Here is a 47,130-nt window from a genome sequence, read left to right on the forward strand (position 1 = left end):
CATCGTTAACACTTGCGGTAACAGTAATTGTTGTCTGTTCAAACGCATATTGATTAACAGAATGTACGATTGACGGCGGGTCAGTATCGCTATCGTTGACATTAACTTTATACGGCACAGTATCCGACCCGGAATACGCGAGATTACCGGCGGTATCCACTACTTTGATATAATACTCCACCCCGGCGGTAGTAACCACCCCGCTATCGACGATTACTTCATACACATTTACCGCTACGCTAACCCCTTTTTTTTGGGTATACACCAACCTACCTGCTGTGCGGTAATACACATCAACCGACTGTACACCGCTTCTATCCGTGGCAGTAACACTAACAATAAACTGTTTTTTTGCAACTGTCTGAGTGACAGGCACATGCAGAATATTCGGGCCGCCCTTATCGACAATACTGATTGAAGTCGTAAAATAATGCTGGAGTATCTGATTATAAGTATACCCGTGGTCACCCATCCCGATGGCGCCGTCCTGACACATCCCAGCACCATGCCCACTGCCTTTACCCTTGAAAATATATACTCCAGAAGCTGAAGAATACGTTAACGCTGTTATCAAATGACTTGGGAGGTATGTATACCCCACAACCCCGCGGAAAGTGTTACCCCTCACGACTTTTGATTCCGCCGGAGTTTCATATTTAATAGTAATATACTTTGCCCGGCCGGAAGAATCATATTCTGAGATACTTATACCGTCAGCCGCTAGAGTTGACGCTGAATTTGCAGGCGCGGTATTTGCGTTTCCTTTTAACTTAGACTGAAGTTCACTTTGTGTAATACTCTTCTCCCATGCGTTATACGTAAAATCCCACGCACAAAACACTGTTCCGTTAGAACTATCATCAAGGCCTTTTAGATACGGGCTTGCAGACCCACCCCAGATATCTTCGATATTCGCAACCTTTCCACCGCAGTGGCCGTGGTAGGTCATATCTTTAACGAGACTGCCGTTATAGTACAACAATATTCCGGCAGTATCGTCTACAGCGGCACAGCATTTTGTTGTTTCAACACTATACCCGCCTTTATTACTATACTGACTGCCATACACCTGGCAATGGGTAAGATCACAGACATCAAACCCATCAGCCTGGTGGATATTAAGATTACGCCTTATAATTGCCAACGTTCTCGCAACTACCGCCTGCGCCTTCAACGCCTCTACGGGCGACGTCCCGCCTATTTCCACAGGTACAACGCCATAAATATATTCATCCAAGTCTACAATATTGACAAGTTTGACATACCCGTTACTAACCCGCGCTTCAAACCTTCCGCGGTATACCTTAAATTGCCAGTTATTGTATCCAACTGAAACAAACTCTGTCCCCGGATTTTTTGCGCGGATAATCACGGGGTTAGCATACGGCCCCTTCCCTGTAACATAAATATACCCGCTACGCGCTTCCACATTCTGTACACCCGCACCTGTAAATATTACATACCCTGTATACAGATCAACAATTTCATACTCCGTTGTTGAGGGCGACCCGCGGAGATAAAGTATTGTTTTATTAGAAAGATTATTTGAAAACCCGGATGAAACATAGGTTAACCCCACCCTCACATCCTCTGCAGGTAAAGTGGGAACAAACAAGGTTATTACGAGCAAAACCGTAAATAATACACTAAACCTTTTATACATAACCACCCGCTACTTTACTATACCGCTTTCCACTGCACTGTTCCCAACAGGATCCGCATACCCGGTTGTAACACTAACAATTTTATCAGTCAACTTCATAACCTGCACACCGAGCCGCGTTTCTCTCCACTGCGGAGAACCAAACGCCATATCTTTCAACGCGTCAAACTCTTCCATTGTCCCCAACTCTTTTGTCCATAAATGCCCGTCGGTAAACAACGTCCCTATCTGATGTTCACTCATTTTTTGTGTCCTCACCTGCTGTTGAAAAACATTTTCCGGGGAAGATACATTCACCATAAAAACCTCAATCCCGGCATCAACAGAATACGCGCTATACCCCCCAAACGAAGGGTGTACAATTCCAAAGTTACGGATTGAAAAAGTGTCTATAGTGTTATCCATAACATAATCCGCGCCAAACTTTTCCCCGAGTTTTGCCAGCCGTTCCGTACGGCTAGCTTCCGGTGCGATTTCACGTACAACCTGTTTTCTCATTTTATCAAGCTGATACCGTGACGGCACAAACGGCTGCCATTTCACTAACGTATCGAACCGTTCCGCCAATAACTTCCTGAACCCTTCCCCGAGATCCCAATTACCGTTATAACCACTTATATTTATCAAAGGCAATATCAACACTTTTTTTGATGCACTAGCAGGACTATACTGCCCCCCGTCCTCCGCTGCATGTATACCTACGGCGGATAATACTGCTGACACAGCTACCAACATTATTACGATATAACGCACGGATTTCGCCATCATTTTTTCCCCGCCTCATTCTTAACAAAATTACTTATACCCATAAACACCGCATGTCCGATTTTTTTACGAAAACCCTGTTCTGCCAACAAAGCTTCATCATCGGGATACGACAAAAATGCAGCCTCCACCAACACCCATACCATATTAGACGCTTGCGTTATGAAGGGGTTCCAATACACGTAATACGCCGGTTTCAACCCTATCTTAACAAGTTCCGCAAATACGTTTTTTGCGAGTTCCTTATCCCCGGGATACCCATAAAACATCGCTGCGCCCTGTGACTTCAACGGATCATAATTCTCGGGTACCGAATTATTGTGCATACACACAAAAATATCAGCACCCGCTTTTTTTGCGAGATTAGCGCGTTCTGTCCAGGAAAGTTCGGTATCATTATCATACCGTGAATATACAACCTTAGCCCCTGCTTTTTCAAGGTATACCCCTAAAGCTTCCGACATTGCGAGATTAACCTCTTTCTCAACTAACCCTCCTGACCCGATAGCCCCGAAGTTACGTCCCCCATGCCCGGCATCAACAAATACCGTCAATCCTTCCAATGCACGCTCACCCGCAAGTTTCACCTTTGGAGGATGTTCTATCTGCAGTACAAGATAAGTATCTTCGTAATACATCCCGGCACCCCAATGCTGTTGCGAGTCAAGGTCAAACACAAATTCAACAACATCATCCGCGCGATAATTAGTTTTAATATTCTTAACATACTTATTCTCAAGAAAATCCGCTGTCCATCCGGTATCCACATTCGCACCGTATAGAGTCAATACCAGCTGTGTTGACGGGTACATCACCTGATCAAGTTTCACCGGAACCCTTGCATCCAACGAAAAATATATCTTGGTATACTCGCCATAACCGGTAGAAACTTTTATACCCCAAACATTAGTTTTCTCCGGCGGCATACCTTGTGGCAGAAGCTCAACATCCCTTACCCTAACCCACGCGGTTTCCGTATTACTCAACCTCACACGAAAATAATTTCCATATTTTCCGTTTATCGCAACAACAGTATCCCCCGGCTGCGGATAAAACAACTTTCTGCTTGCCTGGGGATCAGCATAAAACATTGCACCGGAATACTTAATTTTTCCAACAGTAAGAATATACCCGGGCATAAAACTGACTTTAGATTTACTCTTTGCATTAGCACTCCCATTTTTTGTGGACAGATAAAACCGTACAGCGGCATCCTGAACTTTATCCTTCGGCTGGACAACATAATGCCCAACATAAACCCCCGGAGTTTTATCTTTACCCCACCCGGACAGTTCCGCCATCTTTACACGCCCTTCAATCCCTTCGATTGCAAACCCCGCGGTTCCTCCGGGAGAACCCTTAAACCTTACCTCCAGAATATCACCAGGTATTAACGTTTGTTCTGCGTTAGGAAGGATTAACTCATTCTCAATACTTACCGGTATGGTGCGTGTTGCACCCCTTTTTTGCGCACGGACAATGTTAAGAGAATACTCCGCAACCCCGCTACTGGTTACCGCCTTGAACCCCAACTCATTTTTCCCGTGCTTAAGCTGTACCAACCCGACAAACACGCCGTTTGGAAAAGTTTTTACCGGCACATTATTCAGGGTAACCGTAGCACCGGGAATAGTATATCCTGCATACCTGATTTGTGCTAAACTAAGAACGCCTTTAACATCTTTAGGTTCAGGATATGTAATAACCAGGTACTTTTTTTGTATGACAGGAATCTCTGCGAGAGAACTGGTAGACACATTCAATGCATCAGTACTAACCGTTAGTTCAAAACTATCTTCAGGTTCTATATACTCATTTGCACAAACACTTAAAGTAAACCAAAAATTACAGCAGGCCGCCATAGCGGCAATAAATCTTACCGCATAAATAATACAGCATTGTGCGCATATAGTTTTTTTGAACAACTAAGTTTCCCAATTTATTGTTTTTGTTTTTTATCAATAAAAAATAACTTATTAAACCAACTATCCGCCCATATATACGGTCAAAAAGATATAATCCCGTACATCACGAACTCCATCGGGAGTAAGCCACTGATAATCTTCGCGTTTAACCCCTGCGATCATTGCAAGCTGGTACTTCAAGTACAACACCTGGCTCACAACTTCGAAAAGGTACGTTGTTTTATCATAATCCTGTTTATCAACATAATCGCGATACGGCAGGAACTGCATCCCGGCCACGCACCGCGTCTTGTTCGTCATCTTATAATCCGCACGGAAAATCAATGCGTTTTGGGTTACATGCTTAACCGAATCCCCGAAATAAAGCTCATACTGTGTTTTCAGCATCGGGGTTAAAGTTATACGGTTAAACAACAACGGCGTTGTATAACTTAACCGGTTAATTACACCTGTAAAATTTGACTGTCTCTGTACGGAGGACGACATATCCTGCAGGTTCGATTCGTATTTAAGCTTTGTCTCGAACTCAAGATTCTTGAACCTGTTGTAATTAACATCCAAAAACAGCGTATTCACTAAACTATCGCGTTCCGACAGTTTATCAGACAATACCGTATAAACCGTTTCACGCACGTTTTTATTATACTTAACAGAATACTGTACGGTATCATCAGGGATAGCATCCTGCACGCGTTTAATATAATACTTCAACTGCACATCCATAATATTAGGCACCCGCGTGTTATAGATCAAAGTACTATAAACCGAATCCGCGCGTTTTTCAGGGTTAGACGGCATATTCTCCACAACACCGCCCAGTCGAATCGTCATATTTTTACTTGGCGCGTAATCAGTAATCAACCGCATACCCATACGGTCACGAGCATAATCATAATCCGGTTTTTGATCATTTTCGAAGTAATCAATAATACCGTTATTATTAAAATCATCACCAAACTCAAAATCCGGAGAGTCAACGCTGAACCTCAAAAAATCTTCTTCATAGTCAGGTATGGCGTTACGGTTTTCGTTGTAATCCGATATCCCGTTCTTATTTTTATCCAGCCCCGGAAACACTCCGTCTAAATAGTTAAAGAAATACACCTTATTCGAAAGATATTGTGAATATGACATCTGGTCAAGTTCGTCAGGGTACTGGTCATTATCATCGTTATCATCAACCAAATTATACGAATTTGTAAAACCATTAATCGGCGTCTTGATCTTACTTTGCGCAAGATTCAATTGTGTGGTATACCCGGGATCAACGTAATAATAACTGCCGCTTACCTTAAACTTTCCAAGCTGTGTATCAGCTTTTGCCTGGTATGCCGGATAAGTTTTATCCGACGGTTTTCCGCTGACATACTCACCGCTGGAGTTATATTCCGTACGATAATTCAATCCGCGAAGGTTGCCATAAAGAGCAAAACCCATGATACCCAACCCTGTTGTCCCCGTACCGGTACCATAAATTGTTGACTCACCAAGGATGTTATTATCTACATGACAATTAACATACCCGAGCCCGAATTTTTGCCCAAAAAGTTTTAATTCATCATAAATCCCGAGAAGGTACACAGGCTCATCTTCATTTGCCTGATAGATAGGATCATTCCACGCATCATTCGGCACAAGTATTGGGTTAGACAACCGCGAAGTTATAATACTCCAGTCGTTAAACTTACTATTCATATCCCAGCGGATACCGCTGAACCCTGCTTTATCGAGCATAAACGACCCGAATTTAGTCCTAATTTCATCCCCGATGATTACCCGGTGCTTCATTCCTTCAAACTCATCCGCCACCATAATAAGTTCCTGCAACCATCTGTTGTATCTATAACTCTTATAAAGATAAGAATCAGCATTAGCAGCATCCGACCCGAGATTAATAAACTCATAGATGTTGTATCCGGTCAGCATTTTTTCACCGAAATAATCGTACCAGTCATAAATATCGGTACCTTTACGCGGATACCCTTTATAATCGCTGCTACCGTAGTTTTCATAATCAGTACCACTGATAGCCCATATAGGTACTGCAGCAAGCATCAGGGCTGCTGCTATACCTATAACCCAAACTTTTTTACTTACACCCATGCCGCCTCCTTAAATTATTATTAAATATTAGACTATAATCAGAATACATACGATACCGCAGCACGGTATGTTACGTCCCAGTCTCCATAAGGAATATATGCGAGGTCAAGCTTGAGTTTACCCATATACAAACTTCCCCCCAACGTAAAACTATCCGTGGTATTAATTTTATACCCCAATCTTAACGCAATATTCTGTCCCATCCAAAGCTCACCACCGATGCGGAAATTAGTTTTACCTTCAGACGGCTGCACAGCTTCGGCTAACACATTAAGCGTACTCTTAGAGTTTTCCATAGCTTTGAAATACGCGCCGATATTAACAGTTACCGGCAAATCCTCTTTTGTTTCGCCAAACGACTGTAGCTGCGTACCGATATTATGCAAGTTCGCTCCGAACCTTATTCTATCACTCATCGCGTATAACGCACCGACGTCTACGCCTATAGACATTGCGCTTTTATCAACTAAAGATTCCATAATAAGTTTAGCGTTTGCCCCAACTGACAACGCTTTATTAAACCCTATCCCAAACGACCCGGCAAATGCCATACCGCTGTAACTCAAAGAGGTACCCGTATCATTCCCGGAACTATCAATTTCAGCAAAAGGTTCCATCCCTAACCGATAAAACCCGAACCCCATTGCCATTTTATCTTTCGGCATAACGAACCCTATAAACTCGTAGTTAAGATCACCGATCCATTTGAGGTACATTGCGGATACTTCCATCTTTTTTACATGCACAATCCCTGCCGGATTCCAGTACACCCCGCTGGCATCATCGCTAAGCGCAGTAAACGCTTCACCCATACCAGCCGCACGCGCACCGGCGCCAATCCTCAAAAACGACATTGCAGTAGTACCTTCCGCGGAAAATGCAGCACCCGCTACAACCATTGTAATGCATACTGTCATTAACAAAACCACAAACTTTTTCATCTTTACTACCTTCCTCCTCTTGAGATTAATTAATTACCTAACTTACCTGATTACGACTACGCGCTGAATGTTTTTTGAACCCCCGAGCCCTACATGCACAAGATATACTCCGCTGCTTACAAATTCACCGGAATCATTTTTTCCATCCCATAAAGACGTGTAATCCGTATTCCCATTAATCTGATGAAAACTTTCAAGTGTGCGTACCAGTTCACCATTCAAGTTATATATCCTAACCGTTATATTCCCAGTTTCTATACTACTAACACTATATCTAATAGCCGCTTTTTCGGAATTAACGGGATTAATCCTATTCGGAAACGCTTTCATAGAAATTGCCGGGGAGATAGTAATAATTTCACTACATTCATAAGACGGCAACCCCTCGACGTACTTTGTATCCACTGCAGTAACAACATAATAGCACCACGCATTGTTCTTCACAGAATCATCTGTCCAAGTGGTACCAATAATATCAACAGCAATCGGCATATAAAACTTCTTAGCTTTAGCTTCCGCTCCGGTAGAGTAAGTGGAACGATACACTTTATACCCGCTGATAATCCCCGACGGCGGCGGATTCCAGGTTAGTACAATCTTCCCATTATCAGCTTTTGACCCTACCCCCTGAGGCGAACCAGGCGGAACAATGGGGCTTACATTTGTAAGTTTAACTGCATCCGCCATAACATAGCCATTAGCTTTATTTGTCTGAACAATAGTCGTCATACCTTCGTTAAACTTAAATGTTCCCATCTTAACCCATTGCCCACTAAGCGCCTGCTGGTTTGCTAAGTATGTAGAAACACCGTCCGCGTGAGTTATAAGATATGGTGCATCTGTTGCGCGGTTAGTTCCTGCAATCCACCATGAATAAACAGTATAATTCCCTGCTTCAGGTATTGATACGTTCCAGGTAACTATTTTTGAACCATCCCCGCCGCCAGACCTATGATACCCGCTGCCATAGTAGACCCCGCTTCCCGCGAATGACGTTTCATCTTCAAACCCGCCATTTACGCACGCAGCATCTTTACTGTCAATAATAATATCGCTTGACGGTTTTACAAGCGTCATACTCACCCCAGTTTTATCTTCGTTTGATTTTAGCACGATATACTCAAGCGTACCGGTAGTATACCCGCTGGAAATAACTTTTAGATCATAAATACCGGGTAACAAATTCTCTAGTTTATATGTCCTATCCGGTTGAATATAAACGTAACTTGCTTCAACAGTCGTACCTGTCATCAACAACTTTATCAAAGTTGTCGTCGATATTGACTGAGGATTATCCCCAAACCCTATCACCCCGCTGATTGAAGAAGTATGCCCATTCACGGCAAGCACCGATAATAACATCATACTGAACACCAAACTAATAATTCTAAACCTAATGCCTTTATTCAAAGCTAAGGTTCCCCCTTTCGTACTTTATAATAATATCAATAAATTTTCTTGATCACAGTACCCGGGAAGTAATGCATAAGTATCTCATTATACTTTTTACCCTTATTCCCCATCCCGATCGCGCCTTCTTGACACATTCCAACTCCATGACCCCAACCACACCCGATAAACCTATAAATTTCCTCACCGGACGCAGCGTCTTTATCTTTTTCGAGTACAAACTTACCGGTATTAAACGCAAACACTCCGCCTAACGCCATACGTATTGAATACTCTTTCTCAACTTTTTTACTGGTATTACTCCCGACAATTTCTACCCACCTAAGTGTCCCTGCCGGCCCGCGGTCCCCAAGCTTAATCTCTTGTAATGTCCCAATAGGAATAGTTTTATTAATCAATACCTCAAGCTCGGACTTCTTAAACTCTTTTGTCCAGCGATACCGTGTTGCATTCATACAATACGCTTCGGGTTTAGACTTTACCCACTGCGTAAACTGTGATTCAGATAACGGTACCTTATATTCTTTATTCAAAGCTTCATCAAAATCACCTTTTGCAAGCATATACCCGGACGACCCGCCGCCCCATACCGCACCGGGATCTTCCATAAACCCGCCGCATACCGCGGAATATACTGTTGATGCAAGATTACCATTGAATGTAATAACTTCACCCTTAGTTTGTGCTACTGCATCATTTGTGGGAGCCGATTCGCGGCTCAACCCGCCATACGCCTGGCAATGCACTTCTGAACATAAATCAAATCCATCTGTCTTATGGCGGCCCAATTTAGCCAATGTTTCAGTACGTGCAGCCACTGCCTGCGCTTTTTGCGCTTCCAACGGCGCATTAGTCCCGATTTCAGCAGGCACCACACCGTTGACATACTCATCTATCGGCAGTTGATTAATCACCGACAACAACCCGTCCATCCCGATCCGTATCTCAAGATTACGGCGGTACAACTTACCCGCAACACCAACTGACTTTCCTTCTTCCTCAGATTTCATTGCGATGAGGTCATCAAATACGCCGAACGACTGTTCCGCAGGAGTAACGAGTTCCAACTGCGACTTTGTGGTTGGCGGAATTATCATCTGATGTATCCATGTTTGGTCATACCCTGACGCTACCAGCTGTGTTTTAAGTTTTTCCGCTTCTTCCCGCGTAGCTGCATCACCGACTCTAACTTTATACCATGGTGATTCATATATTACATACACAGGAACACCGGTAATCATTTGTTTAATTTTATTAGCTTCAGTATCCGCATTTTCCTGACTTGAATACGACGCAGGTGCTGCACGGAAGACCGTTTTTGCCGCCCCGCCTTCGCCTTTGATCTTTATAGTCCACATATCCCATGCCGCAGCCGAAGATATCACAACACCGTTTTTGTCAAGGAAAGAAAACTTGCCGTTTGAATACACAGTAACCGTCGGCCGGCCTTTTAAAATTCCGATCTTAATATTATCCAGAAGCTCTGCTGAATACTTCAATCCCGCACCGCTGGATGTAGATGAAGCAGACGCAGTTGTTCCCGCTGCTGCTGCAGACGGTTGGCGTAACCACGCGTCAGTATACCCGATCCCCACCATTTTTTGGCGCATAGCTTCCGCTTGTTCACGCGTATCAAACTGCCCCACACGAACCTTGTATAAATCACCTTCCAATGTGGAAAACACAGGGTCAGTAATACCCGTACCGGCAACTTTTGTTTTGATAGTATCTGCAGACTCTTTCAACCTTGTACTTGAAATCTGAACTGACCATTTGGAAGGATTTAACTGCACTTCCTCCCCAGCTTCCAACGGAACTTCTATAGAATCAGATGCGATCCAGCAATCTGTGTAACCAAGTTTAACAAACTGATCCCTAAGCTTACTAGCTTCTTCCTTAGTCTTACAATCACCCATACGCACTTTATACAATCCGCCTTCGGTGATAACATGCGCTTTTACACCGGGAACGATATTCATCACAGCCTTACCCATACCCTGTGCACCGTCATAACTTTGCATTGACCCGAGCTGCACGCGGAACCCCGGCATATTCTTCATCGGGATAACTTTATCCGACTTTACAAGAGTCGATTCATCTCTTACTTCCAGCCACTTCGCTTTCTGAAATTCCATACAGCCGGTTAGAATAAATGTGCACGCAAAAACTGTGACAATACCTAACTTTGCCAACCCTAGATTACTTTTCTCCATCTTACCTCCGTTGGTATAACAATACAATAAAACTATATTAAATGCTAACTGCGGTTTTATTATAACTTAACGTTTAACGATACGCGTATAGGGCTCCCAAGGTCTCCCATCTGCCAATATGCAAGATCCGCTATAATATCCATATTACCCATTTTATAAACAATCCCGCCGCCAAATGTTAATCCCGCGCCTACTACTTCAGTTGTTTGATAACCGCCACGCACAGCGATACCCATGTCTTTGCTTACAGGATAAATATATTCCGCACCCGCGCGAATGTTCATTTTGCCTGAACTAATAAAATAATTAATATCCCCGACAATATTCAATGCGTTCTCCATCATCTTATACGCCGCACCCGCACGAACTGTCATCGGTAATCCAGCCTCTACGGAATCAAGTTTCATCGCAGTCCCAAGGTTCTGTAATGCCGCGCCAATCATGATATCCTTGCTCATAATATACGTTACTCCGGCATCAATACCCATTGCTGAGCCCGCTTTTGATGAAATTGTTTCAGATACCATCTTACCATTCAACCCTACCAGCAACGCGTCATTAATCTTGCGTCCCAATCCAACAGTTACAGCCATATCGCTGTAACTAAGTTTTTTCCCGGTGATATCAATCCCGCCATCCGTTGCTTCCTTAGTTTCATCAATCTGCGCGCTTGCCATACTCAACGCTGCACCAACAGTACCAATCCCTGCTAACGGGACAGCACCGGCAACAAATTCGTAATTGATTCCACTAACCCACATATTATGAGTGAATCCAATTTCCTTTTTTTCAACTAACGCTAATCCCGCCGGGTTGAAGTATATTGAATTAACGTCATTTGCCGCACCGGTAAACGCTCCGGCCATCCCCGCCGGGCGAGAACCCGGGATAATGCTTAAGAATGCCGCACCGCTGGTACCACCTGCGCCATAACATAACGACACCGCCACCGCTAAACACACCGCTACTGCCAACCCTGCTACTTTCTGCTTTGCCATTCTACCTACTCCTCCTCTCACAACTTTTGTTTATACCCTATATACACCACTAAATATATAATTCATACCTTAACAACTATCTGATCACAGCTAAATTCCCAACCTTTTTTTCGCTACCGTGTTTCAATAAGTATATGTACAACCCCGGCATAACTTCCTGCCCATCGTCATTCTTAACATTCCATTCATAGTATCCGTCACCATTAGTTTCCTCACCCCACCACACAAGCGTACCGGAAATATCATAAATATAAATCTTACAAGTCGTCGTAAGGTTTGTGAAGATAATACTCTTCTTTACTGAATCTGCATTAATGTACGGATTAGGATACACCGTTGCATTGTTAAGATTAGACTTCACCGTACTTGCCAACCCGTAACACGGCAGCACAGAGAACACTGAGAACTGTGAAACCTCAGCGGTTACCGTATTATTCACGGTATCCACAACTGATGTATACACAGGCTCCCACACGCGGTTAAGAGAGTCGAGATGTACCAATTTAAGAGTACTTTCATCTATGATACCCGATATTGCCGCCTCGAATTCTTGTGTATACTTGACAGTCATTGTAACAGTCTTCCCGGACGCACATGGCTGCGATACAGCATTACCGTTATAATCCTTAAATGTAATATCAAAATAATTCATGGCTGTAATAATCCCTGTATTAGTCTTATACCGCGAATCATTTCTTACAGTATCATTAGCATCATTCACAGCAAGACTGGAAGAAGTGAAAGTACTAACCACTACAGAATACTTCGCTGAGAGATCACCGTTTGCGATATTCAATCCCACAACCTGTGTCCCATTAGTATCAGCGCTGGTAACCGCAAAATCCGCGGTTGACAAAATCAACATCCCTTTAGATACGACTGAACACTTAGTTTTATCCTCATTCCCTGCAGTATCCAGCGATGTAACAGCATAAAGATAACTCTTCCCGCTTTCAATCCCGATATCCGTCCAGTTAAGGCCTGCTGTTGTTGTGGAGCACACCATCCCAGCAACTGATGTGAAAACATAAGTTGCACGGTAAATATTATACATCGCAGCATTACTATCCTTAGACCAGGTAACTACCAGCCCGTCGGTTGTACTTGACACTTTTACAGAAACATTTAATGGTACAGATTCCGGAGAAACAATATCATTTCTCAGCAATACCTTCCCGCTTTTCGCCCAACCCGGCATATACGCTACTACCCACACATTATCATACAGATTATCCCCTATACTTAACGGCCCGAAACTACCGTTCGACGCAGCAACCGTACTTACCACCAACGATGCGGAAGTAAGGTCAATCTTACTATAAACTTCAACAACCGCGTTTGCGATAACCGCCCCGGCATTACCTTCAACTGTATCATTTGTACCCACGGGATTTTGGGATATAACAACATTTGCACTTACCGGAGAGGTAGTTGTTGCGAGGAAGTACACGCTTTTACCAGTAGTAACATAAAAATTATCTCCATCAGGGCCAATAATTTTCCACCACCCCTTACCAGCTGAACCATGAGAACAAACATACAAATTCCCGCTGGTATCCACATCCATATCTATCTCCGCATAAGATACGTACGTCAATCCAATAACCGCACCAGTATCCGCGTTGAGTTTAACTATATACCCGCCTTTGTTTATATACAATATCTTAGTCGAAGTACTGGAATAAATATCCAATACACACCCAACTCCTTCACGTGTAGCGTATACAGCATCAAAATCCGCAGTAGTTTTAGACCATTGAGATATACCGTTAATATCATACTTCTCAACAACCTTACTACCTAATGTTGTAGACATATACACAACATAATAATTATTATTACTGTCCACAGCTACATCTTTTAACTGGTCCGCTATATTAACAACACTAGTTATCACCGTACCGTCCACCCTCGGACTCGTCCATCGTATTCCATCAAAAACGTTATAGATCTCTACACGCCCGCGCTGCACCGCAGCAGTAACAATTTTTTTTGTGTTACTACTGCCAATAACCGTAAAATTCTTAAATGTTCCAGAATTATTTTCCTGATAGGACAAAACCGCTACGGGATTAGTACCATCCGGGTTGTAACGGTACACTATCTGATTCTGCACTTCTGACGGCCACGCATTCGGTGAAGTACCCGTTCCACCCTGGAACCAATCCGCAACGTAAATATACCCCTCGCTGTCAATCACCGGTTTTATTGGCCCGTCGTCATCCCATCCACCGCCATAAATACCGCCCCAGATCGTTGTTGGCGCAGCTAACTGCGTGCAATACCCTGTAGTAGAAGTGAACACCATAACTTTACCGTCGGACTGAGTTAACGGGTCACTATCCGCATTTGCACCGGTAATACCATTACTTGTTTTTACCGAAACAAACACCTTCCCGTAATTTGTATCTCCGATATTTTTATTAACAAAAATACCGTTAAATTTATACGTACCATCCATACTATCAGTAGCATACTGCCCGAGCAACCTAGCGCTAGTGTTTGCATTTGACCCTGCACGTATAACAATCCTATACGTCCCGGTACTCACAGGATCATCGCTATCATCCAACCCGTTCCATACAACACTTTTTTGCCCGCGGGTTGTTTCATACCGCGCTTCCCATAATTTGCGGTACAACACAGTTTCCGTGGTGTCCATCACACGCACATACACTGTTGCCGGTTCATTCAGGGTAAACATAATAGTTGTGCCCTGTGCGATACTAACATTCTCGTTAGACATCTTAACGTCTGACACCATAATATTAGCCGACACCAGCGCACACGCGCATACAACAATCCCAACCGTTGTTGCTACAAACCTAACATTTTTCTTAATTAATTTCATCGGTTTTTTATCAACAAAACCCCTATCTTATAAATATTTATCCTATTTACCTTACTTATTAACAGCAAACTTAACAACTTTTGTATCCGAACCTTTTTTCATAACTGCTATGAACAAGCCCGGCCCGATCTCGTTACCCTTACTATCCTTACCATCCCAAGAATACGATCCTACTGAAGTATCGGACTTTGCTATCTTATAAAACAACGTACCGCTTACATCATAGACATAAATATCACATCTATCCGTGAGTTTGCAGAACACTATACTCTTCGCTGCAGCGCTATCCGCCTTAGTATAAGGATTAGGATACACATTTGCGTTGGTAAGCTTCGTCTGAGGCGTGTCATTACTGCCAGTAGACGATGAATACCACGGCATTACGGTGAAGATTGAAAATCCCGACATCTCTGCGCTCACAATATCACTTGCCGCAGTCACCGCTGAATTTGACACTAATTCCCACGTATTATTTGTGGTGTTAAGTTTAAACAACCGTAACTTTTCTTCACCAAATTCACTAAGCCCCTGTAGTGTATACGCATTAAGATACGCCGTTGAATACCCAATGGTAAGCTTAACCTTTTGCCCGGATGATACCGGTGAACTCACAGTTGCACCAGTGCTATCCTTAAACTTAATCTCACGGATTGGCATTGATGAATACGCGGTATTAGGTAACTGTATATTAAGATCATCCCGCGCATTATTATTTGCCGTAGTAACACTTGTACTTGCGAAAGTTGAAATAGACACACTATACCCAGTTGCTAAATCACCTGATTCGATATCAATTTTTGTTACTATAGACCCTGGATCACTAACTTCAATACTAGTCGCCGTGTTTTGGTTAACCAACATCCCGCTGATTGCCGCAGGTAAGACATTTTTCTGTTCATTACCATACGCATCAACCCCTGTGACAACATAATAATATAACGTCCCGCCATTAACCGTTGTATCCGTATAACTATTCCCTGTAACTGCTGAAGCATTAAGCTTTGTTAACGACGCAATTGTTGAGATAGACGTATTATTGCGGTACACATTATACGATGCCGCACCGCTTAACGCCGTCCATGAAAGAGTCAACCCTGTCCCTGCTGAAGATACGCTTAAACCTAACCCGGTCGGCGCCGTTGCGGGGGGTTCAATGTCATTAGTAACATTCACCGCTGCGCTAGCAACCTTCCCGGACTCTGTTTGATTAATATAAACCGTACCATACCCTGTTCCTCCGGGATAACCATCACCGATATTTACCGGCCCAAAACTACCGTCCCCGGTTGCTGTAGCCTGGCCAATCATAGTTGTCAACCCGCTATCGGAATACAATTTTACACTTGCACCCGCTGTAGCAGCACCCGCTGTGCCCGTAATTGTATCCTGTGTTCCCGGCGCATTTTGCGTCACCGTAACCTTTGAAGTATCCACCGCAGTGGATACACTACCTACAGACACCGCGCCTTGTGCGCTGCTTGAATGCGTTGTTGTTGACGACGTACGTATTTTCCACCACCCGCCGGTATTCGCATTTGAAACCTGATACGTTGCGCGGTTAACCACATACACATACCCATTAGCGTCCGTACATAAATCATGCGCGCCGTAAGTATTAAACGATGATTGATCAAGAACATTACCGTTGGTATCAACGATCGCGATATATCCGCCGTTATCAACATAAATATTCCCGTCTTTAACGTTATACTCAACCCCTGTCGCGCCGTAGTTAACATTTTTCAAGCCACCGAGCTGCGCAAAGGTAAGTGCCCATACTTTTGTTGCACTTGAATACTTAACCAAGGCATAACTGGTATCCGTCAAAGAATACACTGCCGCTGCGTGCGGGTCACCAAAACATACATACATCGCACCAGCGTTATCAAACGTGATATCCGCTCCGCAGATACCATCAATATTGATTGATTTCGGCGCTGTATCAGTCCACTTTGTCCCGTTAAACTGGTCAAAGTAATACACTTTCCCTGCACCTTCCCGTGCTACGGTCCACAAAACCTTATTACTCCCAGTCCCGCGGACTTCAAACCCTAACGTAACAATATTCAAACCATTAGACACGTTATCAACCATAACCGTCGGGCTTGTACCATCAGCGTTGAATCTCCAAATCCTCGTATTTTTTGTACGCCCAGCCGGTGCATCCGTTGCCGGATACCCGAACTGATACCAGTCACCTACATAAACATAATCATCAGCATCTACTGAAACTTTAACAGGGCCAGCATCATCAAACGCCGGGTCCGGACGGGTAAACGTTCCAACAGACGCGATATTAGTCCCGCCGGTCACAGTAAACATTTCCACCGTTCCATCAGCATATGTACCACTTGAGAACGACCAGGTTGATGACACCCAAGCCCAACCCCCGGCAGCAGCGGCTGTTCCATCAGTGATAGAATTATTAGTCCTGCGTGCAACGTACACCTTGCCAAGACTCGCAGAACCAGTATTTTTATTTGTAGCGATACCCATTCCCATAGTCACAGGCTTAGTTGCGGTCCCCGCCCAGGTTGTTGCACTGAGTTGTGCAGTAACTTTAACAACATAATCCCCGCCAGAAACTGATGCATCACTATCATTTTTCCCGTCCCAGCTAACAAAATTTTGGCCTACAACTGCGGAAGTAGACGCTATCAACCTCACCCGCGTACTCGAACTATCAAATATTTCGACATTAACTGAAGACGCATTTGCGCTTAGGTTATACTGTACCAAACAATACCCCAGGGTCGGGTCAAAACTTGTTGGAATAACACTTACATTTGACACAGTAATCTGCGCAAACCCTGTTGCAACCACACCTGCCACCACCACCGCTGTGAATAAAACTTTGGTGAATACACGTACACTTTTACTGAAACAACTCATCACTAATACCTCCTCTTTCTTAAAAACCCTATATTAATTAATTTGTGCTCAAAAGAAACCTTATAATATTCCCTGTAAGTTTCTGGATGATAGGATTATGCCCATTCTCCGGTTCAAAAATATCTTCCCCCAGATATACACAATTTTTCCCGAGGATCAACCCTGAATTTGTTTCCGCGGGATACGACGTATTGTTTTTGTCTTCATCATACCACACACCAAGAATACTATCGCCGTTTACTACCCGAGTTTTATTTATCATAGAAGAATACCTATAAAAATGCACGTACTCCGGTAATCCCTGCCACAACGGATGATCCGCAGGAACATTGCGTTTAAGATATGTACACTTTGGCGGCGCGCCAACCCATGAAGTATAATCCGCGTTAAAAATATCAGCTAATAAATAATTTCTGGGATCTGCCGCATACTCATCTTTTTCATTACGGAAAGATGTCTGGTATACCGCAAATATTTTACCTCCGCGTTCAGTATATTTTTTCAACTGCTCCGCTTGTTTTGCACTCATTGACCGCCAGTTTAGCGTTACGATAACCTTAATCTTTTCCGGTATAACACCTTTTTCTATATCATCATCATTTATCATTGAATACGCAACCTGCGCTTTATCCAATACCATCTTCGCGCAGTTGAGATACTCATCATACTTCCAGCCAAGATTTTTGAATGATAATTCTGTGTATTTACTATAAACAACAGCGACACCGGCATCGTTACCAGCCGTTGCAACCACTGTTTGAGTTGCTATTTCAACCTTATCCTCAGCATAGCACATTAACGCTTGTGTTGAAATTAACAACAGAAATGCGATACTACTAAAATACCTGTACATCATAATTTAGTTACCAGCCTCCTTAAAATTTTACTTATAAACAAAACGTTGTCAATAAAAAATTTTATTATTATTAATACACTATTCCTGGGCGCCTATAATAACAATTTCAACCCTGCGGTTTAACACTCTTCCTTCATTGGTAGTATTCGGAGCCATAGGAGACTTTGATCCCCGGCCAACAGCTTTTAACCTAGTGATTTCCACCCCGTGTTTTGACAGATAATCAAACACGCTGCGTGCACGCATCTCCGATAATACCTGATTATAAGAATCACTCCCCACAGAATCTGTATGCCCTTCTATTCTCACCCCGTTCTCGGGATACGCATCAAGGATTTTTACAATCTGATTCAATGCATCATACGCCTGTGTCCTTAACGTGTATTTGCCAGCATCAAACAATATAGAACTCGCCATTGTCACTTTTAACCCATCTTTTTCCTGTTTAATAGTAATATCCTTAGGCACTTCCCTGATTATCTCTTTAATAATTTCTTTCACCTGTATAACTTCCCGTACTTGAACAGGGATATCCACATTTACGAACTTATCCTCTGCTTCAGCCTTATTCCCTGCGATATCCCAAACTACCATCTTTATGGTATACGTCCCGCTGCGCACTATCTGCTGATAATAATCATCCCGCCCATCCCATTCAATCTTCCCCGGCGGATCAAGCTCGCCTTTAATAGTCTTCGCAAGATTGTTCTTACTATCCACAATTTGTATCATCCAATGATCTACGGCATTATCATCCTTCGCCATAAGGTTTACAAACAAAATATCGTCTTTCAAATCCCCATTTGGCGAAAATACCGTAGTCCCCGGAGTGAGCTCACATTTTGGCGGCTTGCTATCAACTACAACCTGCTGATCCAATGTCTCAGACTTATTCCCAATGGTATCCACAACCTTGAGATTATATGGATATTTCCCATCCGGTACCACCTGCGAAGTTTCATCGCGGCCATCCCATTCAAGCGACGGCGCAACCTTCCCGGTACCTCGATAGGTGCGTATAGACGTCCCGGACTCATCACTTTTCTTTATAACAAACTCCCAAGACTCAACCTCCGCTGCACTTGATGTAAGAGTAAACACAACCCTATTCTTTGCTTCCGGCACAATCGGCGAAATATACGCCGAATCCGGAGACGCCTGAACCTGTATACGCTTAATCTGCTTGAGCTCGCGTCCAAACAATACCCGCAGGGTAACCCAATGTGTCCCCATAGTTTCTTTTAATCCTGAAAGCGGATAATGCCAGCCATAATCCAACGCCAGTCTCCCGAGATCCATTCTGGGGAAATAATAACTTGCCCCGAGATTAAAAACTTTATAATCCTGTGAGCCCAACCCCACCCCTCCGCGTATACCAACAGTGTTTTTGGCAAACCATTTTTCTACTCCAAGGTTAATACTGACCGCCGTGGCATACAAGAGGTCAATCCCAAAACTGGAATCCGCAAGGCGGTATCCAACCCCGGCTTTAATCTGCATCGGCAGTTTATTTGCAGAATACAATCCCATATCCGGTTGTGTAATATTTAGGATGTTAAACCCAAACATTATTTCTTTACTGATATTATATAACCCGCCGATATCAACTGTCGTCTGTGTTTTAGCATACCCTGATGTGAATACAGGATTAGATTCAGTATACTCATCCTGCCCGTACTTAATGGTAATATTCTTAGCGGTAATACCCAAAGATACCGGTATATTAATAATCGGGCCCATATCTTTCCCGAACCCAAACATAAAAATACTTTCCTGATACAAATTTGTCACATCAAACGTGTAATACCCGATACCAACACTTCCATAATCACTCTTTAATGTCCTCATAGGCACTGCAAAACCGTAGTAGTTCAATGCAATCGCGGATTTATCGGTAAGCCCCTGAAAAAAAGTCGCGTAACTCACTGCCGCTTCGGTACGCATCATCTGCCCAAGCCCCGCAGGGTTGTAGTATACAGAAAAAACATTATCCGCCAGCCCGGTAAACACATTACCCATCCCCACTGCCCTGGCGGAACACCCGATGTTTTCTATGATAGCATCACCGTTTGATACAGCAAGGACCGCACAGCCTACGGCCAGTAAAACAATAACCCGTACTTTATGCAATTTAATAAATTTCATCACACATTTTTTATCAGTTAACGTTCCACCTATTTTGCAACAACAACCGTCCCGGTTTGAACCCTGCCATCAGCCTCTATCTGATAAATATACACCCCGGAATCAACAACTTTTCCGGACTTATCTTTACCATCCCAATACAATACTGTTACACCGTTACCCTCAGACTCAACATCCAACTTATCCTGCACTAATGCGCTCATAAGGTTAAACACTTTTCCCACAGTTTTTGAACCCTTAGGATTATTACAATAAAACCTTGCCCGGTTAAGTACACCGGTTTCATCCTCAAGCTGGGGTGTAAATATTTTTGAAGTAATTTTTGTTACCTCAAACTTATCCGACTTTTCAACTTTCTGTAGTTTGAACGTCCCGGAATATATATACCGAACGCTCACAGTTTTCGCGGAGGTATCCTTACTTCCACCGATTGCAACCCATTCAATACCATTATTTCTATTAACAACAATACTATCAGTATCCGCAAACTGCGCAGTGTCATAAACAAACACGTATAACGGCCCTGGTGACGGGAATCTAAAATTATCAATACTTTCTTCAGTTAACGAATTAAAGAGATTCATGGTATACGCATCACCTGTTTCTTCATCCAGCGACAAAAATATGTCAAGATTAGCGTTATAAGAATTATTCAAATCCTTATACAAAACTCTAGCGGCATTACTGGTTAACACCGCCCAGGCTTTCTTATCTCCGGTAATGATATAAATATTTGCATCTTCCGTATTATCCACAACCCACGAACTATCGCTTGCGTTATCATACAAATCCACAGCAACAACACGGTAGTAATACACAATCCTTCCGCCGGCATAATACTCGGTATACGTCATACGATCTGTGATTGATGAAGTAGAGAGAATAACTCCGCGAGGTTCATTACACGAAAACATACTTGTCCCGCGGTATACCTGATACTTAGCTAAATCAGTGCAGATAGTGCCGTCAATATTATTAGTAACTTTTGTCCAGTACAACGAATAACTAAACGTTCCGGTAGACTCCCCGCGTAAACCCAGCACACGGTTCGGAGGGATAGCTTCTAATGGAATAAATGTATAATTTGTACTCACGGGAACAGAATAATTTTCACCGCTGTCAAACGCATACATAGCAACATAATATGTCGTTCCCCAGGTTAAATTAGTAAACTTATACGAATCAGTAGTCCCCGGAACGCCATATTTAGTAACTACAGTACCGTCACCTGCGTTTTCCGGTGCGCGGTCCGTCCGCCATACTACGAGAACGCCCCGGAAGTCCGTATCTTCAGGATTCAACCAGTTAAGCGTTATGGTTTTATTAGTAGTATCTACTACAGCAGTGTTCTGTGTAGGCATCCCCGGAGGTTCTGTATTAACTGTCCATGCAACTAATGAATTGGATAATCCAGACCATGTATCCCCCGAATCTATTACCTTGATAGAAAACGAATAAGTTGTACTGCTCATTAACCCGGTAATAATAACACTCTCGGCAGCACCCAAAACAGTAGTAGTAGAAATCCTGAATTCATTCATTAACCTCGCGATATTCCATTCCGATTCTGTGGTAATACCGTCAGAATCAATATCGGAATATGCAATAATATAAGTGGCATTAGCCAAATCTCCTATTGTTCCATCCGCTCCAGGAGCAGTCCAGGTAAGCTGTATCGAAGTAGAATTTGTTAACTCCATCCTCAGGTCAGTTACCGACCCAGGCGCAATACCAAATGCAGTTAGAGTTGATACCACGTTTGAATATCCTGTTTGAATACCATTACCATTATACGCATGTACGCGGAAATAGTATGTATTCCCCGGTGATAACCCATAAACAGTAGCGGTGGTCTGCAACACATTTGTACTGTATGTTGTGATATCCACGGTAAAATCATCGCCGGAATACTGAATGCCATACCTTGTATTCTCAGGATTACCATTTGCTGTCCATTGTAATGTAACTTTTGATACCGTTGCTTCAGTGATTTCCAGCCCGACCGCGGGTAATGCGTAGGTAAACACTGGATAACTTGTATCCAGATTCTTTCTTGCGCTCTCTCCCACGACAGTATTATAACTCACGATGTACTTAACATCAGACGGCGTATTCTGTGTTAACCCGCCCTGTATCCAATATGTATCATTCGCCATAAGTTCAGTAACTACCAAACTTGATGATGAGTATATACGGTACCCGGTAACTTCCCCCACTGCAGTCCATTCCCATACTATAGAATCAACCCCAGCGGCATACCCGTTAAACATCTGAGGCGCGTCGGGGATAATCCCGGCAGACGGATACGACTCCAGGGTATTAGACGGCTGGCTTTTTAATTCCAACGGCAAATTATCAACGGTAATCACCTGATAATAATAAGTAACATCATTTGTCAATCCGGTATGCGCGTACTCTAATCCTGTAGTGGTTAAAACCAGATATTTAGAGGACATCTCACTCGTAACAGAATCGCACCATAGTTCGTAATGACTGATATCATCCGCCGTTACTGCTGTAGTACTCCAAAAAACCCTTAACTCAGAAGTTCTTTGAACAATATCCGTAATTATAGCTACCGGCGGTGGGCTATCATATGCAACCGCAAAATTGTTTTCATTAATCCCCGTACTGCGTGACCAAACCCCAGAATTTTTTGCGTCAAGCGCGCGAATCGCAAAAAAGTATGTTGCACCGGGCACTAAATTCACAACCACCATCGATTGTGTTGACCCCGCAACCTCAGGTGACGGAGGAAACTGCCCGTCAATAGTTTTTGCCAATGAGCTATCATCAAACTCCGTATTTGTATTAATATTAGTTACACTTGAATATCTCAGGTTATAACTATACGCTGTCCCTGCTGTATCATCATTCCCCGGTGCAGTCCACCTAAGCATAAGGCTTCCCTCTGAGGTAACATCACCACTGCTCCCGCTAGCAACAAGATCAGAGATTGCTGACGGCGGCAGTACATCGCTACTTTCCGCAACTTCGTATGTATAAAGAAACCCGAGTTTTCCTTTATAAGTACTCCCGTTAGCCAACCCCGCAATAACCTGACCCATTGAGAATGAAACTTTTTTTATTGATGTTTTTGGAATATTAGCATCATCAACATTAGTTATACCAGCAGCATCAATAACATCAGATGTAAGATAATAACTCGTCCCTCTCATTACATCAGCAAAACTTATTGAAGTCATTAACACGCAAGCAAATATACAGCAATACTGAAGAAGAGACACTTTATTAATTGACATTATGCCCTCTACGTTCAATTATAAATAATAAACTATTAATATTATTCTATATGAAACACTCTGTTTTTGTCAAGAAGATATAAAGCAAAACCCGGGTATCATTAATATCCGGGTTTTACTATTTTTTCTATTAAACTGAACGATTAATCTAGTACCTTACTTAGCTACCACCAAACTCCCGCTTACTCTTTGGCCATTGAGTTCGTACTGGTAAATATACACACCGTTTTCCACCAACTGGCCAAGTTCATCCTTACCATCCCAAGTATCTTTGTCTTCCAACATCCTGACAAGTTTATTGTTAAGGTCATAAACATATATCTTCGGTGATTCAACTAATCCATCCATAGTAATACTTGCGCTGACGTTATTTATACCATTAAAAAACGCAAAATCGTTTTTGTTATCACTATTCGGTGTGATAACCTTTTCCTTTGGTTTAAACACACTGGCATCTATCTGCATAGACTTTACAGGGAAAATGCCGTACATCGAGAAATGCATGACCCTCGCAGTAACCGTGTTTTTTGTTTTATCAACGATACCGCCTACAAACCGCCAGTTATCGCCGTCATACCAGAAAATCCCGAGGTTATCTTCTTTATAGCTTGTATAGTCAACAAACCCATCCTGGTCGATGTCCATATACAACAATGAAATAACCATTGGCTGGTCAAACACCATGCCGCTAGGGCCGATCTCATACGTTTCAACCGGTTTCGCCACACCTTCCGCCATAAAGTCATTAGTACCCTTAAGTTCCGGCACCACTGAATCTTTTGGCTGGCTGATACTGAACTCCGTTTGAGAAGCTATAGCGTTTACCGGTACTTTTACTTCGGTAACACCGTCTTCAGTATTAGCATCAACCAAACTAATTTTTCCGCCGTCAGAACCAAGATATTTTTTTACTCCATTAGCAAGCTCTGTATAATACCAAGTATCCGCGCCAGGTATAATGGTTTCACTACCATCAGTATCAGCTGCAATGATTCTGTATGAGATCATAGTAACATCATCAATGATTTTATCAGGCATAAGGTCTGCTACGTATATACCTCCCTGATCAACCATTGAAATATCACCTTCATCAATTTTATCCTGTCCAACGTAAAGTTGATATTTTAACGTTACCAAACTTACACCTTCATCATCTATGGCAGATGCTGCAAACTGCACTTTATTACCTTTGGCAGAGATACTTACCAAAGGCACGTGTTCCACTACCGGCGGCTGTGTAGCCCCGCCGACATACTTCAAACCAATACTCGCCCACTTAATCTTCCCAACTTCAACTACAACTTTTTGTGTACTGCCCTCATACCGTTTTGCCAGTATCGAAATATCATAAGTCCCGGAAGGTAAGCCAATCACCTGATAATATCCGACATTTGCCGTACCCGCAGCACCCGCGTTGACTGATTCAATCACCTGCCCGTTCTGCATCACCTGAATAAAAGCGTTGCCAATACGGTTTTCAGCAACATTGCCGCCCGGTTTATCTATGTCGTATATATACCCCATAATCCACCCGGAATTACGGTCAACTTTTGTTTCCACAGAAATAACCTCGGACTCATTCCCGCCTTTGTCTATAAGTAAGACCGACGCGTTATAAGTACCATCAGCAACTATAGTACCCGAACTATTTCTACCGTCCCAAAAGACACTGTTGAGCCCGGCCTTTCCTTGAATAATAGACTCTTTTATTGTATTATCGCTTGCATCAACGATTTTGAACACCACCTGCAGCGGTTCTTTCAATGTAAAACCATACATTGTGTTATCACGGTTACCGTCACCATTCGGGGAGAATACACTGTTAGACACGGTTACAACCGGATTTTCTGGTGGGATCACATCCACTTCAATTTTACCTTCCCTGACCGTTGTTTTTCCATCAGAACTTGCCGCAGTTATTTTGTAAGTATACGTTTTGTTAGTATCCACACTACCGCTAAGCGCTTCAGCACCGTCCCATGTAGCGTTATACGTACCTGCAGAAAGCTGCCCTGTAGGAACCAATGTTTTTACCAATGTAGTCCCGTCATAGATTTCAATAGTAACATTAGCCGCTGGGTTTATAGTATAGCTAATCTTTGCGCTATCCTGTACCCCGTCCTCATTTGGTGAAATCGTGTCATAATCAACACCCACACTGCTCACTGACACACCGGTTTTGTCAATCGTAATACTCGCTACGGCATTACCTGTAACACACTCATTACCCGCAAGGTCAACCGGTGTTACTGTATAATAATAGACTGCACCGCTGGTTAAAGTTGTACCGTTATCATAAAATTGCAGGTCAATAACACTTTCAGTATTAACTTTTGTACCCAACTGCCCGGATGTTTCGGAACGATAAATATTGTATGACGCTATACCGCTGACGGCATCCGTCGCAGGTGTCCAATCCAACTTAACATCACCGCCACCCGCATTCTCCGCAGTAAGGCCTGTCACCGGTAATGGAGGTGTAATATCGGTCTTAAACGCCCTACCTGTACTCCACACCCCTGCATTCCCTACACCATCCACTCCGCGTACACGCCAGTAATACGTCCCGCTGGTAAGCGCTGTTGTTGCGGTGTAACTCGGTAAAGTAAGATTCGCAGCCTTTGTGTTGGTAGAAGAAAAATCACTGTTTTGACTTATCTCAATCTCATAACTAATCCCGCTGATATCATCCACACTATCCCATGAGAACGACGGTAACGCAGTTGTCACCGCATCAGCTTCAGGTGCAATCTTATTTGGCGCCAATGGGCCTATATTATCAAACCTATGAGTAAACACTACCTGCTGATCGCTCCAGTTACCCGCAAGATCCTGTGTCTTCAAAATCAGGTAAGTTTCAACTTCCGGATCGGCAGGGTCCGCAAAATACTTGGTTGGTACTGCATGCGCTTTTGTTACGGTATCCGGAATTGACGTAGCATTATCATTACCCCAATAAATGCTATATCCTGATATACCAATTGCATCCGTTGCACCGGTCCATTCAAAGTACGGCCCGGCATCAATATTCTGCCAGGAACCCGTGCTTGAGAACAGTTCTTTAGTCTTGGTATCATTCGTCCATGCGAGTACCGATGCTGGATTCACTGGCGCTGTTTTGTCGTACTTATATGTAAATAACGTCGCTGCATCAGACCAGTTACCATTATTATCCAACGTACGCACACGGAGATAATATGTTTTCTCAGTTTCTGCCGGCTGGCTTGGTGTATACGCCGTTACTTCCGCCTGGTCAATATCTTTCACTAATTCCGGTGAACCCGCAGAATCCGCACCCCAGTACACGCTATACCCTGCAACTCCGCTGTCACTATCCGCAGCACCAGTCCATTCAAAATATGGAGTATCCGAAACATTAGTCCATGTATCATTCGTTAACTCCGCCGACTTTTCAATATCAATATACGCATTACACGTTGTAGGATTTGTCGGAGCGGTTGAATCCCCTGTGGTTGCTATACTAAAACTAAACCCGGCAGCCCAAGCGCTATAATTCCCTGCTCCATCTTTCGCACGGACACGCCAGTAATGCGTACCATTCCCCGGCCCGGACGCTGCAGTATAAGCTGACGTTGCTATATCAACTTTTGATATTTCAATTGTAGTAAAGGCCGTTTCTTTCGCTACCTGCAGTTCATACGATACACCACTGGGATCGGTTACATCTGTCCAGTCAAACGCCACACTGTTGGAAGTCAATGCTGCGCTATTCGCCGGGGATGTTAATGTCGGTACCGCCGGAGGTACAGCGTCGTTTATAGTAATCGTAAAACTTCTCGATGCGCTCCACGAACTATAATTTGACTTCCCATCCTTCGCACGGACACGCCAGTAAAACGTTCCGTTGCCCAGCGCTACTGTGTTAGCATAAGTTGATACTGCAAGAGCGGTTTGATTAACCGCAGGGCTTGAAAAATCAGCGTTATTATCTATCTGCACTTCGTAAGTAACGCCACTGGGATCGGTTACATCCGACCAGTCAAACGTGATGTTGTTAGAAGACTGTGCACTTGCATTAGCAGGTGATACAAGAGCCGGCATCGGGGGCGGTGTGGAATCTCCCACATTAACTACAACAGTCCATGCACCAGACCACGCACTATAATTCCCTGCTCCATCCTTTGCGCGGACACGCCAGGAATAGGTTGCGCTGGCTAATACAGTTGCCGGAGTATGCGTTGACGCAGTCTGGCCTGTTAGATTTATAGTGGGACTTGTGAACGCAGCATTATTAGCTACTTGCAATTCATAAGTTACACCACTGGGGTCGGTTACATCCGACCAGTCAAACACAGGTTTACCAGTAGAATTAGTACTAGCATTCGCAGGCAACGCTAAGGTTGGCACTGCCGGTGCCGTGGCATCCGCTGCTTTAGGGGTATGACAAATTACTACCGGGCAGGAATACGAAATAACTTCCGGTGAAGTAGCTTTGTATGCGTCAATACGGAAATAATAACTTGTATTCTGCTGTAAATTATTTATTGTATAAGTAGCCGCCGTAGTTTTCGCAAGGTACCCTCCGTGCGCTTCCATTACGGTAACATGGTTTTGCGCATTCGCGGTATTCCCGGATCCTGACGCAAATGATAACCCAAGTTTTGTACATTTAACATCCGCAGTTGCACTTAACCTAAACGCACCCTCCGTACGGTACGCACGCCATCCATGCGGATTAAAATACGCCCCAGCGGTATCATACCACCGCGCGTATACTTTTTCGTAAATCCGGTTATCACCATCCCATAAACGGAAATTGTATTTATGAAGTTCAACTGCCGGGGAGAATGTTATCCATACATTCGCTTGTGCTGCAATTGGAGAGCTTCCGTAATTAGTATTATCCCTAAGCCCGTCAGTAACATATGCCAAACCTGTCCATGTTTGCCCGTCACCCGTCGGTGTTTTTTTGTAACACCGGTCATCAACTTCCGCACGGACGGATGAACCATAAACCGTATACCCAGTTGCACCGCTGACCGCTGTCCATGTAAGTTTAACACTAGTTGCGCTAGGCGCAGTTGCTGCAAGCCCAGCCGGAACTGCCGGCGCTTTTTGATCAGGAACCGTTATAGCATTTAAGTATTTCCATGCAGAATCCCCGGCAGTATTTGTTGCTAATGCCGCAAAATCAAATTTCCCTACACCGGGTGTATGATACATTGCAGGCCAGCCAATAGCCGGCTCATTCGCTGTTGTTAAGCCATTCCAGTAAGTCCAGGCACCGCCTGAAGGACGGCGTGCTACTTTGTAACTGGTCGCACCGGTAACTGCTGACCATTTAAACACAACCGCATACCCCGACTCCGGCCCTGAAGCCGACACTGATGCCGGTGTCGCTGGTTTGGTTATTACAACCCCCGGGTTATGCACCCAGTGGTAATACGCGTGGCTGCTATCTGACAAGTAAGTATATACTGAACCATAAGTTGAAGAAGAATGCGCGGCAACACTTGCGCTTGACCCGCTACGCCCAACGATAAATGTCGCGTGGGTACCATTCCAATCACCGGTTCCATCGCAATAAACCAAGACATCCCCGACCTTAATATCCGATGGTGGCGCTTTTCTATAGCCCACCCCATCGTTTTTCCAGCCAAAACTTAAATACAAACAGTTCATCAACCGTGTCGCACCGATATCCTCTTTCCCGCAGGGAAACCCGCGGCAGTTGCCTTTTTTTAAAATCTCATGCCCCCCGGCAAGTAAACATTGCGATACAAAATCCGCGCAATCACCCGCATGGGACGCATACCCGCAATACCCCGATCCCCAGCATGACCACGGTGAACACGAACTGTACGACGTGGAACAGTTGTGATTACACTTACTATACCAGTTCTTCGCGTAAGTAACAGCCGCTGAAATGTTAGTATACGTCGCGAACACCGGCGTTGGCGTTACCATCAGAAGCATCAATAACGCAAATCCCAAACCCCTTACTTTTTTCATAAACTTTGTACTCCTATTTGTATTTGACATATATTTAACTTACTTCTTAATGTTCGCAAGTTTTTGCAGTACATATTCTTTAACTTCATCATCAACATCATTTTTACTGGCATTTTCAAGAGTCTTCAATACAGACGTATCCTTATTCGCGACCGCAGCCAAGAGGTCCAATGCCTGTATACGGTACCATTTATCCTCATTTTTCTCTGCTTCAACCTTTGCCCATTCAAAATCCGAGCTATTTGCAGCGTCAATATTAACAAGCCCCATCGTTGCACTGAGCCGTACACCTATATACTCATTATTATTTGATAACGTTTTTTTCAGTACATTAACTATAGCATCATCTTTTTCCAGCCTCGCCAATGCAGCGGGTAAACACATCCTGTCATAATTTTCCGGACCCGCTAAGCGTTCATCAGCTAAATCTTTTAATATTACTTCCTTACTCTTATTATACTCACCGAAATATATGAGTAATACCGCAGCTTCACCCCGGGTAGTAGGGTCATTATCAGTAAGGTATTTTTCAAAAATCTTAACCCCGTCTAACACATCGCTGTCCGGCATATCGCCATTAACTAGGATCGAACTTATAGCAGCAAGAGTTTCCTTCCGTGCTTTTGAGTCAGTTTCTTTATCCATAAACTTCACTAACGCTTCAAGCGCAATCTTTGTCTCATCACCGGTTACATGGCATAAATCTTCAACTGCCTGCCTGCGGGTAACCAGGTCTTGAGCAGTATTCAGTATCTCAATCAACTCTTTGGATTTTCCCACAAAATGATATGCTTCACTCATTTTTAGAAGTGTGAATGCGTCTTCAATTACAGGACGGAAATACTTTGTCGGCTGCCCTGCGGAATCATATACGCGTTTGACTTTGCCCATAGAAGGATGCATAAACATTTCAGGATTATCCACACCAACTACATCCAGCGTGTAAAACAACACAAACACGCATGCCAATAACAGTGATAGTTGCCAATACTTTTTCATAGATACTACTTCCTCCAAACCATACTATAAATATTTTGGTAATATAACCCTGACTATAAAAATTTCCGCTACTCCTATTATATTAGACTCAAAAACAAACCGTTTTGTTCCCAGCAATTAAAACTTTGCTGTGGTTGACACTCTATGAGTCCCGCCGGTATTCTGTAAATTAAACGGGCTGACATAACTATAATCAATCCCAAGTTTAAACCGGTCATTCAGAGGCCAGAAATAACTCGCACCAAGCGCGATCTCCTGATTGTTTCCCCCTCCGCGTAACGCAATATTCTTATTTGCTAACCAAATTTCTCCGCCTATATGAAACGTCTGGTCTTTTCCCCTGGAACTAAACTCAACACCGGGAATTATCGTTATCCCACCGGTTGTTTTGATCCCTTCAACCACTGCACCGGCACGGATTTCCATCGGTATAGGTTCAGAGATAGACAATCCCATATCCGGTCCGTTGACGTCTTTTATCACCAACCCGAGTGCAAGTTTTTTTAACTTCATCAGGAACCCGACGTCAATACTTATACTACTTTTGGTATTACCCCCGGAAAATACAGGGTCATCTGTCTGTACAAGCACGGAATTGTCGTAGGTAACCTGCATCCATTTAATATTTGCGCCAAACGCCATCTTGCGTTCAACACCTCCAAGATACCTTGCGTATGAAAATATATACTGATCTTCCTTATAAATCTGATGCGATAAATTTGTCCAGCCAAATGCAACGCTTCCGATTTTCTGCATCTTTTGTACATAACCAAAGTAGTTATAAGACTGGAGGTCAATTCCCAAACTTGAATACGGCATTGCATACATAAATGTCCCCTCACGGCCTTCCACTTGCGCGATACCCGCGGGGTTCCATACGGGCGCATTTGCGTCATCGCTTAGCGCGGTGAACACACCACCCATACCAATCGGCCGTGTACCCCAACCAACATTAAGAAACGATGCGTGGCACGTTACAACATACGTACTTACCAGCAACATCATAACCACCAGTTTTGCAATACATTTCATTTTTTACAACATCCTTCCCTTAAATTACCTTGCCACCACAATTGTACCAAAAACTTTACTTTCATTATAACTAAATTGATAAATATATACACCGTTCTCCACAGGCGAACCCGTATCATCAGTTCCATCCCACATATCCGTATCCGTAATTTCCTTTACTTTTTTACCTTTTACATTATAAATTGCTGCAATCCCTCCGGAATCACCGTTAACAACTGCATACTTTGCCGCATCGTTTAATCCCGAGAATACAGCGTAATCATTTTTGCCGTCAGCATCCGGAGTAATAATTTTTTCTCTTGGTTTAAACTCCGCAGCAGTAATTTTTGTACTTCCAACTTCAAATACAGCAAACATGCTGAAATGATTAACTTTGGCAGTAACAATTTTCTTTTCCTTATCAACAATCCCGCCGATATACCGCCACTGAAAACCGTCATACCAGAACATTCTCAGGTTATCTTCACTAACAGTTGAAGCAACGCTGTAATATGCCAAACTTACTTCTACCGGCTGAGCAAACACCTGGCCCGTAGGACCGAATTCGGATGCTACAATCGGCACAGCATTTGTTGTCACCATAAACGCATTATTCACGGCGGGAGGCACTTCACGCGAACTACCAACATTTTCTTGTTTGATAGTAAACAAAACATTATTACTCAAAACCCCGGACGGAACATACAACCTGGTTTCTCCGTCAGTATCATCCCAATCTTCTACTTTAAGAATTCCGCCGTTTGCGCCAAGAGTTTTTTGAGTTAACAGATCAATAGTAATCGTTTGGGTATCGGAAACAATCGTACCATAAAACTCTGTCTCCAAAACAAAATTGAACCTTATCTTAGACGTACCCGCGACGATATCCGTCCCGTCAATGTTTCCTACATACACCGTCCCGTCATTCGTATTTTCGGTACTAAGTTCCAGAGGATTAATATGTTTATTATCAACATGATCATCGACATAATACTCAACACTTTTTTCAAGAACGTCACCGGCATTAAAAATCCGTGCTTTCACCGCTATGGTTTTACCGGTAAGCGTTATTTTTGTGTTATACTCAATTGACGCTATATTTGGCACTGACGACGTTGAATATTTTATTACATAAAGCGTTTCAGGAGCTGACCAGTTATTCGCAACATCTTTTGTGCATATCCTGAAATAAAACGTTTTACCAACAGCAACCGCCGTGGTGGTTTGATAATATGGATTAAGCGTCTCCACTTCTTCCGGAGGTACTCCCACGGAATTTGTTCCCCAATAAATACTGTACCCATCTACCCCGCTGATAGTATCCGTCGCGCCGGACCATTCAAAGTATGGCATATTAGAAGCATTTTGCCAGATAGAATCCGGCACTTCAGTAGTTTTATTAACTCCCGTCCATGCGGTAATATCCGTTGGGTTTTGCGGTGCAATACTATCAGTAACAATCTGAACAACAAAAGTTACCGCTGTGGACCACGCACCCTGATTCCCTGCTTTATCCACTGCACGGGCACGCCAGTAGTATGTGCCATTAGCAATACCCGCAGCAAGTTTGTATTGCGACGAGGCCAACGCTTGCTGGTTTACCACTGTAGCAGCAAATGTATTTGTATTACTCACCTGTAACTGATACACAACTCCACTTGGATCAGTTACATCTGACCAGTCAAACAACGGTGCGGCATATATTGTACTGTTGCCTACAGGAGATAATAATACCGGCACTCCCGGCGGGGTGGTATCTGTTCCGGTACCAAGATTATCGTTATGCGTTAATGAATAATAATCGCATACCGCGTGGTAATACGCTTTCCCGCACTTTGCGCGTCCTATTGTAGATTTAATAATATCCGCGCATTCCGTAGGGTTACTTATAAAATACGTTTCCGCAAGCATTGCTACACACACAGGATCTCGGGTCATAGCAAAATGAAAACCTCTGCCTGTAGCGAGGCATTCTTTTACTCCGCGGGTATCATTTTTTATCTCAGCAAGCAGGGTAGCCAAAACCTTTCCTGCAAAAATCTTACTCTCCCCGGCTTGCGCATTCGAACTGCAATAAAACGTTTCTACTCCATGCGCAGTCGCACTCGCTGAATTGTTATGTACGCAGACTGATACGTTCACGTTATTACTATTAAATATTTGTACGCGGTTAGACAATGACGGCCGTACTGACCAAGTACTTGTCATCACAGCAACTCCGCCGTCATTAACCACGTAGTCACGCATTACAAGGCTTGCTGCCAACGTAAAATCGCCTTCATTACAACACCCTACAGCACCGGGGTCGGGTGTAGTACCTGAATTAATTGAGCCATGCCCTGGATCGATCCCAACTTTTTTCCCGGTTAACGAAGCGTTGACATACGATACTGTCAAACACATATTTAGCGTTAACGCCAAGATTACAATAAACCGTGCCATACTCTTTATTTTATAACCTTTTCTTTGATTAACAGATCTGATAAATAAATATTTCCGGTATTTGAATCAGAATAAATAATTTTTTTGCCATCCAGTGACCACGAAGGTTCGCATTCAACAATATTTTCTGTATTTGTTAACTTCTTAACTTCTTTTGAGTTTGTATCCGCAACATACAGGTCGGAATCCGTGATATTTACTCCATCATCCGCGGTTTTTGCAAAAATAATTAGTTTACTATCCGGCGACCATTTTGGCCAGCTGCCAGAATCTAACACCGTTTCTTTATTTGTCAATAAATCATTAACAATGATATCATCTATTCTCTGGTACACAACTCTTGTTTTATCCGGTGATAATTCAGGGTTATATCCATCAGCCAACTTTTGTTTTTTCCCAGAAGGTAACACCATCCATACTTCGTTATTATCCGTAAAAAACAATTTTTCTCCGGAAGGTATTGTTTTGGATTGAATTTTTTTACCTAAATCAACAGTCACTCCCGTCCCTGATTGCACATACGCAATATTAGTTCCCTGAGACACCCATTCCGGCGGGTAAACATCTATCTCGTATTTACTTACTTGCGTTAATTTACCGGTTGAAATCTCAGCTGTTTTTATGGTGTAGAAAGTATCACGGTTACTATTAATAATCATTGAACGGAAAAGCACAGATTTACCGTCGGGTGACCATTCATACTTATAACCTGCGGAAAGATCGTCCGTTAACTTTTGTATTCCTGTACCATCAATATTCATTGTATATAACCCGCGGTAATGCTCGTTACCAGTAACAACAATTTTTGTGTTGTCCGGTGATAGCGTTGGTGCCGTGTATCCACCGGTATTAATAACCGTTTGAGTATTAACAACACTGATATCTAGCGCCTCAACGATTGAGGTACTCAATAAAACTACAGTTGCTATTAAATATATTTTTACATTTGGTTTCATCAAAAAAATCCTGCTTTACTATTAAACTTACATTGCAACATGCTTGCCAGCATACATAATAACAAACATCCATCTGTATAATATGTTATACACTTTTTTTGTTTGTTTTACAATACTTTTTTAGTGGTTAGTTTATGCTGTCTTTGTATTCTACAAAACATTAATGTGGGAAAGTAAATATGTTTACACATTTGTGTGAATGTCTGTGCTTACCAAGAACTGCTGGTTTATCTCTATTTTGCAACAACAATTGTGCCGGTAACTATTTTTTCATTGTATAAATAACGATAAACGTAAACACCATTTTCTACAGGTGAACCTTCATCATCAGTGCCATCCCAAACTTCAGTTGAAACCATATTTCTAACCTTCTGGCCTTTGATATTGTATATTACAACAATCTCATCCGTGCTTACCGCACCCTGGGCTGATTTAACTGCCTGGCTTAACCCTGAAAAATATGCACGATCATTTTTCCCGTCATTATCTGGAGTGATAATCCGTTCTTTCGGGCGAAAAGTTTCTGCGGTATTGACCGCACCCGTATCGTTTACACTGAAAATACCGAATAAACTAAAATGGTTTACCTTAACCGATACAGTCTTGTCTTCTTTATTAACCATTCCACCGATGTAACGCCACTCAAAACCGTCATACCAAAAAACACGCAGAGTGTCTTCATTAACACCCGAAGGTATACTGTGATAAATAAACGTCAACTCTACCGGGCTGTCAAACAACTGCCCATCCGGCCCAAGGTCGTACGCAACATAAGGCGATATCTGACCTGAAGACAGGTACGGGAACCCCACTGCTTTTGGAACATCACGAGTATTTGCAACATTTTTTGCTGCAACAGAAATCGTTACCGGAATTTTCAATACATTTGCCGGGACAATAACTTTAGTATTCCCGTCTTTATCATCACCGTCACTTACACACACAATCCCGCCGCTAACCGGTACAGTTTTTTCCAGGACTGATACAACAGCTATCGAACTTGTTGATAATAACAGCTGCTGGCCTGAAGTATTCCCTAACCTAACACGGTAATCAATACTTTGTGTCCCCGGAGTTATATCCACACCTTTGATAATAGCTTCATATCTAAGGCTTATCTCCGTAGATACCAATTCCGCTTCCTTATAATGTTCCCAGTCTCCGTTGATACAGTACTCCAGTTTTTTTATGGGGAGATCAATAATATCTTTAATCACAACCCCGACTTCAAGATCTTTTAATACAGTTTCCACAGCGCTTCCCGGAGGAATAATGCTTACCGTAGGCAACGGTACGCTTGTGTACTTAAAAACAAATAACGTTGACGCGCCTGACCAGTTATACGCAATATCCTGAGTCCTCAGGCGAAGATAATATTCTAAATCAGGGACTACAGTATTCGCCGCTACATACGCGCCGGTGGAAACCGTTACAATTATTCCGGGATCCGCAGTGCTTGACGTACCGAAGTAAACACTATACCCGTTAATACCGCTTTCAGTATCCACCGCACCGGACCATTCAAAATACGGTAAGTCAGTTACCGCCTGCCATTGCCCGTTAGGGATCTCCGTACTTTTATCCACTCCACCCCATGAACGGCATTGCGTAGGATTACCCGGAGGTGTAATATCCGTGGTATCCGTTGATGGCGGCATACCAATATATGACAATGTATCCTGACTCTGCACAACACTGATTATTGTTTGTATATACCTATACCCGCTCTTCGTTGCGGATAAAACATAAGCACCTGCTGGAATTGAAGTGAAAACAAAATTCCCGGAGTTATCCGTTACAGTCTGAGAACTGATCCCGGTACCTTGTATACTCACATTAACATTTGGTATCTTTGTCCCGGTGGAAACATTACCCGTTGCAGCGTCATACACGTACCCTAATAACCTTGTGGGTATCACAGGATTAACTTTTACCGTAAAACTTACTGTATTATCCTCAGGGCCGCCTTGCCCGTTGTCACTGAACCACACAGGCGTTGTTGCATCGTATACCAGATTAACGTATTCTGTATAAGTAGTTGAAGTACTAACCACCGGTGCGCGAAGGATAAACGTGAACCTCCCCGTAGAACCTGACACTGTAGTTGCATCTACACCGGTTAAACGGCTGGAACTTATCCAATCAGCAGAATTATAGAACGCGCTCACACGGTTTTTTGTTTGTGTAGTCCCTAACCTCAGGGTAGAACCTGACCAGGTTGATGTACCATCGTTACGGTATTCAATATACCCAGTAGCAACCTCACCTGATTTCAGTGTTGACGGCACACTTTTCCCCGTATAAACAGCTTTGTATTGATAAACCACATCCGGGACTTTATGTAACCAATGATAATACTGATGTGAAGTATCCGTGAGATAAGTATAAGGTTTATTCCAGACACTAGACGAATGCGCAGCTACGCCAACCTTCGCTCCGCTTGAACTGTTGGTGCTAACCACAAGAGTTGCGTGAGTACCGTCCCACCATCCTGTAGCATCGGCATATACCAAAACATCTCCTACTGCAATATTTGCAGGGGGAGCTTTTTTTATGGCAACCCCGCCGTCTTCCCACCCGAAACTTTGCGGAAGGCAACTCATCAATCTCGACGCACCGATTTCCTCTTTTCCACAGGGATACCCTCTGCAATTACCGGCCTTAAGCACAGGATGCCCGCCGGCTAATAAGCATTGAGAAACAAAATCCGCGCAATCGCCGTTATGCGAGGTATACCCGCAATACGAACCCCAGCATGACCATGGCGAGCATGCGTCATACGCGCCAGCACAGGTATGGTTACACGTATCCCACCACTGGTTAGCGTATTTATACGCCGCAGCCGGGCTGTATACTGCGTATGAATGCGTTGCTACACAAAAAAAAGTTATGCACGTAACCACGAACTTTTTCATAGATCAATATTCAACGCCTTAAGTTTATTGTACAACGTCCTGCGGCTAACCCCCAGTTTTTCCGCTGCTTTCTGTTTATTATTATTAACTGACTTTAGTACGTCAAGAATCATCTGGCGCTCAACTTCATCCGACGCATACTTACTTGCGTTACGCAGGTTGGCATTATTCTCATCCACCCGAACATGTGTCTTCACAAAAGTGTCCAAACTCGCGGGGATACGCACGCTTATCTGTAAATGCTGAGGCGTTACTTCGCTCTCCGCCATTAACACTCCACGTTTTATAACGTTCCGGAGTTCACGTATGTTTCCGGGCCAGGTATAACTTTGCAAACTTTCAATTGCCAGCGGTGATAATGTTATGTTCTTAACAAACTCCTTATTAGCTTCATCCACAAAGTATTGCGCAAATATCGGGATATCCTCTTTCCTGTCACGTAACGGCGGGATTTTGATGACAAACTCCGTGATACGGTAATACAAATCTTCACGGAAGAAGCCTTTTTTTACAGCGTCTTCCAGTATAACATTTGTCGCAGTAACTACGCGGACATCCACATCAATTGCTTGTTTCCCCCCGAGATGCTGGATCTTGCGTTCCTGTAATACACGTAATAGCTTTGCTTGTGTCGGTAACGGCAGGTTGCCGATTTCATCAAGGAAAAGTGTCCCTCCATTTGCAAGTTCAAACTGCCCGAGTTTACGCCTGTCCGCTCCCGTAAACGCGCCTTTCTCATACCCAAAAAGTTCGCTCTCAACCAGCGTATCCGGCAACGATCCGCAGTCCACTGCAACAAACGGGCGGTCTTTCCTTGGGCTGTACTGATGTATAAGATGCGATATAACTTCTTTCCCTGTCCCGCTTTCTCCTTGAAGCACAATAGTGAGGTTGGTATTCGCCACTTCCTTTACCTGCTGAAGAACAGTTTTCATTACCATACTTTCCCCAAGCACTATCTGGCGTTGATGCTTATCCTGCACCTGCTGGCGGAGAGCTTCCATCTCGCGGTTCATTTTCTGCGCTTTCAAAGCTTTATCAATAACCATGATAAGTTCTTCATTATCAAACGGTTTATTGAGGTAGTCATATACACCGAGTTTCATTGCCTGTACCGCTGACTTAACATCGCCATGGGCGGTAAGGATTACTATTTGAATGGTATCATCATGTTTTTTTATACGTTCCGCTACCTGCATACCGGACATATCCGGTAATTTGAGGTCCTGTAATACAAGGTCAGGAATATGTTCATTCAGGCGGTCAAGCGCAGCCTGGCCGTTTGGCGCACGGAAAACATTATGCCCCTGGTCTTTTAATATCTCAAGCAGTATCAAAGCTAACGTATTATCATCTTCAACTACCATAATGTTCGCCATGTTTTTTACAACTCCTTAACTCTTCTACTTATTCCTTTTTTCATCTTCCTTTTTCAATGTTTGACGGTAAAGATTAGCGGTACGGCGTGAAATCCGTATCCCAAATTTATCAAACATTCTACGCGTAAGTTCTATGTCCGTGATACCCCACCGGCTGTCCTCCAATATTTGCCGCGCAAGTAATTGTTTGCGCTGTCGCGGGTGCGGAAAAAAATCTTTCAGCGGTACTTCATCACCCCACGGGGTATCAACACTCCGCCCGTTGATCGTACGGCAAATAATACTGGTACTTAAACCCAAATCTTCCGCGAGGTTGCGCTGCGTATATGGCTGGAGTTCATCATAATTGCGTGAAGATAAAAAATTGTGCTGTACTTCTATTATCCTTTGAATTATACGGTAAAGATTATCCTTTCTGCAGTTGATAAGTTCAAGGTTACGCACAAACTGTTTTAACCGTTTAGCTTCCTCGGGAGTTAGCACCCCAATTTTTTTTGCAGCTTCAAGCTGCGCATAGTCTATCTTATACTTCCCGCGGATATATCGTGTTGAGAAAAAACCGATATTATACTGCCCGGGTACCACGCCTTCCTCAATCGAAGCAACTTTGTTATATCTAACCTCCGGCGCTGAAGGTAAAGACGAAGGATGAAAAAATTCGGAATGAATCGAAATTTCGTCAATAACAGTACTAATTTTTTTTACTTTATCTACCTCGATACCGAGTTCGGCCGCTATTTCGTCATAGTTGAGCATGCTGTGGTTATACAAAAAGTACTTCTTAAACTTTTCAATTCCCAGTACCTGTATCAATTTAACAACTTCATCTTTTGAGGATAGTACGGTTTCGACATCTACATTTTCAGCGTCTGAACTAATTTCTTCCTTGAACTCAAAATACGCTTTTGCCATCTGTGTCCCGGGTAAACGTTCAAACGTTATCGGCGGTTTTGATTTAGTATCGGCGGGTTTAACTAATTTCTGGAAAATACTATCATTTTCGGTTGTACGTACAAGTTTGGAAAATTCATCTTCTGTAAGATCCAGCATACCGGAGAGTTCGGCTGCTAGCAACATTTTTGCCATTGGCAAAACATCAAGCCGTTGTACAAGTTTTCCATGTTGCCTGTCTATCATAACAACCTATCAAACCCCTTGTTTCTGTGAGAATATAAACCCCAAAACAGTGTAAACATTATTTTACATTTTGGAAGACAGGGTGTCAATGCGTATTTACATATTAATCAGTGTGTAAACCTATTTGCAAATACAGGGGAGAATGTTTCAATTAAACAGTATCTTTATTACATCGCCTTCTTTAACAATATAAGTCTTCCCTTCCGCGCGGATCATACCTTTCTCGCGTAAAGATTTCTCACTGCCTTCACTCATCAACTGGCTATACGCATAAACTTCAGCACGGATGAAACCTTTCGCCATATCAGTATGAATTTTACCCGCGGCATCCACTGCCTGTGTCCCTACGGGGATTAGCCACGCACGGATTTCAGTACCTACCACCGTAAAGAAAGTTACAAGCTTTAACAACTCTTTTCCTGCAGTAACCACGCGGTCAATCCCGGAGGTTTTATCAACCCCGAGTTCCGCACGAAAACTTTCTTGTTCCGCAGGATCAAGTTCCGCGAGTTCAAGTTCAAGTTTGACATTAACCGCCACTATTACGTTAGCACCTGGATATTTTTGTTTTATCTCGACTTCCAACTTTTTGGCAGTATCGTTGTCTTCCACGTTTAAGATATAGAACACAGGTTTTAGTGTCAATAAATTATGCGGCTGCATTAATGGCAACAACTCTTCCGTTGCAGTCCGCGCGGTATTCCCCGCAGCGAGCCATTCCCGTACTTTCTCAAGCCCTTCCTGTTCCTCCCGTGCCTGCGCATTACCTGCTTTTGCTAGCCCATGAATTTTTTCACGCCGGCGGTCTATGAGTTCAAGGTCGGATAGTACAAGTTCAGTGTCCACCACCGCAATTTCTTCCACCGGGCTGACCTTCCCCAGGACGTTGACTACGGACTCTGTTGCGAACCCGCGGAGTACCTGAGCTAAAGCGTCAACTTCACGGATATGCGCCAAAAACTTATTCCCCAACCCCTCTCCTTTACTTGCGCCTTTCACCAAGCCCGCGATATCGACAAACTCAATCACCGCGCTTGTGGTTTTATCGGGTTGAAACATTTGTTTTAGTGTATCAAGCCGCGGGTCAGGGACATTGATTATCCCGACATTAGGCTCAATTGTGGTGAACGGAAAATTTTCGGCGGGTACATTCGCGTGAGTAAGAACATTAAACAATGACGACTTCCCAACGTTTGGCAGGCCAATAATACCGAGTTTCATATTTTTATTTTTTTCTCCCTCAATGTTTTATTAAATAATTACCAGGTTATCACGGTGAACCGCTTCATCGTAATGCTTATAACCCAACACCTTTATTATCTCCGCTGATTTTAAGCGTTTAATCTTTTGCAGTTCCGTAGAGGTATAGTTCACCAGCCCGCGGGCAAGTTCTACCCCGTCTTCCGAGGTAATACTTACCATATCACCGATCTCAAACTCTCCCTCAACACCTGTAATCCCTGCGGGTAACAAGCTTTTGTTTGACTCGCGTACCGCACGGACTGCTCCGGGATCGAGCACAATTTTTCCCTGGGAATGCATACCAAACGCAATCCAGCGTTCCCGCGCTGACATCCCGCCGGTAGCAGCCGGGATAAACCGCGTACCTATGCGCTCACCTGCAATAATTTTTTGTAAATTCCCTGTGATAGTACCGTTTGCGATGCTAAGCGTTATCCCTGCAGTAGTAACAATCTTTGCAGCATTAATTTTTGTGCGCATCCCGCCGATACCGTACTGGCTGCTCCCGTGGTTACAGGAAAGTTTTTCTATAGTTTCGTCGATAGTGCATACTTCAGGAATAAGCTGCCCTTTTTGTTTTTGCCCGTAGTCAGTGTATAACCCGTCAACATTGGTTAGGATGATTAGATGTTCCGCATCAATTTTTGTGGCAACTATGGCGGCAAGGGTATCGTTATCCCCGAACTTGATTTCATCAACTGCGATCGTATCATTTTCATTGATGATAGGTATCACCCCGGTGTTCAACAATGTAGTCAACGTATTCCTCGCATTGAGATACCTCCCCCGGTCTTCCATATCCTGGCGGGTAAGCAGTACCTGTGCGGCAGTAATACCGTGTTTCTCAAACTCAGTGATATACACGTGCATCAACCGTGCCTGCCCAACTGCCGCAGCGGCTTGTTTTTCCATCAACGATAACTCTTTACGTTTTTTTCCTTGCGCGAATATGTCGCAACCCGCGCTGATCGCGCCGGAGGAAACAAGAATGACTTCAGTACCTTTTGACATACACACCGCAATGTCTGAGCATAATTGCCCGATTTTTGCGTTGGCAATTTTCCCTTCCGCGTCGGTAAGGATTCCCGTCCCGGCTTTTACCACGATCCGTTGTTTGTTACTCATAAAATTTCCTTAGTAGTTATTGTTACCGTCGAAATCATTATACATTCCACCGGGTTAATTTTCAAGGTTAAAGTAGGCCAATTCCCGAAATCCCCTCCCCGAATACTTATTTTTATTTACATACAGCTACTTTACCGGTTTTTACTACTTTACCATCAATCTTCAATTGGTAAATATATATGCCACTTGCAACTTCGTTATAATTATTGTTTGTCAAATCCCAGGTTATCTTATATTCTCCACCATTGTTTAAAACTTTTATTAGTTCCCCGGAAATATCATAAATGCTTATGTCACAATTCTTAACATTCATATTGTCGAATACTACCCCGTGGTATGTATCACTGTTTTTTTTTACAGGATTGGGATACACCTTAATATTATCCAGTGGTTGTGCTATAAAGGCGCCCACACTCCAGTCCGACCACTCAGTAAAATACCCGGCTTCTGTCATCGCACTTGTCCTGCAGTACCACGTACTGCCTGGTTCAAGGTCACTACCATGTAAATTCGCTGCATCTTTTATTACGTCAAGTTTCAGATTGTCTAAAGTATTTTTTGCAATTTGTATGTGAAAAGCTATAAACCTGCTTTCTTCATCGTATATATTTCCTCTATCAAAAGTAAAATCCATTGTCCTTAAATCTGTATATACTTTATCCAAATATGGCGTACTTGGTTTGCCAGTAGGTGAACTAGGATCGTATTTTTTGTAGTATACATTATCTGTAGTATTGTTTGTATCAAACCACATTATATGTATTACATCACCGACTGTTAATATAGAATTAAATCCCGCATAAACATTGTGGTAAGTTATTCTTTTAGGTTCTGGCCAGTTGATTACATCAGCACTACTTGTAAAATACACCTGATAATAATTATCATTGCGATAATCGGTTATACCAAGTTGTATACCTTTATCATTTCTATCAGGTTGGAAGAAAAATTCTGATATATAACCATCTTTTACGGTAATTTGAATGAAATCACTCCAGCTTAGTCCATCTTCACTTTTTAAACAATATATTTCTCTCGGATATATCTTATTATCCGCATAATTCTTATTACTATTAACGAACACTACAAGGTTATTTTTATAATCAATAACTCCGGCTAGTTTATTACGCATATAAAATGAAGTGTTTGTTGTAATTAGTATATCTGATGACATATTATTCGTTTTTGAATCATAGAATTTATAAATAATATTTGATGTATTATTCCTAAAATCATCCCAAAATACGTACAATTTGTTATCACAAACCAGGCTCTTAATTTTTACTACCTCATTAGACCAATTAACCAGATTCGCACATGATGTACTTAATACTATCGGTTCATTCCATGTAAAACCATTATCTGCACTGGATGTAACATATATTTGATAACTACCCGTCGGACTGTCTAGATATATCACAAACAAATGATTGTCGTACTCTATCATATTCATATATCCGGTGTTTGTGTTACTATTTGACATATTCCTTCGCTGCGACCATTCGTCTCCGTCTTTACTGTTTAAATAAAACACTTGATTTACACCGTTTTCGATATCTGATGTAAGTAAATGTAGGTATCCGTTGTAGTATTTAAATTCATAACTCGTATCCGTATATTTCCCAATTTTGAAACTGATAATATTAGCCGTTGACCATGTTTTCCCATTATCCCGAGATCTTGTATATAAAACATCCCAAGGTTGGTTAATATCATCCCAATACGTAGCATGTATTGTACCCGAACCATCATATACCATTCTACCTGCTTGTGTTTGTGATTCAGTGTTTGTGGTAGCGTCATGATTAGATATTGATTGGTCGATCGTCCAACCCAACGGAATTCTATCATCTCTTACTAATTCGTTTTGTGATACTTGAATACTTTTTCTAAATATTCCTTGTTGTTGAATAAAAAACGGTTCATTACTTGATACCCATGTTTCACAAATAAGTTGTTCATTATTTAACCCTAAAAACAGAACATTTAGTACTATAACTTTCCAAAATGTTTTCATAATAGCGTAGTTATTGTTACCGTCGAAATCATTATACATTCCACCGGGTTAATTTTCAAGGTTAAAGTAGGTCAATTCCCGAGGTTATTTTGCACTATACTCGTTACTAAAAAGTTTCTCGATTTGAGGTTTTAGTTTTGGGATGTCGTCTTTTGCTGTATCAAAAACTATTTTATAATCTGTTCCAAAATAAAAGTGTACGACTCGTATTCGCATCCCTATTATGTCAGCCCAGGGAATGTCGGGATATTTGGTTTTCCATTCGGGTTTATGTTCAAGTATTTTATTTGCAGCTTCGCCGATGTTTACAATAGACATCTCAACTGCTTTCATTTTTTCTTTGTTACCACAAAACTGTTCGTAAGAAACGTTTTTCATAAACTGGTCTATATCCCTTATTTCGTTTAGAATGTCTTGCACAAAATCCCGGGTTTCGCGTTTGTTGTTGATCATATATAAATGACCTCAGCAAGTATTTGTTGCCCGATAAACGGTTTTAATCCGCTTTTGTGTACCAGGTCGACTTTGTTTCCGATAAGTTCGCTGAGGTGCCTCTCAAGACCGCCGTACGTAATTAACCCAACGGAACCGGAGAAGTCTACCAGTATGTCTACGTCGCTGTCCGCTCTTTGGTCCCCGCGGACGTAACTGCCGAATACGCCAATAGTTTTTACCTTAAACTTTTCTTGCAGTTCGGCCTTGTGCGTTGTAATAACGGTTTTAATTTCGTCTAATGTTTTCATTGCTCCGGTTTCCTTTTTATCAATATTACACTATTTATAACCAACACGCGAATTATTACACTATTCTATATAAACTCAAGCGTCGAGGTCAAGTTTTTGTTGCCGGCCCTCTGCATACTCAGTTTTACCCGCAAATAGATTTGTTGAAACCACAGAATTTGGATTAAACGGATTATATTTTTTCATATATCACCCCTCTTTTTCCATATATTGTCTATAGTTAAGGCTGATTTCTTATATATTCCCTTATAGTGTAAAAAAATCTGTTGTTTTGACCCACCCTTAACATTCAATAATGACCCGGCCTGTAGTTATTGTTACCGTCGAAATCATTATACATTCCACCGGGTTAATTTTCAAGGTTAAAGCGGGCCAATTCTCGATGATGTTTTGCAATTAGTTATTTCTTGTGATGCCGTTCATGCTGGAAATGCGTATGTTCATGCACATGTTCTTCGTTGTTATGCCGGTGTATATGCCGGTGGAGAAGGTTATTCGTTAACAACAACTCGTGGTTGTTAAGAATTTCTTCGCTGTTACCCTCCGCAACAATAGTTTTGTTTTCATTAAGGACAACAACCCGTGAGGCTAGTTCATCCGCTGTGTGAAGGTCATGCGTTGCAACGAGTAATGTCGTACCGTTTTTGTTTAGCCCATAAAGTATGTCGATCAGCTCGCCTGCACTGCGCGGGTCAAGCCCGGCGGTGGGTTCGTCCAATAGTATTACTTCGGGTTCCATCGCGAGGATTGTAGCCAGCGCTACCCTTTTTTTTTCGCCGTAACTAAGATTCTGCGGAATCTTATCTTCAACACTTTTCATCCGTACTGTCTCCAATGCGCGGGTAACCGCGGAGTCAACCTTTTGATCGTCCCACCCGAGGTTCAACGGCCCGAATGCTATGTCTTCCCGTACGGTAGGGGAGAACAACTGGTCATCCGGGTTTTGGAATACCAAATTCATTTTTGACCGTATCACCCGCATATTGTTTTTGAGTACCGGTATATCAAATACTGAGGCGGTACCGCTGAATTCAATGATACCCATTAACGCCAGTAGTAATGTAGACTTACCCGTACCGTTAGCACCGATAAGCGTTACTACCTCGCCATTCCTAACGGTGAGGTTTATATCATTCAACCCGATTGTACCGTCAGGGTATTTGTAT

27 protein-coding genes are annotated in these 47,130 nt (G+C 42.9%); all 27 read right to left on the reverse strand.

The features are described from left to right. Nucleotides 1–1,663, reverse strand: a 1,663-nt coding sequence (locus WC955_04015; protein ID MFA5858210.1) for a SpoIID/LytB domain-containing protein, incomplete at its 3' end; no start/stop codon positions are given. A 9-nt stretch (nt 1,664–1,672) separates the two neighbouring features. Then, entirely contained in the window at nt 1,673–2,431 is a 759-nt protein-coding gene (locus WC955_04020; GenBank protein MFA5858211.1) for a hypothetical protein, read from the reverse strand. Beyond that, nucleotides 2,428–4,290 carry an N-acetylmuramoyl-L-alanine amidase gene (locus WC955_04025; protein ID MFA5858212.1) on the reverse strand — a complete coding sequence of 621 codons (1,863 nt, stop codon included), beginning with the start codon at nt 4,288–4,290 and terminating at the stop codon, nt 2,428–2,430. The genes WC955_04020 and WC955_04025 overlap by 4 nt, the downstream gene beginning before the upstream one ends. 123 nt (nt 4,291–4,413) lie before the next feature. Further along, the gene (locus WC955_04030; GenBank protein ID MFA5858213.1) at nt 4,414–6,456 is read right to left on the reverse strand and encodes a hypothetical protein; all 2,043 of its coding nucleotides are present in this window, start codon (nt 6,454–6,456) and stop codon (nt 4,414–4,416) included. A gap of 38 nt (nt 6,457–6,494) precedes the next feature. Continuing rightward, nucleotides 6,495–7,397, reverse strand: a complete 903-nt coding sequence (locus WC955_04035; GenBank protein MFA5858214.1) for a PorV/PorQ family protein — start codon at nt 7,395–7,397, stop codon at nt 6,495–6,497. 42 nt (nt 7,398–7,439) lie between these two features. Then, complete coding sequence (locus WC955_04040) at nt 7,440–8,807, reverse strand: FlgD immunoglobulin-like domain containing protein (protein ID MFA5858215.1); 1,368 nt, start codon at nt 8,805–8,807, stop codon at nt 7,440–7,442. A gap of 35 nt (nt 8,808–8,842) precedes the next feature. Further along, the gene (locus WC955_04045; protein ID MFA5858216.1) at nt 8,843–11,020 is read right to left on the reverse strand and encodes a SpoIID/LytB domain-containing protein; all 2,178 of its coding nucleotides are present in this window, start codon (nt 11,018–11,020) and stop codon (nt 8,843–8,845) included. Nucleotides 11,021–11,079: 59 nt separating this feature from the next. Continuing rightward, nucleotides 11,080–12,018, reverse strand: a complete 939-nt coding sequence (locus tag WC955_04050; protein MFA5858217.1) for a PorV/PorQ family protein — start codon at nt 12,016–12,018, stop codon at nt 11,080–11,082. A gap of 76 nt (nt 12,019–12,094) precedes the next feature. Continuing rightward, nucleotides 12,095–14,869 carry a T9SS type A sorting domain-containing protein gene (locus WC955_04055; protein ID MFA5858218.1) on the reverse strand — a complete coding sequence of 925 codons (2,775 nt, stop codon included), beginning with the start codon at nt 14,867–14,869 and terminating at the stop codon, nt 12,095–12,097. 51 nt (nt 14,870–14,920) lie between these two features. Continuing rightward, nucleotides 14,921–17,761 carry a FlgD immunoglobulin-like domain containing protein gene (locus tag WC955_04060; GenBank protein MFA5858219.1) on the reverse strand — a complete coding sequence of 947 codons (2,841 nt, stop codon included), beginning with the start codon at nt 17,759–17,761 and terminating at the stop codon, nt 14,921–14,923. A gap of 37 nt (nt 17,762–17,798) precedes the next feature. After that, a complete protein-coding gene (locus tag WC955_04065; protein MFA5858220.1) occupies nt 17,799–18,617 on the reverse strand; it encodes a hypothetical protein in 819 nt (272 codons plus the stop codon). A 78-nt stretch (nt 18,618–18,695) separates the two neighbouring features. Continuing rightward, entirely contained in the window at nt 18,696–20,762 is a 2,067-nt protein-coding gene (locus WC955_04070; protein ID MFA5858221.1) for an OmpA family protein, read from the reverse strand. A gap of 29 nt (nt 20,763–20,791) precedes the next feature. Continuing rightward, entirely contained in the window at nt 20,792–24,025 is a 3,234-nt protein-coding gene (locus WC955_04075; protein MFA5858222.1) for a fibronectin type III domain-containing protein, read from the reverse strand. A 156-nt stretch (nt 24,026–24,181) separates the two neighbouring features. Then, entirely contained in the window at nt 24,182–29,998 is a 5,817-nt protein-coding gene (locus WC955_04080) for a FlgD immunoglobulin-like domain containing protein (protein ID MFA5858223.1), read from the reverse strand. Between the two features lie 39 nt (nt 29,999–30,037). After that, on the reverse strand, nt 30,038–30,997 hold the full coding sequence (locus tag WC955_04085) for a hypothetical protein (protein MFA5858224.1): 960 nt from the start codon (nt 30,995–30,997) through the stop codon (nt 30,038–30,040). A gap of 117 nt (nt 30,998–31,114) precedes the next feature. Beyond that, nucleotides 31,115–32,029, reverse strand: a complete 915-nt coding sequence (locus WC955_04090; GenBank protein ID MFA5858225.1) for a type IX secretion system membrane protein PorP/SprF — start codon at nt 32,027–32,029, stop codon at nt 31,115–31,117. A 24-nt stretch (nt 32,030–32,053) separates the two neighbouring features. Beyond that, nucleotides 32,054–34,450, reverse strand: a complete 2,397-nt coding sequence (locus WC955_04095) for an N-acetylmuramoyl-L-alanine amidase (protein ID MFA5858226.1) — start codon at nt 34,448–34,450, stop codon at nt 32,054–32,056. 5 nt (nt 34,451–34,455) lie between these two features. Then, the gene (locus WC955_04100) at nt 34,456–35,406 is read right to left on the reverse strand and encodes a hypothetical protein (protein MFA5858227.1); all 951 of its coding nucleotides are present in this window, start codon (nt 35,404–35,406) and stop codon (nt 34,456–34,458) included. Nucleotides 35,407–35,639: 233 nt separating this feature from the next. Beyond that, entirely contained in the window at nt 35,640–38,321 is a 2,682-nt protein-coding gene (locus tag WC955_04105; protein MFA5858228.1) for an amidase domain-containing protein, read from the reverse strand. After that, complete coding sequence (locus WC955_04110) at nt 38,318–39,700, reverse strand: sigma-54 dependent transcriptional regulator (GenBank protein ID MFA5858229.1); 1,383 nt, start codon at nt 39,698–39,700, stop codon at nt 38,318–38,320. Before WC955_04110 ends, WC955_04105 begins: the two co-directional genes overlap by 4 nt. A gap of 24 nt (nt 39,701–39,724) precedes the next feature. Further along, on the reverse strand, nt 39,725–40,837 hold the full coding sequence (locus WC955_04115) for a hypothetical protein (protein MFA5858230.1): 1,113 nt from the start codon (nt 40,835–40,837) through the stop codon (nt 39,725–39,727). A gap of 147 nt (nt 40,838–40,984) precedes the next feature. Beyond that, complete coding sequence (ychF, locus tag WC955_04120) at nt 40,985–42,058, reverse strand: redox-regulated ATPase YchF (protein ID MFA5858231.1); 1,074 nt, start codon at nt 42,056–42,058, stop codon at nt 40,985–40,987. A 30-nt stretch (nt 42,059–42,088) separates the two neighbouring features. Next, the gene (gene proB / locus WC955_04125; protein MFA5858232.1) at nt 42,089–43,204 is read right to left on the reverse strand and encodes a glutamate 5-kinase; all 1,116 of its coding nucleotides are present in this window, start codon (nt 43,202–43,204) and stop codon (nt 42,089–42,091) included. Nucleotides 43,205–43,316: 112 nt separating this feature from the next. Next, a complete protein-coding gene (locus tag WC955_04130; protein MFA5858233.1) occupies nt 43,317–45,221 on the reverse strand; it encodes an exo-alpha-sialidase in 1,905 nt (634 codons plus the stop codon). Nucleotides 45,222–45,305: 84 nt separating this feature from the next. Then, nucleotides 45,306–45,674, reverse strand: a complete 369-nt coding sequence (locus tag WC955_04135; protein MFA5858234.1) for a DUF86 domain-containing protein — start codon at nt 45,672–45,674, stop codon at nt 45,306–45,308. Further along, nucleotides 45,671–45,964 carry a nucleotidyltransferase family protein gene (locus WC955_04140; protein ID MFA5858235.1) on the reverse strand — a complete coding sequence of 98 codons (294 nt, stop codon included), beginning with the start codon at nt 45,962–45,964 and terminating at the stop codon, nt 45,671–45,673. The genes WC955_04135 and WC955_04140 overlap by 4 nt, the downstream gene beginning before the upstream one ends. A 400-nt stretch (nt 45,965–46,364) precedes the next feature. Beyond that, a partial coding sequence (locus WC955_04145) for an ABC transporter ATP-binding protein (protein MFA5858236.1) occupies nt 46,365–47,130 on the reverse strand: 766 nt, incomplete at its 5' end.

This window comes from Elusimicrobiota bacterium (assembly GCA_041658405.1).
In the GTDB taxonomy this organism is placed as follows: Bacteria; Elusimicrobiota; UBA5214; order JBBAAG01; family JBBAAG01; genus JBBAAG01.

What these genes read in the sequence shown, in the direction of transcription:
- WC955_04020 (MFA5858211.1), bottom strand. Translation starts at nt 2,431, where the DNA reads ATGATGGCGAAATCCGTGCGTTATATCGTAATAATGTTGGTAGCTGTG.
- WC955_04025 (MFA5858212.1), bottom strand. Translation starts at nt 4,290, where the DNA reads ATGGCGGCCTGCTGTAATTTTTGGTTTACTTTAAGTGTTTGTGCAAAT.
- WC955_04030 (MFA5858213.1), bottom strand. Translation starts at nt 6,456, where the DNA reads ATGGGTGTAAGTAAAAAAGTTTGGGTTATAGGTATAGCAGCAGCCCTG.
- WC955_04035 (MFA5858214.1), bottom strand. Translation starts at nt 7,397, where the DNA reads ATGAAAAAGTTTGTGGTTTTGTTAATGACAGTATGCATTACAATGGTT.
- WC955_04045 (MFA5858216.1), bottom strand. Translation starts at nt 11,020, where the DNA reads ATGGAGAAAAGTAATCTAGGGTTGGCAAAGTTAGGTATTGTCACAGTT.
- WC955_04050 (MFA5858217.1), bottom strand. Translation starts at nt 12,018, where the DNA reads ATGGCAAAGCAGAAAGTAGCAGGGTTGGCAGTAGCGGTGTGTTTAGCG.
- WC955_04055 (MFA5858218.1), bottom strand. Translation starts at nt 14,869, where the DNA reads ATGAAATTAATTAAGAAAAATGTTAGGTTTGTAGCAACAACGGTTGGG.
- WC955_04060 (MFA5858219.1), bottom strand. Translation starts at nt 17,761, where the DNA reads ATGAGTTGTTTCAGTAAAAGTGTACGTGTATTCACCAAAGTTTTATTC.
- WC955_04065 (MFA5858220.1), bottom strand. Translation starts at nt 18,617, where the DNA reads ATGATGTACAGGTATTTTAGTAGTATCGCATTTCTGTTGTTAATTTCA.
- WC955_04070 (MFA5858221.1), bottom strand. Translation starts at nt 20,762, where the DNA reads ATGAAATTTATTAAATTGCATAAAGTACGGGTTATTGTTTTACTGGCC.
- WC955_04075 (MFA5858222.1), bottom strand. Translation starts at nt 24,025, where the DNA reads ATGTCAATTAATAAAGTGTCTCTTCTTCAGTATTGCTGTATATTTGCT.
- WC955_04080 (MFA5858223.1), bottom strand. Translation starts at nt 29,998, where the DNA reads ATGAAAAAAGTAAGGGGTTTGGGATTTGCGTTATTGATGCTTCTGATG.
- WC955_04085 (MFA5858224.1), bottom strand. Translation starts at nt 30,997, where the DNA reads ATGAAAAAGTATTGGCAACTATCACTGTTATTGGCATGCGTGTTTGTG.
- WC955_04090 (MFA5858225.1), bottom strand. Translation starts at nt 32,029, where the DNA reads ATGAAATGTATTGCAAAACTGGTGGTTATGATGTTGCTGGTAAGTACG.
- WC955_04095 (MFA5858226.1), bottom strand. Translation starts at nt 34,450, where the DNA reads ATGGCACGGTTTATTGTAATCTTGGCGTTAACGCTAAATATGTGTTTG.
- WC955_04100 (MFA5858227.1), bottom strand. Translation starts at nt 35,406, where the DNA reads ATGAAACCAAATGTAAAAATATATTTAATAGCAACTGTAGTTTTATTG.
- WC955_04105 (MFA5858228.1), bottom strand. Translation starts at nt 38,321, where the DNA reads ATGAAAAAGTTCGTGGTTACGTGCATAACTTTTTTTTGTGTAGCAACG.
- WC955_04110 (MFA5858229.1), bottom strand. Translation starts at nt 39,700, where the DNA reads ATGGCGAACATTATGGTAGTTGAAGATGATAATACGTTAGCTTTGATA.
- WC955_04115 (MFA5858230.1), bottom strand. Translation starts at nt 40,837, where the DNA reads ATGATAGACAGGCAACATGGAAAACTTGTACAACGGCTTGATGTTTTG.
- ychF (MFA5858231.1), bottom strand. Translation starts at nt 42,058, where the DNA reads ATGAAACTCGGTATTATTGGCCTGCCAAACGTTGGGAAGTCGTCATTG.
- proB (MFA5858232.1), bottom strand. Translation starts at nt 43,204, where the DNA reads ATGAGTAACAAACAACGGATCGTGGTAAAAGCCGGGACGGGAATCCTT.
- WC955_04130 (MFA5858233.1), bottom strand. Translation starts at nt 45,221, where the DNA reads ATGAAAACATTTTGGAAAGTTATAGTACTAAATGTTCTGTTTTTAGGG.
- WC955_04135 (MFA5858234.1), bottom strand. Translation starts at nt 45,674, where the DNA reads ATGATCAACAACAAACGCGAAACCCGGGATTTTGTGCAAGACATTCTA.
- WC955_04140 (MFA5858235.1), bottom strand. Translation starts at nt 45,964, where the DNA reads ATGAAAACATTAGACGAAATTAAAACCGTTATTACAACGCACAAGGCC.